Source organism: Rhodanobacter sp. A1T4, assembly GCF_014207185.1.
Lineage (GTDB): Bacteria > Pseudomonadota > Gammaproteobacteria > Xanthomonadales > Rhodanobacteraceae > Rhodanobacter.
On record NZ_JACHCP010000001.1, the window covers coordinates 227,512 to 285,182 of the forward strand.

Annotated in this window: 44 protein-coding genes and 1 pseudogene (1 of these 45 running past the window's edge); 26 read left to right on the top strand and 19 right to left on the bottom strand. The window is 58.3% G+C overall.

Annotation, left to right across the window (positions count from 1 at the left end; all coding sequences use genetic code 11):
- Positions 1–629 (top strand): hypothetical protein (locus HDE80_RS22010; RefSeq protein ID WP_221437379.1); only part of this gene is annotated, 629 nt, incomplete at its 5' end.
- 891 nt (positions 630–1,520) lie between these two features.
- Here the strand turns inward: HDE80_RS22010 and HDE80_RS22085 are convergent.
- On the bottom strand, positions 1,521–1,796 hold the full coding sequence (locus tag HDE80_RS22085) for a hypothetical protein (RefSeq protein ID WP_255483520.1): 276 nt from the start codon (positions 1,794–1,796) through the stop codon (positions 1,521–1,523).
- Between the two features lie 150 nt (positions 1,797–1,946).
- On the opposite strand from HDE80_RS22085, the gene HDE80_RS22090 reads away from it, so the two are divergent.
- From HDE80_RS22090 to HDE80_RS01140, 8 genes and pseudogenes are all read left to right on the top strand, one after another.
- On the top strand, positions 1,947–4,952 hold the full coding sequence (locus HDE80_RS22090; protein WP_304625684.1) for a glycosyltransferase: 3,006 nt from the start codon (positions 1,947–1,949) through the stop codon (positions 4,950–4,952).
- A 188-nt stretch (positions 4,953–5,140) separates the two neighbouring features.
- Positions 5,141–6,175, top strand: coding sequence for a GDP-mannose 4,6-dehydratase (gene gmd / locus HDE80_RS01110; protein ID WP_184667036.1), 1,035 nt, complete (start codon positions 5,141–5,143; stop codon positions 6,173–6,175).
- Position 6,176: 1 nt separating this feature from the next.
- Positions 6,177–7,070 carry an NAD-dependent epimerase/dehydratase family protein gene (locus HDE80_RS01115; RefSeq protein ID WP_184667038.1) on the top strand — a complete coding sequence of 298 codons (894 nt, stop codon included), beginning with the start codon at positions 6,177–6,179 and terminating at the stop codon, positions 7,068–7,070.
- A 42-nt stretch (positions 7,071–7,112) separates the two neighbouring features.
- Complete coding sequence (locus HDE80_RS01120; RefSeq protein ID WP_184667047.1) at positions 7,113–9,737, top strand: phospholipid carrier-dependent glycosyltransferase; 2,625 nt, start codon at positions 7,113–7,115, stop codon at positions 9,735–9,737.
- Between the two features lie 10 nt (positions 9,738–9,747).
- Complete coding sequence (locus HDE80_RS01125) at positions 9,748–11,091, top strand: phosphomannomutase (RefSeq protein ID WP_184667048.1); 1,344 nt, start codon at positions 9,748–9,750, stop codon at positions 11,089–11,091.
- A 171-nt stretch (positions 11,092–11,262) separates the two neighbouring features.
- Positions 11,263–12,343, top strand: a pseudogene (locus tag HDE80_RS01130) (IS3 family transposase).
- Positions 12,344–12,483: 140 nt separating this feature from the next.
- A complete protein-coding gene (locus HDE80_RS01135) occupies positions 12,484–13,479 on the top strand; it encodes a glycosyltransferase family 2 protein (RefSeq protein WP_184667050.1) in 996 nt (331 codons plus the stop codon).
- Positions 13,480–13,543: 64 nt separating this feature from the next.
- Entirely contained in the window at positions 13,544–15,637 is a 2,094-nt protein-coding gene (locus tag HDE80_RS01140; protein WP_184667052.1) for a hypothetical protein, read from the top strand.
- Positions 15,638–15,943: 306 nt separating this feature from the next.
- Here HDE80_RS01140 and HDE80_RS01145 read toward each other — a convergent pair whose 3' ends face one another.
- The 6 genes from HDE80_RS01145 to HDE80_RS01170 form a co-directional block, all read right to left on the bottom strand.
- Entirely contained in the window at positions 15,944–16,888 is a 945-nt protein-coding gene (locus HDE80_RS01145) for a glycosyltransferase family 2 protein (protein WP_184667054.1), read from the bottom strand.
- 263 nt (positions 16,889–17,151) lie between these two features.
- Positions 17,152–18,126 carry a lysylphosphatidylglycerol synthase domain-containing protein gene (locus HDE80_RS01150; protein WP_184667056.1) on the bottom strand — a complete coding sequence of 325 codons (975 nt, stop codon included), beginning with the start codon at positions 18,124–18,126 and terminating at the stop codon, positions 17,152–17,154.
- The gene (locus tag HDE80_RS01155; protein ID WP_184667058.1) at positions 18,123–18,914 is read right to left on the bottom strand and encodes a class I SAM-dependent methyltransferase; all 792 of its coding nucleotides are present in this window, start codon (positions 18,912–18,914) and stop codon (positions 18,123–18,125) included. Before HDE80_RS01155 ends, HDE80_RS01150 begins: the two co-directional genes overlap by 4 nt.
- A 4-nt stretch (positions 18,915–18,918) precedes the next feature.
- Entirely contained in the window at positions 18,919–20,046 is a 1,128-nt protein-coding gene (locus HDE80_RS01160) for a glycosyltransferase (protein ID WP_345776390.1), read from the bottom strand.
- A 33-nt stretch (positions 20,047–20,079) separates the two neighbouring features.
- Positions 20,080–21,024, bottom strand: coding sequence for an FAD-binding protein (locus HDE80_RS01165; protein WP_184667076.1), 945 nt, complete (start codon positions 21,022–21,024; stop codon positions 20,080–20,082).
- Between the two features lie 56 nt (positions 21,025–21,080).
- Complete coding sequence (locus HDE80_RS01170; protein ID WP_184667078.1) at positions 21,081–21,842, bottom strand: electron transfer flavoprotein subunit beta/FixA family protein; 762 nt, start codon at positions 21,840–21,842, stop codon at positions 21,081–21,083.
- Between the two features lie 308 nt (positions 21,843–22,150).
- Here HDE80_RS01170 and HDE80_RS01175 point away from each other — a divergent pair, with 308 nt between their 5' ends.
- A complete protein-coding gene (locus tag HDE80_RS01175) occupies positions 22,151–23,137 on the top strand; it encodes a glycosyltransferase family 2 protein (RefSeq protein WP_184667080.1) in 987 nt (328 codons plus the stop codon).
- Positions 23,130–24,062 carry a glycosyltransferase family 2 protein gene (locus HDE80_RS01180; protein WP_345776391.1) on the top strand — a complete coding sequence of 311 codons (933 nt, stop codon included), beginning with the start codon at positions 23,130–23,132 and terminating at the stop codon, positions 24,060–24,062. The genes HDE80_RS01175 and HDE80_RS01180 overlap by 8 nt, the downstream gene beginning before the upstream one ends.
- Before the next feature lie 45 nt (positions 24,063–24,107).
- Here the strand turns inward: HDE80_RS01180 and HDE80_RS01185 are convergent, their stop codons facing one another.
- Positions 24,108–25,709 (bottom strand): electron transfer flavoprotein-ubiquinone oxidoreductase, encoded by a 1,602-nt coding sequence (locus HDE80_RS01185; RefSeq protein ID WP_184667082.1) that lies wholly within the window; start codon positions 25,707–25,709, stop codon positions 24,108–24,110.
- Positions 25,710–25,880: 171 nt separating this feature from the next.
- On the opposite strand from HDE80_RS01185, the gene HDE80_RS01190 reads away from it, so the two are divergent.
- The 8 genes from HDE80_RS01190 (at position 25,881) to HDE80_RS01225 (ending at position 35,188) form a co-directional block, all read left to right on the top strand.
- A complete protein-coding gene (locus HDE80_RS01190; RefSeq protein ID WP_184667084.1) occupies positions 25,881–27,278 on the top strand; it encodes an amidase in 1,398 nt (465 codons plus the stop codon).
- A gap of 55 nt (positions 27,279–27,333) precedes the next feature.
- On the top strand, positions 27,334–28,251 hold the full coding sequence (cysD, locus tag HDE80_RS01195) for a sulfate adenylyltransferase subunit CysD (protein ID WP_184667086.1): 918 nt from the start codon (positions 27,334–27,336) through the stop codon (positions 28,249–28,251).
- Positions 28,251–30,176, top strand: coding sequence for an adenylyl-sulfate kinase (cysC, locus tag HDE80_RS01200; protein ID WP_184667088.1), 1,926 nt, complete (start codon positions 28,251–28,253; stop codon positions 30,174–30,176). The genes cysD and cysC overlap by 1 nt, the downstream gene beginning before the upstream one ends.
- A gap of 25 nt (positions 30,177–30,201) precedes the next feature.
- On the top strand, positions 30,202–30,825 hold the full coding sequence (locus HDE80_RS01205; protein ID WP_345776402.1) for an alpha-ketoglutarate-dependent dioxygenase AlkB: 624 nt from the start codon (positions 30,202–30,204) through the stop codon (positions 30,823–30,825).
- A 103-nt stretch (positions 30,826–30,928) separates the two neighbouring features.
- Entirely contained in the window at positions 30,929–32,029 is a 1,101-nt protein-coding gene (gcvT, locus tag HDE80_RS01210; protein ID WP_184667090.1) for a glycine cleavage system aminomethyltransferase GcvT, read from the top strand.
- A 101-nt stretch (positions 32,030–32,130) separates the two neighbouring features.
- On the top strand, positions 32,131–32,526 hold the full coding sequence (gene gcvH / locus HDE80_RS01215; RefSeq protein WP_184601925.1) for a glycine cleavage system protein GcvH: 396 nt from the start codon (positions 32,131–32,133) through the stop codon (positions 32,524–32,526).
- 721 nt (positions 32,527–33,247) lie between these two features.
- The gene (gene metJ, locus HDE80_RS01220; RefSeq protein ID WP_184601926.1) at positions 33,248–33,751 is read left to right on the top strand and encodes a met regulon transcriptional regulator MetJ; all 504 of its coding nucleotides are present in this window, start codon (positions 33,248–33,250) and stop codon (positions 33,749–33,751) included.
- Positions 33,752–34,141: 390 nt separating this feature from the next.
- Entirely contained in the window at positions 34,142–35,188 is a 1,047-nt protein-coding gene (locus HDE80_RS01225) for an energy transducer TonB (RefSeq protein ID WP_184667092.1), read from the top strand.
- Positions 35,189–35,260: 72 nt separating this feature from the next.
- Here HDE80_RS01225 and HDE80_RS01230 read toward each other — a convergent pair whose 3' ends face one another.
- The gene (locus HDE80_RS01230) at positions 35,261–36,550 is read right to left on the bottom strand and encodes a serine hydrolase domain-containing protein (RefSeq protein WP_184667739.1); all 1,290 of its coding nucleotides are present in this window, start codon (positions 36,548–36,550) and stop codon (positions 35,261–35,263) included.
- A gap of 55 nt (positions 36,551–36,605) precedes the next feature.
- Here HDE80_RS01230 and HDE80_RS01235 point away from each other — a divergent pair, with 55 nt between their 5' ends.
- The 3 genes from HDE80_RS01235 (at position 36,606) to HDE80_RS01245 (ending at position 40,641) form a co-directional block, all read left to right on the top strand.
- Entirely contained in the window at positions 36,606–37,193 is a 588-nt protein-coding gene (locus HDE80_RS01235) for a LemA family protein (protein WP_184667094.1), read from the top strand.
- Positions 37,194–37,258: 65 nt separating this feature from the next.
- The gene (locus HDE80_RS01240) at positions 37,259–39,175 is read left to right on the top strand and encodes a M48 family metallopeptidase (RefSeq protein ID WP_184667097.1); all 1,917 of its coding nucleotides are present in this window, start codon (positions 37,259–37,261) and stop codon (positions 39,173–39,175) included.
- A gap of 203 nt (positions 39,176–39,378) precedes the next feature.
- Positions 39,379–40,641, top strand: a complete 1,263-nt coding sequence (locus HDE80_RS01245; protein WP_184667740.1) for an MFS transporter — start codon at positions 39,379–39,381, stop codon at positions 40,639–40,641.
- Positions 40,642–40,706: 65 nt separating this feature from the next.
- Here the strand turns inward: HDE80_RS01245 and HDE80_RS01250 are convergent, their stop codons facing one another.
- The 3 genes from HDE80_RS01250 to mtgA form a co-directional block, all read right to left on the bottom strand.
- On the bottom strand, positions 40,707–41,135 hold the full coding sequence (locus HDE80_RS01250; protein WP_184667099.1) for a CBS domain-containing protein: 429 nt from the start codon (positions 41,133–41,135) through the stop codon (positions 40,707–40,709).
- 133 nt (positions 41,136–41,268) lie between these two features.
- Complete coding sequence (locus HDE80_RS01255) at positions 41,269–42,207, bottom strand: glycosyltransferase family 2 protein (protein WP_184667101.1); 939 nt, start codon at positions 42,205–42,207, stop codon at positions 41,269–41,271.
- Positions 42,208–42,280: 73 nt separating this feature from the next.
- Complete coding sequence (mtgA, locus tag HDE80_RS01260) at positions 42,281–43,021, bottom strand: monofunctional biosynthetic peptidoglycan transglycosylase (RefSeq protein ID WP_184667103.1); 741 nt, start codon at positions 43,019–43,021, stop codon at positions 42,281–42,283.
- A 128-nt stretch (positions 43,022–43,149) separates the two neighbouring features.
- Here mtgA and HDE80_RS01265 point away from each other — a divergent pair, with 128 nt between their 5' ends.
- Complete coding sequence (locus HDE80_RS01265) at positions 43,150–44,049, top strand: Hsp33 family molecular chaperone HslO (protein WP_184667105.1); 900 nt, start codon at positions 43,150–43,152, stop codon at positions 44,047–44,049.
- 79 nt (positions 44,050–44,128) lie between these two features.
- On the opposite strand, the gene HDE80_RS01270 is transcribed toward HDE80_RS01265, so the two are convergent.
- On the bottom strand, positions 44,129–47,029 hold the full coding sequence (locus tag HDE80_RS01270; RefSeq protein WP_184667107.1) for an EAL domain-containing protein: 2,901 nt from the start codon (positions 47,027–47,029) through the stop codon (positions 44,129–44,131).
- Between the two features lie 266 nt (positions 47,030–47,295).
- Here HDE80_RS01270 and HDE80_RS01275 point away from each other — a divergent pair, with 266 nt between their 5' ends.
- Positions 47,296–48,210 carry a hypothetical protein gene (locus tag HDE80_RS01275; protein WP_184667109.1) on the top strand — a complete coding sequence of 305 codons (915 nt, stop codon included), beginning with the start codon at positions 47,296–47,298 and terminating at the stop codon, positions 48,208–48,210.
- A 200-nt stretch (positions 48,211–48,410) separates the two neighbouring features.
- On the opposite strand, the gene HDE80_RS01280 is transcribed toward HDE80_RS01275, so the two are convergent.
- The 5 genes from HDE80_RS01280 to HDE80_RS01300 form a co-directional block, all read right to left on the bottom strand.
- Positions 48,411–49,313, bottom strand: coding sequence for a DUF4097 family beta strand repeat-containing protein (locus HDE80_RS01280; RefSeq protein ID WP_184667111.1), 903 nt, complete (start codon positions 49,311–49,313; stop codon positions 48,411–48,413).
- 17 nt (positions 49,314–49,330) lie between these two features.
- Positions 49,331–49,783 (bottom strand): hypothetical protein, encoded by a 453-nt coding sequence (locus tag HDE80_RS01285; protein ID WP_184667113.1) that lies wholly within the window; start codon positions 49,781–49,783, stop codon positions 49,331–49,333.
- Complete coding sequence (locus tag HDE80_RS01290; protein ID WP_184667115.1) at positions 49,780–50,343, bottom strand: RNA polymerase sigma factor; 564 nt, start codon at positions 50,341–50,343, stop codon at positions 49,780–49,782. Before HDE80_RS01290 ends, HDE80_RS01285 begins: the two co-directional genes overlap by 4 nt.
- 145 nt (positions 50,344–50,488) lie before the next feature.
- On the bottom strand, positions 50,489–52,273 hold the full coding sequence (locus HDE80_RS01295; protein ID WP_184667122.1) for a phosphoenolpyruvate carboxykinase (GTP): 1,785 nt from the start codon (positions 52,271–52,273) through the stop codon (positions 50,489–50,491).
- Between the two features lie 130 nt (positions 52,274–52,403).
- On the bottom strand, positions 52,404–52,982 hold the full coding sequence (locus tag HDE80_RS01300; RefSeq protein WP_184601941.1) for a TetR/AcrR family transcriptional regulator: 579 nt from the start codon (positions 52,980–52,982) through the stop codon (positions 52,404–52,406).
- Positions 52,983–53,133: 151 nt separating this feature from the next.
- Here HDE80_RS01300 and HDE80_RS01305 point away from each other — a divergent pair, with 151 nt between their 5' ends.
- Entirely contained in the window at positions 53,134–54,108 is a 975-nt protein-coding gene (locus HDE80_RS01305; RefSeq protein ID WP_184667742.1) for an alpha/beta hydrolase, read from the top strand.
- 12 nt (positions 54,109–54,120) lie between these two features.
- On the top strand, positions 54,121–56,637 hold the full coding sequence (locus HDE80_RS01310) for an acyl-CoA dehydrogenase (RefSeq protein WP_184667124.1): 2,517 nt from the start codon (positions 54,121–54,123) through the stop codon (positions 56,635–56,637).
- Positions 56,638–56,738: 101 nt separating this feature from the next.
- On the opposite strand, the gene HDE80_RS01315 is transcribed toward HDE80_RS01310, so the two are convergent.
- Positions 56,739–57,671 carry the 3' portion of a diguanylate cyclase gene (locus tag HDE80_RS01315; RefSeq protein WP_184667751.1) on the bottom strand. It continues 78 nt past the right edge of the window, so the window shows 933 of its 1,011 coding nt (coding positions 79–1,011); its start codon lies off the right edge, out of view; the stop codon is at positions 56,739–56,741.

Here is a 57,671-nt window from a genome sequence, read left to right on the forward strand (position 1 = left end):
TACAGGCCGAACATAGCGAGCTACAGGCCGAACATAGCGAGCTACAGGCCGAACATAGCGAGCTACAGGCCGAACATAGCGAGCTACAGGCCGAACATAGCGAGCTACAGGCCGAACATAACGTACTTAGTGAACGCGCCAGCAAATCAGCGCACGCCCTCACGACCGCCAATGATGAAATCGAGCGATTGCGGATGCTGGTTAACACGCAAACTTGGCGTTTGAGTGTGTCTGATCAGGCGAAGGCGCACGCAGAGTCGGAGTTGGCGCTGATAAGACGCAGTCGTTCATGGCGTTTGACATATCCGTTGCGGGCGGCAAAACCGCTCATTCGCGCAGTCTGCGCGCGCACGGCACGAGTGCTGGTCAGATTGCCTGGCATTCGTCCGCTCACACGCCTCCTCCTCAACCATCGCCCCAGTTTCAAGCAGCGGCTTGTTATCCTGATGTACGGGTTGCCGTCAACACATGAGGCGTCGGCATCGAATGCGACGAATCAGGCACCTTTGGCCGGTAGCAGCGCAGATAGTGACGCAACATCGCATGAGTTTGCCAGTCCTTCGCGTTCAGCGAGCGAAGCGTTTGAATCGCTGAAGCGGTACCGTAAATCGAAAGAGAAAGCACGCTGAAGGCGTGCGCTGCCAGGGAAAAGTTTTATGCGTTTGGTGCTGGATCTGCAGGCTTGTCAGACTACTGGAAGCCGCTTTCGGGGAATCGGTCGCTATTCGATGGCTTTGACCAAGGCCATGATCAACCGTGCCCAAGCACATGAAATCTGGGTGGCGCTCAACGGTGCATTCCCTGATTCGATCGAGGCGGTAAGGAGTGATTTGCGGGACTTGATCCCGGCCGATCGCATTCGTGTCTGGGATGTGCCTGGCCCGGTGGCGGCCGGGAATGCCGCATGCGCCTGGCAGCGAAAGGCCGCCGAAGTGCTGCGAGAGGCATATTTGCATGATCTGAGGCCTGATCTGGTCCACATCAGCTCGCTTTTCGAGGGGCTGGTTGACGATGCGGTGACTAGCGTGGGGCATGGAGTGCTTTCGTCGCCCGCCGCCGTGACCTTGTTCGATTTGATTCCGCTGATCAATCAGGGCACGTATTTGTCGAACCCTGTCGTCAAGGATTGGTATTTCGACAAGGTGGCGTCGCTGCGCAAGGCAAAGTTATTGCTTGCGATATCGGAAAGCTCGCGGCAGGAGGCGATCGAACATCTGGGGATTCCTGCGGCGCACGTAGTCAACATTTCGTCGGCCGCGGACCCGATGTTCCGTCCCGTCCATGTTGCCCGTGATATCGAGGATGCGTTGCGCGCCAAGTTCGGCCTATCGCGGCCGTTCATCATGTACACGGGCGGCATCGACCATCGCAAGAACATCGAGGGGTTGATCCGTGCGTTTGCGATGCTGCCGGAAGGGGCCAGACGGGCCAATCAGCTGGCTATCGTATGCAAGGTACAGGACGAGGAGCGTGTCCGTCTGCATGGACTGGCTACCAAGTTTGGCCTGGGACCAGACGAGTTAATCATGAGCGGGTTCGTCTCCGATGATGAACTCGTGGCGTTGTGCAATCTTTGCCGACTGTTTGTCTTTCCATCCTGGCACGAGGGTTTCGGTCTTCCTGCGCTGGAGGCCATGGCCTGCGGCGCGCCGGTGATCGCCGCAAATACGTCCAGCCTGCCGGAGGTCGTTGGGCGAGCAGATGCGCTGTTCGACCCGCATCACGACGAGGCGATCGCGGAAGCCATGCAGCGAGTGCTCACCGATGACGATTTTCGACGTGACCTCGCGCGCCATGGCCCCGAGCGTGCCCGTCTTTTTTCTTGGGACGAGACCGCACGCCGCGCTTTGGATGCGATGGAGGCCACCGTTGCGTCCGGATCAAGCGCTAGGTCGTTCCCGGTAGCCCAGAGTGCGAACAAGCCTCGCCTGGCCTTCGTATCCCCGTTGCCGCCGGAACGCAGCGGTATTGCCAATTACAGTGCCGAGCTATTGCCGGCGCTTGCCAAGCATTACGAAATTGACGTTGTCAACGATCAGGCGACGCTGGCCGATCCATTGCTGGCTGACCGCTTTCCGATACGAAGCGTGGCATGGTTTGAAGAACATGCGTCTACCTATGAGCGGGTGATTTACCATTTCGGAAACTCGCCGTTTCACAGCCACATGTTCGGCCTGCTGCGCCGGATTCCCGGTGTGGTGGTACTGCACGATTTTTATCTTGGTCATATCCTTCGTTATCTCGAATCCACGAATGATGTGCCGCAGGGATGGTGGTCCGCTTTGTACGAGTCACATGGTTATCCGGCGTTGATCGAGCGCGCGGCATCCATGGATAGCGAGTCGCTTGCGACGAAATACCCATGCAGTTGGCGTACTCTCGTCGATGCTGATGGTGTCATCGTGCATTCCAGGTTCAGTGCGAACCTCGTGGAACAGTGGTATGGCTCTCGCTTGGCAGAGCGGGTGCGTCAAGTGCCGCTCATGCGTCAATGCGGTCCTGTGTCGATCCAAAGAGAAAACGCCCGTGCCCGGTTGGGGCTGCCCAAGAATGCATTTATCGTTGCCACCTTCGGCATTATCAGCCCTGCCAAACTGGTACACCGCCTACTGGATGCATGGAGGGTGTCCTGCTTCGCGGTGGAACAGGATTGCCTGCTCGTGCTGGCCGGTGAGACGAATGATCCGCAGTACATCATTCAGCTGAACGCGCGCATGCCGCTCACGGCATCGGCCGTCGAAGGGGGCGTGATCAAGACCGACTTTCTCGAACAGACGAAGTACCAGGACATGCTGGAGGCAGTGGATGTTGCGGTGCAGCTGCGAGCCGATACGCGTGGTGAAACTTCGGGGGCCGTGTTGGATTGCCTGGCGCACGGTATTCCCACCATCGTCAACGCGCATGGGGCAGTGACTGAACTGCCACATGATGTACTGTTGGTACTACCGGATGCTTTCAGTGATCAGGAGCTGGCGTTGGCGCTTGCGGCGTTGCGGAGCGATGCATCACTTCGTGATCGGCTGAGCCGGGCTGGGCGCGCTTATGTCGAACATAAGCTGGCCCCTGATCGCGTGGCTCAGTTGTATCGAGATGCCATTGAGACTTTTGTCGAATCCAGTCCGCGTCGGCGTCTGGATGAATTGGCCGAGGCCGTTGTCGAGGCAACCGTAGACGTGGATGCCTCCGATAGCCAGCTTGCGGGAGCTGCCCGGGTCATGGCTGCAGTCCGTCCGCTGGGCGGTCTGCAGCGCCAGCTGTTTGTGGATGTTTCCGTGCTGGTGCAAACGGATGCTCGGAGCGGTATTCAGCGAGTGGTACGTAGCGTGCTATCGGAACTACTCGCCAGACCACCCGCAGGTATGCGTATCGAACCAGTTTATACGGACGGTTCGGGTGCTTACCATTATGCACGCCGGTTTACAGCGCGGTTCCTCCACCTTCCTTTCGTTCCCCAACCTGATGCCGCGATCGAGGGAGCGCCTGGTGACACGTTTCTGGGTCTGGACCTGTCAGCGCACGTCATCCCGGGCATGACGGATTATTTTCGCTCGCTGCGGGATAACGGTGTCTCCATCCAGTTCATCCTGTACGACCTTTTGCCGGCCCTGCAGCCGCAGTGGTTTCCTGCCGATCTGGCGGAGCATCTGCAGCGCTGGTATGTCGCCATTGCGGAAGTGTCAGAGCGTGTCATTGCGATATCCGGGTCGGTGGCGAACGAGTATCGCGACTGGCTCGATGGTGCGCAGCCCGCGCGTCGGCAGCCGCTTCAGATCGGCTATTTCCATCTTGGTGCGGATATTGAATCGAGCGCCCCGACTCGAGGCATTGACGCCGCAACTCAGTTCGAGATCGACGCCATCGCCGGCCGACCGGCGTTCCTGATGGTAGGGACGGTCGAGCCTAGAAAAGGCCATGCCCAGGCGCTCGATGCGTTTGACCGGCTGTGGGCATCCGGTTCGGATGCGGTTCTGGTGATTGTCGGCAAACGTGGCTGGCGAATTGATGTCTTGGCCAACCGACTGAGCGAGCATCGTGAACGTGGGCGCCGCCTCTACTGGTTTGAAAATGTCAGTGACGATGCACTGGAATCGATCTACAGTCGATCCGCGTTGCTGTTGGCTTCATCCATGGGCGAGGGTTTCGGCCTACCCTTGATCGAGGCGGCCCGTCGCCACCTGCCGCTGCTGGTTCGGGACATCCCCGTATTTCGTGAGGTGGCTGGTTCCGGCGCCATGTATTTCCGCGCCGATTCCGCCGAGGAACTTGCCGGATCCATCCAGATAGCCTTGGATGACTGGCGCAAGGGTGAATTACCCGATCCAGGCCTGGTCAAGGCGCTGACCTGGAAGGAGAGTTCATCGCAATTGCTGGATGCATTTCGTGGAGAACGCGATGTCAGCTCATGGAATCCGGGCGAACGATTCTACTTTCCCGTGAACCATCCGGCACTTCATGCAGAGGTTGGTTCCGCTGCTAATGGTAGTCTGTCGGCAGATGGCGTGGCGGGGTACCTGTTTCACAGCCGTGAGCTTCAGCTCGGCAAAGGCACCTATGCACTGCGCATCCATGGCGAGATGGTCGCCTCATCCGAAGCGTATGTCGAAGCCGCCAGTGATCACGGCGGGCGAGTACGCTTGCATGCCAGGATTGCCGATATGGCGCCGATGGAAAATATGATTTGCGAATACCTGTTGACGCTCGATGGTGACGCGGAGAATTTCATTTTTCGCCTGTGGGTGGATGAGGATGCTCGATTGTCCGTCAGTACCCTGGAGATTTGCGTATTGGAACAGCCCAAGCTTCGGGCACTGGAAGCAGGGCACGCAAAGGGTTCATCGACAGCAGCAGTACCAGTACCCGGTGAAGGCGAGTCAAGTGCAGGCAGCTGGGGCCATCCAGTTGCAAAAGCGAAGGGTTCGGATACTTCTTGGCATTCCGGATCGCCACCTTGAAGAGGCGACTATAGGGCGCTCTGATGTATGGTCACTCGCTATGCGTGGAGTCCCTGCTTGCTGTGGCATCAGTGGTGCGTCGTAAACAACCGGGAACCTGCGCAGGATAGTGCGCAGGCTGACTACTAAAGGACTTCCTTTGGAGGTCCCGGTAAGATATTCACTTAATCGATTTTGAGATGTATTGAATGAAAACAGCATTGATCACCGGCATTACCGGTCAGGATGGCGCTTATCTCGCGCAGTTGCTCCTGGACAAGGGCTACCGCGTCTACGGCACCTACCGTCGTACCAGTTCGGTCAATTTCTGGCGTATTGAAGAGCTTGGCATCGACCAGCACCCCAATCTGTCGTTGATGGAGTACGACCTCACCGATCTCGGATCGAGCATCCGACTGATCGAGACGACCGGTGTGGCTGAGGTCTACAACCTCGCGGCACAAAGCTTCGTGGGTGTTTCCTTCGACCAGCCAATTACCACCGGCCACATCACCGGCATCGGTGCGGTACACATGCTTGAAGCCATCCGCACGGTAAATCGCAATATTCGTTTCTATCAGGCGTCGACTTCGGAGATGTTCGGCAAGGTGCAGGCTGTGCCGCAGATCGAAACTACGCCGTTCTATCCGCGTAGCCCGTATGGCGTGGCCAAGCTTTACGCGCACTGGATGACAGTCAACTATCGTGAGTCCTACGGCATCTTCGGCAGCAGCGGCATCCTGTTCAATCATGAATCGCCCCTGCGCGGTCGCGAATTCGTGACGCGCAAGATTACCGATGCAGTAGCCAAAATCACCTTGGGCAAACTTGATGTGCTGGAGCTGGGCAACCTGGATGCCAAGCGTGACTGGGGCTATGCGAAGGAATACGTGGAAGGGATGTGGCGCATGCTACAGGTGGACGAGCCGGACACTTACGTATTGGCAACCAACCGTACGGAAACCGTGCGTGATTTCGTGAGCATGGCATTCAAGGCTGCCAGCATCGACATCGAGTGGAAGGGTGAGGGTGAGGCTGAGCGCGGTGTGGATGCTGCCAGCGGAACAGTCCGCGTGCGCATCAATCCACGCTTCTACCGTCCGGCGGAAGTGGAATTGCTGATCGGCGATCCCGCCAAGGCACGTAGCAAGCTGGGTTGGGAGCCGAAAACCACACTGGAAGAGCTTTGTCGCATGATGGTAGTTGCCGATATCAGCCGCAACGAGCGCGGAGCATCGTTCTGACGTGGGTCGACCACGTGCATTGCTGACCGGTCGTAACGGGTTCACGGGGCGGTATGTGGCCCGCGAGCTTGAGGCTGCCGGGTACGAGGTCGTTGGGCTGAGCGACCGTCAAGACCCCGCGGATATGGGTTCGATTACCGCTAACCTGCTCGATCGCGAAGCAGTGCATGCAGCGGTTGCCGCGGTGCAGCCGGATGTGGTGCTGCATCTGGCAGCGATTTCATTCGTTGCCTATGGCGATGTGGACGAGATCTATCGCGTGAATGTTGTCGGCACGCGCAACCTGCTTGATGCCCTGGCGTCTGCGCCGAAGTCGCCACAATTGGTGGTGCTGGCGAGCAGCGCCAACGTCTACGGAAATACGGATGTCGAGCCGATCACTGAGGCTACGCCGCTGACGCCGGAAAATGACTATGCGGTGAGCAAGTGCGCCATGGAATACATGGCGCGACTGTGGATAGGCAAGTTGCCCATCGTCATCACCCGGCCATTCAACTACACCGGCGTAGGGCAATCCGAGCAGTTCCTGATTCCGAAGATAGTGGCCCACTTCCGTCGCGGTGAACGAGTCATCGAACTTGGCAATACGCAAGTAGTGCGGGATTTTGGTGATGTGCGTGATGTGGCCGCGATATATGCGAGCCTGATTCGATCGAGGCCTGTCAATAAGGTTTTCAACATCTGCACGGGTGTCGGTCACTCCCTTGGCGATGTGCTGGATATGATGTGCGAGATCGCGGGTTACAGAATGGAAGTTCGCGTGAATCCACAGTTTGTACGGGCGAACGAGGTGGCTCGACTGGTCGGCTCTAATGCCGGTATTCACGGTGTGCTGGGAATGGTTACAGCCAGATCCTTGCGTGAAACGTTGGCATGGATGTATGCCGGCGATTGATCGTGAGCAGCGTATATGGTGGGAGTTCGAGGTGTGTCATGTGTGGGTTTTGCATTGATTAAAGGGGGTGGTATGGGGCGGACAGTTGGGGAGGCCAATGGCTTGGTCGATCGCGGGCTTGAAGGGGTCGTTGTCTGGGTGCTGCTTGCCAGTGGGCTTGGTTTGGCGGCTACGCTCGCGCATCACTTTCTCGCGCCGCAGGTATGCATCGCCTCCGCCCTCCTCACAGGCATCTATGCATGGAGCACTCGGGGGCGCAGATCCTCAAGTTTGCTGGCTGGCGTAAAGCCGAAGCACATGATCCTACTGATCCTGGTCTGCCTGTTTTTCAGGTTGCCGGCTTTCAACCATGTGCAAGGTGGGCAGGATGAGGGGCTGTACGTCAACATGGCCAACTACATCGAGCGTACCGGAAGTCTCGACATATGGGACACGCCGCTTGAGCAGCTAAAGGGTACGCCTTTCGTCGAACGTTATCTTGCTGAGAACCGTCACTTGAGCACAGATCCCGCATCTCTAAATGCGGGATCCTACGTGGGTGGCGTCTACTCTCGTAGTCCCACTGGGGACGACCTCTATTTCCAGTTTTACCATTTATTCCCGATATGGATGGCACTTGCTGCTGGAGTCTTCGGCAGTACATTAGCAGTGTATGCACTGACGTTGTTTGCACTGCTTTCCGTGGTGTTCATGTACTGTTTGACGTTGGTACTGACTGGATCATCGCGTACCGCATTGATTGCGGGATTGCTGCTGGCACTTAATCCACTGCATGCCTTTTTTTCGAAATTTCCGGTCACTGAGGTGCCTGCATTGGCATTCTCATTGATAGGTTTCACCTATCTCGCATTGTTCTGGCGCGCCGAGGAGGGCTCGCGCCACAGGCGCTGGCTGCTGCTGTCCATGCTCAGCTTCGGCGCCTTGTTTATGACACGCATCAGCGGGTTCATGTGCGTTCCGTTCTTGATCGTCGTGGCGGTGGTGAGTGCCGCCAATGATGCGGATCGCATGCGCCGAAATTACATGCAGCTCTGGGTGCTGGGTGTGGTAGCACTCTATGCCGTTTCGGTGTCCTATGGATTGCGCTGGTCGTATCAGTACGCAGTGGATATATATCGTGGTTCCTTCGGACGTATCTTCCCTTCTCACTGGCAGGGCGGTGTGGTTGCTCTGGTAGCGGTGGTGCTGATCATCTGGTTTGGTCTGGTCGCCCTGGCGCAAACTAGCATGCGCCCCCGTATCGACAAGCTCATCGTCGTACCATTGCGTCGTGCCATCGCGCCGATTGTCCTGATCAGTCTTGTGTTGGGAATTTACAAGATCTATCAACTGGGCTGGACAACTCACTATCAAGGCGATGTCTGGCTGGATACGCAGTGGGGGCTTGCAGGCAGCCATTGGTGGGCGGTGAAGGCCAGCAGTCTGGTGGCACTATTCGTCTACACAGGGCCACTGCTGCCATTGGCATTTCTTGGTCTTGCCTTGCGGCGCCAGAATGAGCCGCGTATTGAATTTCTACGGTTGTTCGTGGCAGGTTTTTTTGTCTATATAGTGCTGTTGCAATGGACAGTGCCCTATGGGCCTTACTATGCGCGTTATCTGCTCAGCGAGGCCGTTCCGTACATGTTGTTGTTCACCGTGGTGGCATGGGCGTGCATGCCAAAGAACGGTATGCGCAGTGTCCTGAGTGCGATTCTAGCCATCACTCTGATCTACAGCCTTACGGCAACGGCAAGTCAGTTGGGAAAGAATGAAAGCGAGGGGGAATACCAGTCCCTGACGAAGTTGCTGGCACCCGTCGACAGCGGCGACATCGTTCTGCTCGATACGCTGGGGGCTGGCATGCCGGGCAACAATGAGCTCAAAACGCCGATTGTGTATACCTTTGGCCTTAGTGCAGTCACTGTCAGCCGGGCCAGCCTTGCCGATCATGCATATGTTGCTGCATTGAATGCGCACTACGATGACGTATTCCTGATCTCGCCGTCTGCTGTAGCTCCTGATGGCTATGAATCGTTGGGCAGCACCCGGTTCCAGGATAAGGCATATGAGTGGGGTCACTCTTTTCCGCATCAGTTGTTCATGCGCGAGGATGCGCGCCTGTTCCTCTACCGTTTGGTCAGGCTGAGCCTGGTCAGGCCGGTTTTTCCGCTTGGGCAACCGGAAAGCTTCAAGACACCCGGGGCATGGAACGAGTGGCTGACGAGTGGCTGGAGCGATCCGGAAGCCGGCGGCGTATGGAGTAGTGGGACACATGCCGAGATCACCATTGACCCGCGGGAGCTATCGCACGTCGTGCAAGGCATTCGCCTGAATTTCGAGGTGTATGGCCTGGTGGCGGCAGGGCACACACGCCAGCGGATTCAGGTAAGTGTCAACGGTGCGGCCGTCGAAACGCATGAGGTGGTTTATCCGAACAACCAGATGCAATTCAATGTCGCGATCCCGGCTGTTGATATGAGTTCATCAAACGGAATTCATATTGCATTCGACCTTCCCGATGCCGTAACCCCGCACTCTATCGGCATGAACAACGATCGGCGCATGCTGGGTATCCAACTAGAAACGTTGACAGCATCGCCGATCGATCCAGCTGGTCAGCAGCCTTCACCGATCGTCAGCGAGACTGCTGCACCGGTTGCACCTGAGATACATAAATTCTATTGAGAACCTATACATGCTCAAGTGTTTCAAGGCGTACGACATACGCGGTCGTGTACCCGATGACCTCAATGAGGACATCGCCTATCGGATTGGCCGCGCCTATGCTGAAATTCTGAAACCGCGCGATGTTGTGGTCGGCCAAGATGTGCGCCTCGACAGCCCGACGCTTGCAGCGGCGCTAACGCGCGGTATCAACGATGGCGGCGCCAATGTCATCGACATAGGCTTGTGCGGGACCGAAGAGGTCTATTTCCAGACCGCGCATCGTCGTGTCGGTGGCGGCATCATGGTGACCGCTAGCCATAATCCCATGGACTACAACGGCATGAAGCTGGTGCGCGAAGACGCGCGGCCGGTCAGCGGGGACACCGGGCTCAGGGACATCGAGGTGTTGGCTGAGTCAGGCGATTTCGCGCCATCGGGCCGAATCGGCTCCGTCCGGTTTGATAATGACAAATCAGCTTATATCGCGCATCTGCTCACCTATATCGACCGTGCAGCCCTGCGTCCGCTCAAGATTGTCGTCAACGCCGGCAATGGCGGTGCCGGTCTGGTGATCGACGAGCTTGCACCGTACCTGCCGTTCGAGTTCATTCGTATCCATCATGAGCCGGACGGCAGTTTTCCGCATGGCATACCCAATCCGTTGCTACCGGAGAATCGTGCTGCGACGGCCCAGGCTGTGCGTGAATCCGGTGCGGACATCGGCATTGCCTGGGATGGTGATTTCGATCGTTGCTTCTTCTTTGACGTTGAAGGCCGCTTCATCGAAGGGTATTACTTGGTCGGCCTGCTTGCCGCCCAATTGCTGGCCAAGAATCACGGTGGCCGGATCATCCACGATCCGCGCTTGACCTGGAACACCATCGAGATGGTGCACGAGGCAGACGGTGTGCCGGTGCTGGGCAAAACCGGTCACGCGTTCATCAAGGAGCGCATGCGTATCGAAGACGCCGTTTACGGTGGCGAAATGAGCGCGCACCATTACTTCCGCGATTTTGCGTATTGTGACTCGGGGATGATCCCGTGGCTGCTGATTGCCGAGCGTATCTGCCGCACCGGAAACCCGTTGGCCGAGATGGTCGAGTCGCGTATGCAGGCCTATCCTTGCAGTGGTGAGATCAATTTTCGGGTGAATGATGCCGCCGTCACGCTGGACCGCATCCTTGCCCACTACGCAGCAGACTCTCCGATCATCGATCGAACCGACGGTTTGAGCCTTGAATTCCCGGCATGGCGTTTCAATGTGCGCTCGTCCAACACAGAGCCACTGTTGAGGCTCAATGTGGAGACCCGTGGCGACATGTCATTGCTCCAGGATAAGACTGATGAGTTACGTCGGCTGATCTGTGCATGAGGTCATCTGCGATAAATATGCGGTAAGTTTTCGACAAGGGCTCGTCGGACAAGTGCTTGACGCGTTGATTTGGAGCCGACGTCTCCCCCAATTCGAGTAGTCCGAAGCTTTAGAGCCCGATCCCATGAGTTGAGAAGATCGGACGTGAAGAAGCGTTTTCGGTAAGAACAGATTACTGGCTCCCTTAGGGAAGCGGAAGCCGACTTGGCGGTGAAGGTGCTGTGCCGGAGGTACGGCTTCTCCGAGGCGAGTTACTACCTATGACGCAGCAAATTCGGCAGCATGATCGTACTCGATGCCAAGCATCTGCGTGAGCTGAAGACGGAAAGCACGCGACTGAAGAAGCTGTTAGCTGAGTCGATCCTGGAGATCGAGGGTTGCGAAAAAAGTGGTGACCGCATTGGCACGACGACTGCTGGTGCGGTAGATGATCACCCGAGGATTGAGCGAACGGCATGCGTTATGCGTATTGCTCATAAGCGTCAGCACCCGACTGCAACGTGTCGTTGCGCGAACGTATTATGGCCTTGGCGGCCCATCGGCTCGTCGTTACGGAGCTGGGATGATCTACCTGAAGCTGCGTCAGCCGGGTCTGGTGGTCAATCACAAGCGGGTTGACCGGCTCTATGCCCCGGCAAAGCTGCAGGTGCGTCGCCGCAAGCGGAAGAAGGTGTCTGTGTCCAAACGTCAGTCACTGGTTCGGCCGCATGCCGCCAATGAGGTGTGCTCGATGGACTTCGTCTTGGATCAGACGGCAGAAGGCCATGCTATCAAATGCGCTTGACCATCGTCGACGACGCCACGCACGAATCAGTCGCCATCGTGTCGGAACGAGCGATCGGCGGGTACCCACTCCCCATCCTGGATCAGCTTTGCGTGATACGGCGCCTGCCCAAAGTGATCCGCACCGCAACGGTAAGAAGTTCTGCGGTCGCGCGATACTGACTTGGGCGCACGAGCGCGGTGTCATGTTACGCGTGATCGAGCCGGGTAAGCCTAACCAGAACGCGTATGTCGATTCGTTCAACGGTCACCTGCGTGATCAATGTCTGAACGAGCAATGGTTCACCAGCATGGCTCACGCCAAGCTTGCCATCGAAAATATAACGAGGAACGACCGAAGAAGAGTCTTGGCGGCCTGACACCTGCTATCTACGCGACTACAACTGGACGCCGGATTCTAAAGCCGACCGCTATTCAGGGCAGGGACGTAGGTTTGGTCCCGTATACATTGGACGATCAGCTAAACTAAAAAGCTAGCATCTGCGAATTTGAAGAATGGTGGTGTCGAAAATACCCTGTTCCAGCAGTAAACATGCAGAGCTGGAAGCTTCAAACACTAGCCGTAGGCGCGAAATTCACATTTCTAGAGAATCTCAAGGACACATGAATATGGCGAAACTGCATTCCGCCGAACAATCCTGTGACACAGGTACACTGCGCATAGCCGTATTGATTCCTTGCTACAACGAAGAAATTGCTGTCGCGCAAGTCGTGGTCGATTTTCGGCGGGCGCTGCCCCAGGCAGCCATCCACGTGTTCGACAATAATTCCAGCGATGAAACCGTATCGCGCGCCTTGGCTGCTGGTGCCTTTGTGTCGAATGTCCCGTTCCGCGGAAAAGGAAATGTCATCCGTCGAATGTTCGCCGACATCGATGCGGATATCTATGTCATGGCCGATGGCGACGCCACATATCATGCGCCTAGCGCAAATGCTCTCATTGACAAGCTGATTCGCGAACAGCTAGATATGGTGGTTGGTACCCGCCAGCATGAGATGAAAGAAGCTTACCGCTCCGGCCACGAGCTCGGTAACAAGCTATTGACTGGCTGCGTGGTTAGCATATTCGGCGGAACGTTTACCGACATGCTCTCAGGCTATCGAGTGTTTTCGAGGCGCTACGTAAAGTCATTTCCTGCGCTTGCTCATGGATTCGAAACAGAAACCGAACTCACCGTGCACGCACTAGAGCTGCGTATGCCATACGGCGAGATGGTCACGCCATATGGTGCGCGGCTGACAGGATCCGCAAGCAAACTAAGTACGTACAAGGATGGCGTTCGGATATTGAAGACAATTATTCGGTTGTACGCTACCGAGCGCCCTCTTATGTTCTATTCGTTCTTCTCGCTGCTATCAATTCTTATCAGTGTGATTTTGGCGACACCACTCGCTATAACCTATGCCGAAACAGGTTTGGTGCCTAGATTTCCGACTGCAATTTTGTCTACGGGCCTTTTTCTAGTCAGTGCTACTTCGTTTGTCGCAGGCTTGATACTCGAGGCTACGACGCTTAGTCGCAGAGAATTTAAGCGGCTTTCCTATTTGGCGATTCCTACAACTGACAGTCTCGCCAAAAGTGATAGTTGCAGAAATATTCGCTGATGTTCCCGTCAAAACTTCATTAAAATATTAACAAAATCCACCTAAGAAAATTAAACTATAACTTATGGAAAATAAAACAAGAAATATGGAATTTCCGTTACGTCCGACGGAACAAAAGTGGTTGAGTAGACCTGTTCTCATAGCCACTGTGATCATTGGCATAATAACGGCTTGGCTGATTTTAAGATCTTTTGGCTACCAACCGGTAGTCATGTCGGACGAGCAGCGTTTTAGTACCTACTCCAGGCTGCTCCCGCTATCGGACGCAAGCGTACCTTCTTACCTTTTTTATTTTATTTACGGAATAACCAATAAATGCGGTCGAGATTTTCTTGATTGTGGACGATTACTTAATATTTTCTTTTTCTGTCTTAGTAGTGTTCCGATCTATGCAATATCTAGGTACTGGCTAACAAAAAAGGTTTCCGCATATGTTGTAGTTCTATCGCTTATGGCTCCAGCTGGTTACTACGCCATTTATTACATGCCAGAGATGCTTTACTACTGCAGCTTTTGGATGACAGCCTGGATAATATTGCGCGAGGGACGGGGAACGACCAGCTTGGTCGGAGCGTGTATTTCAGGAATCGCTATTGGCTTGCTTTCACTAATAAAGCCACACGCGTTTTTTCTACTCCCAGCTTATGTCATTTTTAAGTCATTTTTATATATTTCCTATCGCAATAATGTCTCTTTTATACGGGCAATTATGCATCTGGCCGGCGCGTTTTTTGCTGTGGCCGCCGTTAGGTTCGGACTCGGCTATATTCTTGCGGGGCCAGCGGGGACTGATCTAATTGGAAGTATGTATGGCACAGTTGCACACAAATCGACTCAAGGTGCGCCCTTGCACGCTGCACTGGCTATTCTGCACGTGCTCAAAGGTCACATATTAGGCATCTTGATACTCTTTGCCATGCCCATTGCCGCCTCAAGCATGGCAATTAGCAATCCGGGAACAACAAATAGCTACGATTCACGGAAAGCAATACTACTGGTTGCTTGTATCTTGTTGACAATGTTACTGGTTACGGCTGCTTATACAGCCGAAGTCAATGGAATGAATAAGTATGAAAGTATTGAGCGCCTGCATATGCGCTACTACTTCTTTCTATTTCCATTTTTCACTATTTTTGCCGCGCTCTATAACGGTAATAACAGTCTGCGCCCAAAAAATTGGCAGAAAATTTTAATTGCCTGCTTGATCGGAGTGACGCTTTATGCTGGTTTTGACGGACTTAAGGGGTATACCCCTTTTGCAGTCGATTCACCTGATCTGTGGGCAATTTCAACGACTCGGGTCAACCTCCATCTCTTTACTTTGTTGCAAGCGTTTTCACTGATTATTCTTCTAATAAAGCCAGCGAATTCGTCGAAATTCTTCATCTATATTTTCTTGCCTCTTACACTTATAGTGACTGCAGTTCAGTTTCCAAAAGTCTTGAATCATTACAAAACTCCGAGTCCGGCAGATCAGGCGGGCATGATGTTTGATCTCGCGATTGGGTCGACGATGCCAGTTGCAATTATTGGTGATGATGATTCTGATGCAACTCGCACAATTTTCCATTTGAGTAATAAGGATATTGAGAAATATTTGATTCCGAACGATACTTTGATTTCATATGCCTTTCTACCAAAAAGAATCCATTGGATTATTAATTTGGGTCAAAATCCACTTTCACCCGACATTAATGGGCAATTGTTCTTTTCCGCTCCAGGGTACAGCATTTGGCATGTAGACAGAGGAATTTGGGATATCGATTTCTCTGACCCGGTATTGCCGAGCGTCAAAGAGATACGGGGCGTATCCGGTGCAGAAGGCTTTGGGAGGTGGTCTGATCAAAAACAGGTGGTGATAAATTTCACCGTGGCGATCCCAAGTGATGTCAAATTAGAACTTACAGCAGGCGCTTTTGCAAAAAATATAGACCAACCATTTGATATAAAAATTGGTAATCAACATCAAATTTTTAAGATAAAACAAGAAGTATCTGTGTTCACGGCCGATTTTAAAAAAATCGAACCTGGTACACATGAAATTACTATTACAGTGCCAGATGCAATCTCTCCTAAAGACCTGGGCATGAGCAAAGATCCTCGCAAGCTTGGTGCTTCCTTGGTGCATCTCAGTCTAGCGCCCATCGGCAGAAATTAATTTGTCGATTTTCCGTAAACTCGCTCCTGCATAATCATGAGGTCTTTGGGTAAATGAAGTCGTTCCGATTTCGGACACGTTGGAACTAGCAATGAGTCTGTAGTGGAGCACCTCGAAAAGCCCGTTATCATCGCGTAACGTGAACTCATCGCTCCGTAAGCCCGAGAGCACTGCATGATCAGCCTGTTTGTTGGAGAAGAACGTAACGTTAAGCGTGATCGTCTGGATCATCCGCTGCAGGTGCTTGATCGACGCATCGACTTTGCGGTGCTGGCCAAGGCGGTGAGCGCGAAGTTGGTAAAGATTTCAGTCTCGTTGGTGCTCGATATGCTGAAGTCGCAGGTTGATGCGCTCCAGCAGCTTCCGGTTGGTAGCGATGAGATCGCCAATGACTCCCATCATGAAAAGGAGCAGGCCCGCAATGATGCACAGGGCGCAGAAGATCACGGATTGCACGTGACCCTCGCCGTTGTCTTCGAACAGGTACCACAGGAAGCGCGCGCCGGTAATCACGCCGGCAAGCGTGAAGATCGCACCGAAAAAAGCAAAGAACTTGAGCGGCTTGTAGATCACGAACACGCGAAGAATGGTAACCAGCGAACGTTGTACGTAGCTGGAGATGCTCTTTACCAGTCGTGATGGCCGCAGGTCAGCATTGGTGCGGATGGGAACCGAGACAACCCGCATATTGCTCTGGCCAGCCTGGATGATTGTTTCGAGGGTGTAGGTGTAAGCATTGAATACATTGAGTCGCATCGCCGCTTCGCGTGAAATGGCGCGGAACCCACTGGGTGCGTCGGCTACATCCGTTCGGCTCGCGACGCGTACAGCCCAGCTACCCAGATGCTGCAGCTTCTTCTTGATCCATGAAAAATGCTCAGTCTCACTGATGGGGCGCGCGCCAATCACGATTTCAGCATCGCCAGCAAGGATCGGCATGGTCAATGCCGGAATATCCGCACCATTGTATTGATTGTCCGCATCGGTATTGATAATGACATCCGCACCAAGCCTCAGGCAGGCGTCGATACCGGTCATGAACGCTTCGGCCAGACCACGGTTCACCGGATGCCGGACAACGTGGTGCACGCCGTTCCGACGAGCGACTTCAGCGGTATTGTCTGTCGAGCCATCATCGATGATCAGCCATTCGACTGTGCTGAAGCCATCGACCTCGCGTGGGAGTTCCGCGAGAGCGATGGCCAGGGTATCGGCTTCGTTGAGGCAGGGGATCTGGATGATGAGCTTCATTTCATTTATCTCTCTACTGTCCAGAGGCGAAGAGTTTTAGACATTTCTCGATGCGGTCCCGTGTCAAACACGATTCTTTAGTTATTGCCCTGTGTACTTAATGCAAATTATGCCGTTCGAGGAGCTTGCCTGAATTTACGCATGAATTTCTGTGGCCAAGCATCGAAAGCTGGTCGTGCTATCTCGAGTATCAACGGTGGAACTACTCTAGTCGTTGACCATTGATAATGGTTTATCGTCTGAGCTATACCACTTTTTGCGGTTCATGACCCTGCAGACACATCACGTCTGCGCCACCTTCCGATCGCGATGCTTCCCCAGATGAAATTGAGAAGGTCGCCCAGAGTGGTCGATACACGTAGCAGCAGGATCAGCACCACGATGCTTGCCGCGGGCATGGAGCCGACCAGCCATTGACTCAACATGGCTTCCCGGATGCCAAGTCCTGCTGGCGCACCTGGAGCGAGGAAACCGAGGATCCAGCTGCAGGCGAATGCTCCTGTGAGGAATGCAACACTCGGGGTGGTTGTGCCTGAGTCCGGAAGTACCCGGGCAACCAGCCACAGGCCAGCCCCGACCAGCATGAAGTTGATCAGGTAGGTGGCATAGCATTTGCCGATCGAAAACCAGTCAAGCCGCAGTTTCGGCGGCACGTAATCATGCTGGCCCCGTTGGGTGGCGCGATAGTGCGCAATCCTCAATGACAAATGTGGAACGATCAGCAGCACAAGGACCGCGGCGATGCTGATCGCGATCAGCAGTGGCACGCGATAGTGGGCCAGCGGCCAGATGGAGAGGTAGCTAGGCGGCGCCCAGATCAATGCGAGTGCACTGATATGTCCACATGCCACGGCCGTCAAAAGAGTTTCATAGGCCATCGAAAAAACGGTGGCTGGAAGTGCCACACCATATGCACGGGCGAGACCGATGCGGCCGATGTGTTGTGCCACATTTCCCGGCAGATATTTCCCGAATTGGGTCGTCGCAAGAATCGCAATCAGACGGCTGGATTTCGCGTCCTGTCCAAGTGATCGAAGCAGCCACGTCCAGGCCATGCCGGTGGTTGGTATCAGCAAGGCATACAGAAGGCTCAATGCTGCGGTTGAAAGCAATACTCGGGCATCGAGCAGGGCGGCAATATTCTGACCATCCAATGCCCTATAGGCATGCATCACGAAGTAGGCGCTCGCGACGATCGCGAGCAAGATGCCGAATGGGCGCAGCAGATGTCTGATCACCGGGCTCGCGCGCGCAGCAGATAACCGTTGCCGAGCGGCAGCGCTGAAGTCATCGCCTGGGCCATCAATGCACCATGCATGGCCATTCTTCCAGGGAGTGAACGCATGAGCGGAAACCATTTCATGACGTGATCGCGATCGACGCCACTACGATCGCTATTGGCCTGATATCCGAGATCGCGCTGTTCGGCGGACAATCTGCGCTTGATGCCATGAGCCTGCATGCGCTCAGTGAGGTTTCCCAATGGAAAACCAATGCATTCGATGCGCTCGATCTCGAGGCCGGCATCCGATACCACACGCATCAGTGCCTGTCGGGTGTAGCGCCGATAATGCCCTGCCCAGACATCCGCCGCGTTCCATAACCGTGGATGTGCGGGCACGGAGATGAGCATGGTGCCTCCCGATGAAAGCCACGATGCCCATTCCCGCATCGCAGCAACATCGTCCTCGATATGTTCCAGCACCTCGAAGGCCATCACCAGAGGAAAGCGACCTCGCCATGCTTCGGATGAGGTTTCATGAAGATCGATGGCATACCCGGCCTTTCCAGCAAGTCGCTGAATCAGCATACGTGCCTGGACCGAGCTTTCGAGCGCGCTGCATTGAAAGCCGCGAGCGGCCAATTCCTGCAGCAGCATGCCGGCACCACAGCCGATCTCCATGACCTTGCAAGGTGCCAGTTCCTGCAGTTGCCGGAGAATGCGCTGCCGCCTGAGCACATAGCGAGGCGCCGGTACCCAGCCTTCTTCGGGAGCCGATGGACCAAACAGTGGCATGACTTCCATGGGATCAGCCTTCCAGATCGAATGTGTGATTCAGCAGTGCAATGCATTGCCTGCCAATCGCGTGCGAGTCAACTTTCCTCTCGAGCGATGCATGACAGCGAGACATCTCCGGTACGCGGTGCATGGCGAAGTCCCTGATGGCATCGGCCAGCGCTTCGGCGTCGTGCGGGGGTATCAGATAACTGCATGGTGGGGTATTCGTCAACAATTCACGTATGCCGGGTGAGTCTCTTGTAATCACGGGGCGCCCCATCGCGACGATCTGGAAGACCTTGTTTGGAATCACGCAGGCGGCTTTTTCGGATGTACCGAAAATCCCGAGACATATATCAGCGTCTGCAATCCGTTTCGGCAATTCGGCATAGTCGACCCATGCATCCCATTGCAGTCGACTCAACGGATCTTCGCGAAGCATGACCTCGATCAGTGGCGCTTCCTGGCCACGGCCGATCAGTTGCCAGTGCACAGGTTCGTCGCGCATCAGCCGGGCAGCGAGGATGATCGTCTCGATCCCATGCAGCGGAATGAACTGCCCATAGAACAGCACGATGAGCTGCTCTCCCGGCAGGGCTGATTTTTCGCTGGGGTGAAAGTGCGTGGCTTCCGCACCGACCCATACCGAGCCGATAGTGCCGCGTTCGATCCGGAACAAATTTTCAACGCGCTCGGCGTGAGCCCTTGTATCGAGAAAGACGAGATCCGCGCGACGTAGCGCAAAACCTTCGAGCGCATGCAACACCCGGGCTGGCAGCCGATGCGGGCGCAGCAGCTTTCGATCTTCGACGACGGTGTCGTATATCGACATGAACATGTCCCATGCCAGCGGGATGCCACGTATGCGCGCAATCGGCGCCACCAGCAGCACGTCCAGCACGCCCGGGAATCCCACCATGAGGACATCCGGGCGCGTGACGCGACAAAGTAGCCAGAGCAGTCGCGGGTAACAAAAAAGCCAGCGCGCCAGCAGACACAGTTTGCGGGTCACGCCCCGAACTTGGGATTTATCTTCTATGCCACGCCAGAGATCGGAATGGATTTCATCCACCGTGACGCCGTTCGACCGCAAGCCATCCCGAAGCAGACGGGTACGCGGTTTCCCGACGTCATAGGTTCCCCAATAAAGGATGCGCACGCTTTATCGCGACATGGCGGATGAGTCCCCGAATCAGCCGAGCGTCTGTTCCAGCTCCGGAATGATCTTGAACAGATCCCCTACCAGGCCGATGTCGGCAATCTCGAAGATCGGCGCCTCGCCATCCTTGTTGATGGCGACGATGGTGCCGGCGTCCTTGATGCCGGTGAGGTGCTGGATGGCGCCGGAGATGCCGATAGCCATGTACAACGCCGGGGCGATGATCTTGCCGGTCTGACCGACCTGCATTTCGTTCGGTACGTAGCCCGCGTCGACGGCGGCGCGAGAGGCACCCACGGCGGCACCGATCTTGTCGGCGAACTTGTAGATGATCTCGAAGTTTTCCTTCGACCCAACGCCGCGGCCGCCGGAAACGACCTTGCCGGCGCTCTGCAGGTCAGGACGGTCGCTGCTGCCTTGTTTCAGTTCGATGAAGCGTGTATGCGTTGGCAGGGTGACGTCCAAGGTCAGCGCTTCGATCGGCGCGCTGTTGGAGCCGCTGTTGGCGGCCGGCCACGACGCGGTGCGGATGGTGGCGACCACGGCATGATCGGCATTCGCCTCGACCGTGATGATGGCGTTGCCGGCGTAAATCGGCCGCTTGAAGGTGTGGCTGGCTTCGACGCTCATCACGTCGCTGACCTGGGCGACGCCAAGCAGCGCGGCGACGCGCGGGGCGACGTCCTTGCCGAAGGTGGTGGATGGTGCGAATACGTGGCTGTAGCCGTCGGCGGCCTTGGCGATCTGCGGCGCCAGCACGGCAGCGAGCGGGTGCGCATTTTCCGCACGGGCGACGGTGAGCACCCGGCTCACGCCCTCGATCATCGCCGCATCGGCGGCGATGGCGTCAACGCTGTCGCCGAGCACCAGTACGTCGATGGCTTCGGGCTTCACGGCTATTGCTGCGCTCACGGCGCGTGCCGTGGAAGGGTTGAGTTTGCCGTCCAGATGTTCGGCGATAACAAGAATCTTGCTCATGGGAAATCTCCGGGATTTCTATGTAGATGTCGGGCGGCTGGAAGTCAGAGCGCTGCTTAGAGCAGACCTTTCTGCTTCAGCACCGCGACGAGTTCGGCCGCATCCTTCACCATCACGCCCTTGCTGCGTTTGGCGGGCGCGGCGTAGTGCGTGGTCTTCAGATGATCGTGAGCTTCAACGCCCAGCGACGCGAATTCGATGCTGTCGATCGGTTTGGACTTCGCCTTCATGATGTCGGGTAGCTTGATGAAGCGCGGCTCGTTGAGTCGCAGGTCGGTGGTGATCACTGCCGGCAGTTCGGCCTCGATCACTTCCAGGCCGGCATCGACTTCGCGAGTAACCGTGACTTTGCCAGTGGCACCGCTCTCAATAGATACGTCGATCTTGCCGGCGAAGGTCGCCTGCGGACGGTCCCACAAGGCCGCCAGCATCTGGCCGGTCTGGTTGGCGTCGTCATCGATTGCCTGCTTGCCTACGATAAACAGCCCCGGCTGCTCTTTTTCGATCAGCTTCAGAAACACTCGCGCTGCAGTCAGTGGCTGCACGGCATCGGTGGTGACGACGTGGATGGCGCGATTGGCACCCATGGCCAGGCCGTTGCGCAGGTGCGCGGTGAGATCGGCTGGGCCGATACCGACCACGATCACTTCTTCGGCGACACCTTTCTCGCGCAGGCGCAGTGCTTCTTCCAGCGCAATGTCGTCGAACGGGTTGGCCGACAATTTGACGCCATCGGTGACCACGCCGCTGCCATCGGACTTGACCTGAATACGTACGTTGTAATCCACGACGCGCTTGTAGCCGACCAGAATTTTCATCAACGATTCCTTTTATTTACGGTATCCGCGAGGTGCCTGCGGCGATCAGACAATGGACTATTCTAACCGGAGCTGGAGCCGGAGCCAGATGGGCTCTGTTCTTATTGGATATCACGTTGGATATCACGGGATTCAGATGGCCACCGGGGCGTTTCAGTATGATGCGCGAACGGGGTGTGAAACAGGCACAAAATACCCATCGGGTATTGTCATGAGTCATTCTGAGCGATATATGACGCGCTGAGCAGATCGGTGCTGTGGCGCGATGGCTTGGCGCAGGGTTCCTCTTATCAAACAACGTAGTAACGATGACGCAACCACGCCTTTCCATTGTGATGTGCACATATAACGGAGCCATCTACCTCCAGCCTCAGCTCGACAGTTTGCTGATACAGACGTGCCTGCCGGATGAAATCGTGATCAGCGATGACGGTTCCTCCGATGCCAGCATGGACATGTTGCAGACATTTGCCGAACAGGCTCGTCATCTGGGTGTGGAGATACGCCTGCTGCAGAACGCACAAAATATAGGTTGTGTGGAAAATTTTTCTTTGGCCATGCGGCAGGCCAGTGGTGACGTATTGTTTCTTTGTGATCAGGATGATGTCTGGCGTATCGACAAGCTGGCGGTAATGGCGGCGCGTTTCAGCAGCGACCCGTCTTTGTTATTGCTGCATACCGACGCACGCCTGGTGAATGCCAAGGGTGTTTCCCTGCCTTACTCGCTGTTCGATGCGTTGCAGATGACTCCGGAAGATAAACAGGCCATCCACAGTGGTCGTGCGTTCGAGGTTGCCCTGCGTCGGAGCTTTGCCACCGGTGCTACGACGGCCCTGCGTCGCGAGTTGGTTGAGATGGCGTTACCTGTGGCGCCGGGATGGATTCACGACGAATGGCTGACCGTGGTGGTGGCGGCATCGGGTCGGATGGACTTCATCGACGAGCCGCTTATCGACTATCGCCAGCATGCCGGTAACCAGATCGGCATGCGAAAACGCAATCTGGCGAAAAAATGGCATGACTTGGTCCGTTCGCGTGGACGGCTGCTGCGCGCCGAAGCGAAACGATTGAGGCGGCTAGAGCGCTTCCTGGCAAAAGACGGATCGGAGATGGGGAGCGAACGGGCGGCGCAGGTCAGACACAAACGGGCACATGTGGAACGGCGCGTGGCAATCGGGCGACTGCCGCGTTGTCAACGTGTACTGCCCATCCTGCGAGAAGTCCGGGCGGGTCTTTATCGGACTTATGGAGTCGATGGGCGCTCCGCGCTGCGGGATATGCTGCGACGTGGGTAATTATTCTGCCATGACGGTCTGTGCGGTGATCGTCAGTTATCAGCCGGAGCTGCAGTCCCTGCAGCAGCTGGTCAGTGCCGTTGCACCGCAGGTCGGCGCGGTGGTGCTGGTCGACAATGCCAGCAATGGTGTCTGGCAACAGGCATTGAGCCAGACTTTGGCCGCCTGTCGCGGAGCGCTCCTGCGACAGCCGTGCAATGTGGGGCTGGCGGCGGCACAGAATGCGGGCATAGACTGGGCACGCTCGCAGGGCTTTCAGCATGTCCTGCTGCTGGACCAGGACAGCGAGCCGGGTGAAGGGATGGTGGTGGCATTGCTGATGGCGCTACAGAACCTTTCCTGCGAGAACCTAGTCGGTGCAGTCGGGCCACGCTTTCATGATCGACGCGAGGATCGGGATGCGCCGTTTGTGCGCATCGGTTTTCCACGCAGTCAAAAGCTGTGGTGCGAAAGCGATAAGCAATCCATCGCCTGTGATTTTCTTATCAGCTCGGGTGCGCTGATTCCGATTGAAGTGCTTGATCGCGTCGGTGCGATGGATGCCGGGCTGTTTATCGACAACGTCGATATGGAGTGGAGTTTTCGCGCCCGGGCCAAAGGCTATGCGCTGTATGGCGTATGTTCGGCCACCATGCATCATCACTTGGGCGATGATCGTCGTGCGCTGCCGTTTGGCGTGGGGAAAATCGTGGTGCACGGGCCGTCGCGACTGTATTACATGATGCGTAATCGACTGCGGCTGTACGGTATGCGGCACACGCCATGGGTGTGGATTGCACAGGATGTACCGCGCGTGCTGGTGAAGCTGTTTCTATTTGGCGTGCTGATCGGACCGCGGTGGCGCAATCTGCGCTTCATGTTGCGCGGACTTTTGGATGGCTTGCGTGGTCGGCAGGGTGCGTGTCCTGCCGACCTGCTGCGCTGACGAATCTAATGCCTTGTCGCATTGATCCCGATGTGGCTGCAGCCACTACATGTTCTGGTAATTCGGCCCCGAGCCGCCTTCCGGCGTGACCCAGTTGATGATCTGGTACGGGTCCTTGATGTCGCAGGTCTTGCAATGCACGCAGTTGGCGGCGTTGATCTGCAGGCGTTTGCCCGCAGCATCGTCCACGATTTCATAGACGCTGGCCGGGCAGAAGCGCGTGCAGGGGTTGCCGTATTCCTCGGCGCACTGGGTGACACATATGGAAGTGTCGGACACATGCAGGTGGATCGGCTGATCCTCGTCGTGCTCGGTCGCAGCGAAGTAGACGCCCGCCAGACGATCACGCGGCGCCAGCGTTCGTTGCACGTAGTCGCGCTTTGGCTCTTCCTGCGCACCGAGCTTGTGGAGTGAAGACCAGTCGGCCTTGTTCTTCAGCGTCCACGGCGAGGCACCGTTAAGCACGGTTTCCCATGCGGCATTCATCAGACCGAACCACAGTCCCTTCTTGAAGGCGGGTTTGATGTTGCGGACTTTCTTCAGCTCGGCCATCACGTCAGAGGCGCGCAGCTTGGCATTGAAGCCGGCCGATTTCAGATCGTTCGCGACCAGATGCTCGGCGGCCAGCATGCCGCTCTTGATCGCCTGGTGTGTGCCTTTCACTTTAGGCACGTTGAGCAGGCCTGCGGTATCGCCGATCAGCAACGCGCCAGGCATCTCAACGTTTGGCAACGACTGGTAGCCACCGGTGACGATGGCGCGCGCGCCGGCGGACAGAATTTCGCCGCCGTCCAGCAGTGGCTTCAGCGAAGGATGGTTCTTCCACTGCTGGAACGCTTCCCACGGTTTGTAATCGGGGTCGCTGTAGTCGAGTCCGCTTACATAGCCGAGGGCTACGCGATCGCCATCCAGGTGGTAGATGAAGCTGCCGCCGTAGGTATGGCTGTCTGCAGGCCAACCGAAGCTGTGCACGATCTTGCCCGATGTGCCACGGCCGGCAGGCAGCTGCCACAGCTCCTTGATGCCGATGGAATAACCCTGTGGATCCTTGCCCTTGTCCAGTTCGAAGCGTTTGATCAGTTGTTTGGTCAGGCTGCCACGTGCGCCTTCGGCAAGCACGGTGACCTTGGCCTTGATATCGATACCTTGCGTGTACCCGGTCTTGTGCGAACCGTCCTTGGCCACGCCCATGTCGCCGATGCTGACACCGGCGACCGAGCCGTCCTGATTGAAAATGGTATCGGCAGCAGCAAAGCCGGGAAATACGTCTACGCCCAGCGCTTCGGCCTGTGGCGCCAGCCACGCGCACAGCGCGCCCAGCGACACGATGAAGTTGCCGTGGTTGCGCATGCCCGGCGGCACCGGCAGCTTGCGGCCGCCTTCCTTGCTGAGTAGCCAGAACTCGTCCTCACCGGCTGGCACGCAGATCGGCGGCGGGTTATCGCGCCATCCTGGCAGCAATGCATCCAGCGGTTGCGGCTCGATCACCGCGCCGGAAAGAATCTGTGCGCCGATGGTGGAGGCCTTCTCGATCACGCAGACGGTGATCTCCGGTTTGAGCTGTTTCAGGCGGATCGCGAACGACAGGCCGGCTGGCCCGGCACCGACGACGATCACGTCGTATTCCATCGTCTCGCGCTCGCTCATGGTTGGCTCCGTTTTTAAAAGAATTTCTACAAGAATGAGCATGGATCGGTTGCAAACCGATTATTCATGGGTATTGTCCGGATTCATGCGTGGCGCGGCAACGCATACCGCCCAACTTGCAATCTGTTAACCGGTCAACGCGATAATCGGAAGGCATCTCAAGGAGACACCATGAATTCGACGTCGCCGATTGCCGATCTCGACTTGCGCCGCGCCACGTTGTGCCAGCTGCTGCATTGGCTGGCGAGCGGGCGAGTACAGGCGCGCGCGCTGTCCGAGGTGTATCTGAGGGCGATTGAACGGATCAATCCGCAGCTCAATGCCTACGTCGATCTGCGTTCCAGTCTGTTGCAGGATCAGGCGCATATGGCCGATCGCCGTCGTCGTGATGGCGCGATCGGACGACTCGACGGTATTCCGCTGGCGCTGAAGGACAACTTCGATGTGGCCGGCTGGCCGACTCGTGCCGGTTTGCCCGGAAGGCGCGAGCCAGTGGAGCATGACGCGCATGTCGTGCAGCGGCTGCGTGCCTCCGGCGCCGTGCTGGTAGGCAGAACCAATATGGATGAAGGTGCGCTGGGTGCGGTGACCGACAATCCACACTTCGGCGCGACGCAAAATCCGCATCGTCACGGTTATACCGCCGGCGGTTCGTCTGGCGGTGCGGCCGCGGCGGTTGCCGCGGGCCTCGCCGTGGCGGCGGTGGGCTCGGACAGCCTGGGTTCGATCCGGATTCCGGCCAGTTACTGTGGTGTGTATGCATTGAAGCCGACTCACGGCGAAATCTCCGCGCGTGGCCTGGTGCCTGCTGCGCGCCGGCTCGATTCCGTTGGCCTGCTGGCACGCAGCGTGGAGGATCTCACCGTGCTGCTGCAGGTGCTGACCGGCTATGACGCCGATGACGCGCGTTCGCGCCGGCGACGCGTTGCTTTCGCGCTGCCGGACTGGGAGCCGGGCAATCTGCGCGTTGGCCTGCTGCCTGATCTGGCTGCCGTTGGCGTGCAGCCGGAGGTGATCGCGGTGTTCGAGGCAGCCATGGCAAAGTTGCCGCATGCGCTGGGTGATCGACGAACGGTGGATTTCGATGACTGGGATTTTGCCCGTACCCGGCGCGCTGGGCTGTTATTGATGGAAGCAGAAATGCTTGGCACCTTCGCGTCTGATCTAGCCGATACCGAGTACCCGGTATCGGCTCGCTTTCGCGAGATGCTAGGCTATGCATCTCGCAAGAGTGCCGCCGACTATGCTGCTGCCGATCGCGTACTTGATGCAGCTACGTTAAAGATGCGCCGACTGTTCGCCCAAGTCGACGTACTGGTCCTGCCGACCACGTCGCAGGGCGCCTTTCCACTCGATGGCCCGGTACCCGATTCGCAGGCCGACCTCACCAGCTTTGCCAGCCTTGCCGGTTGCCCGGCGGTGAGCCTGCCAATGGGCACCTTGCCCAATGGTTTGCCGATCGGTCTGCAACTGGTCGGTGCGCGTGGCTCGGATCTGCGTCTGCTGGAACTGGCGTCGGTGTGCGCGGCCACGTTGGATGCCGAGCCAGCGTATCCAGTCATTGCGTGATGATCGCGTAACATAGAGCCCCTTATGGCGGCTTCCTGCCACTCATTCGATGGCCATGACAACTCAATCCCCGCAGCGGCACTCCCATCTCGATGACCTCGAGGCGGAGAGCATCCATATCTTTCGCGAGGTGGCGGCAAGCTTCCAGCATCCTGTGATGCTGTATTCCATCGGCAAGGATTCCTCGGTACTTCTGCACCTGCTGCGCAAGGCCTTTTTTCCGGCGCGACCGCCGATGCCCTTGCTGCACGTGGATACCACCTGGAAATTCCGCGAGATGATCGCGTTCCGCGACGAAGTGGCCGCGGCAGGCGATGTCGAAGTGCTGGTGCATATCAATGAAGAGGGTGTGCGCCAGGGCATATCACCGCAAACGCATGGCGCTACGGTGCATACCGATGTGATGAAGACGTTGGCACTGAAACAGGCACTGGATAAATATCGTTTCGATGCCGCCATCGGCGGCGCCCGGCGCGACGAGGAAAAGTCGCGCGCGAAGGAGCGCATCTTTTCCTTCCGCAATGCGCAGCACCGCTGGGATCCGAAAAGCCAGCGACCGGAGTTCTGGCACACCTACAACACGCACATCCGCAAAGGCGAAAGCGTGCGCGTATTTCCGCTGTCGAACTGGACTGAGATGGATGTGTGGCTTTATATCCAGCGCGAGAACATCCCAGTAGTGCCGCTGTACTTCGCCAAGCCGAGGCCGGTGGTCGAACGTGATGGTGCATTGATCATGGCCGATGATGATCGCTTCCTTTTGCAGCCAGACGAAACCGTGCAGATGCGTGAGGTGCGTTTCCGCACGCTGGGCTGTTACCCGCTGACTGGCGCGGTGGAATCGTCGGCGTCGACGTTGGCTGAAATCATTGACGAGATGGCGCGTTCGCGCAGCTCGGAGCGACAAGGGCGGGTGATTGACCAGGATCCTTCCGCATCCATGGAGCGAAAGAAGCAGGAGGGCTATTTCTGATGGCGACGGGAACCGTTACGCCAACTGAGGTGTCGGCCTCGAACGCCAAACGACTGCTCCGTTTCATAACTTGTGGCAGCGTGGACGATGGCAAGAGCACGCTACTTGGCCGCCTGCTCTACGACGCAGGCATGGTGCCGGAGGATCAACTGGCCGTATTGACGCGCGACAGCCGCAAGCTGCACGCGGAGCTGGGCGACAAGCTCGACTTCTCTCTGCTCACCGACGGCCTGGATGCGGAACGTCAGCAGGGCATCACCATCGACGTGGCATACCGTTATTTTCATACCGCGCGGCGCAGCTTCATTGTGGCCGACTGTCCCGGTCATGAGCAGTACACGCGCAACATGGCGACTGGCGCCTCCAACGCGGAGCTGGCAGTAGTGCTGGTAGATGCGCGCAAAGGTTTGCTGACGCAAACGCGCCGGCATACCTATATATGCGGGTTACTGGGTATCAGACAGGTGGTGCTGGCGGTCAACAAGATGGATCTGGTCGGTTACGACCAGGCGGTCTACGATGCGATCGCGGACGAATACTGCGTGCTGGCAAAGGATCTCGGCATCGCTCGTGTGCAGTGCCTGCCGGTGGTCGCGCCAACGGGCGAAAACGTTGGCACGCGGTCTTCCTGCATGACTTGGTATGACGGCCCGTGTCTTCTTGAGTTGCTCGAGTCGACGGATGCAACGATCGCGCAGGCCGACGATTTCCGCATGCCGGTGCAGTGGGTAAGTCGACCTGACCAATCATTTCGCGGCTATGCCGGTACTATCTGCGGCGGTCGTGTGACCTGTGGTGACGAGGTGATAGTGCAGCCCGGCGTGCAGCGCGCACGTATTGAACGCATTGTCACAGCCAGCGGCGATCTGCTGAGTGCATCCAGCGGTCAGGCCGTCACGCTCTGTCTGGACCGCGAGTTAGATGCCAGCCGTGGTGACGTCATCGCCGCCGCGCTGCGCCCGGCGCCTGTCGCCGATCAGTTCAACTGCCATCTGTTGTGGATGGGCGATGCCGTTCTGCTGCCCAATCGCACGTATGTGCTGAAGATCGGCACACGCGAGGTCAATGCCCGTGTGATGTCGATCAAGCACAAAGTGGATGTCAACACGCAGGCGAAACTTGCAGCGCGTCATCTGGAGCTCAACGAGGTCGGCTACTGCACGATGGGGATGGATGGCGCGATCGCCTTCGAATCCTTTGCGACCAACCCGACGCTCGGTGGATTCATCCTGATCGACCGTCAGAGCAATGCCACGGTGGCCTGCGGCATGTTGGACTATGCGCTGGGCCGTTCATCCAACGTGCAATGGCAGCATGTCGATATCGACAAGGTAGTGCGGGGCCGCAGCAAGGGGCAGCACCCGTTGTGCCTCTGGTTCACCGGTCTTTCCGGTGCCGGCAAATCGACTATTGCGAATCTGGTTGAACGACGCCTGCACGTTCTGGGATATCACACATATCTGCTGGACGGCGACAACGTACGCCACGGCATCAACAAGGATCTGGGTTTTACGCCCGAGGACCGGGTCGAGAACATCCGCCGTATCGCGGAGGTGGCTCACCTGATGGTGGACGCCGGCCTGATCGTGCTGGTCAGCGTCATCTCGCCCTATCGCAGCGAGCGGCGTTCGGCGCGGGAGTTGTTTGCCGAAGGTGAGTTCATGGAGGTTTTTGTGGACACGCCGCTGGAGGAGTGTGAGCGCCGTGATGCAAAAGGTCTTTACCAGAAGGCACGCGCTGGCCTGATCCGTAACTTCACCGGTATCGATGCTCCCTACGAACGGCCAGAATCCCCGGATGTGCATCTGCACTCATCAGGTCAACATGCCGAGCATCTGGCCGAGCAATTGACCGAACGGCTACTGGCCGGCATTGCAGCGCCTCATGATGTGGTCGACGGCGATACAGAAGAGTCTGCCGAATGACAGCCATTCGCCTGCCGTGACAGATATCTTGAGATCATCCTGGCAACGGATCGATCTGCCGGGTGCTGACGTCAAGCTGTGGCCTTCGTGGCTGCTGCCGCATGAAGCGGACGTGTTGCAGGCCGATTTGCTGGCGACCGTTCCGTGGGAAATGCACTACATCAAACTGTTCGGTCGCGAGGTCGCTTCGCCACGGCTGAGTTGCTGGATCGGTGATGCGGGCACCGGTTACACCTATTCGCGAACGCGCTTCGAGCCACGGCCGTGGCCTGCGTCTGTGATGGCGTTGCGTCGTCATATCGAGGCGGATTGCCGAGCGTCCTTCAATAGTGTGCTGGCCAACCTCTATCGTGATGGCCGCGACTCGATGGGCTGGCATAGCGATGACGAGCCTGAGCTGGGTGAGCAACCGGTGATCGCCTCATTGAGCCTGGGTGTTACCCGATCCTTACGCCTGCGCCGCAAGTTTCCGCGAGGTGTGCAGGCGGAGCCAGGCGACACGCTGAGTCTGCCGTTGTCGCACGGTAGCCTGCTGCGTATGGCTGGCGATACACAGCGCCTTTATCGCCACGAGGTGCCGAAGACCCGCACGGTAAGCACCGAGCGGATCAACCTTACCTTTCGATGGGTGGGTCAGGCGTCCGACTGAATCCCGCGTATGAGTGAAGCCAGCAAAGGCCGTGGCACGCTGTCGCTTGGATTGCTCCGACCCGGCGACGATAATGGGCGACTTTCCTGCAGGCGACACCGCAATGACCGACAAGACCGTACTCAATGCCACCCATCGTTCGCTCGGCGCGCGCATGGTCGACTTCGGCGGTTGGGACATGCCGATCAATTACGGCTCGCAGATCGAGGAGCACCACGCCGTGCGGCGCGACGCTGGCATGTTCGATGTGTCGCATATGACGGTGATCGATCTTCAGGGCGCGCGCACCCGTGAATTTTTGCGCCACCTGCTGGCCAACAGCGTGGACAAGCTCAAGGTCACCGGCAAGGCGCTCTACTCGTGCATGCTCAACGAGCGCGGTGGCGTCATCGACGATCTGATCGTGTACTTCTTTGACGAGGCGCACTTCCGGCTGGTGGTTAACGCCGCCACTCGCGCCAAGGATATCGCCTGGCTCGAGCAGCAGGCCAAGGCATTCGAAGTCGAGGTGAAAGAGCGTCCCGAGTTCGCGATGATTGCGGTGCAGGGTCCGAACGCGCGCGCGAAGGTGTTGGGTCTGCTGAACGAAAACGATCGCCCGCGCATCGAAAAGCTCGGCAAGTTCTCATCGGCCGCGGCGCAGGGTCCGCATGGCATGCCGCTATTTATCGCACGCACGGGCTACACCGGCGAAGATGGGTTCGAGATCATCGTGCCAACCGAGCATGCCGTCGCGTTGTGGGAGGCGCTCGCCGCCGCCGGCGTCGCTCCAGCGGGACTGGGTGCGCGTGACACACTGCGGCTCGAAGCCGGCATGAATCTTTATGGCCAGGATATGGACGAGGATGTCTTGCCATGGGAGGCCAACCTTGCCTGGACCATCTCGCTGGACGAGGGTCGCAATTTCATCGGCCGAGCGGCGCTTGAACTGCAGAAAGCGGCTGGTGTGCCACGAGTGATGGTCGGCATGGTGCTGGATGACAAGGGTGTTTTGCGTCACGGCCAGAAAGTGCTCACCGCCAATGGCGAGGGCGAGATACTTTCCGGCAGCTTTTCGCCGACGCTCAACAAGGCCGTGGCATTTGCCCGTATTCCGGCCGGTGCACCTGGCGACGTGCGAGTGGACATCCGCGGTCGCGAGGTGCCGGTTCGACTGGTGAAGTATCCATTTGTGCGCGACGGCAAGCCTTGCGAGGGCATCTGAAATACACATGGGCCGTGATTCAGTTGCCGTACGTTTTGCCGTGCGTCGGATGCAGCTAGAATCCCCCCATCAACCTGCTTAACCAACCACTGGACCCGATCATGAGTGAGATTCCTGGCGATCTGAAATTCCTCAAGTCCCACGAGTGGGCCCGCGTCGAAGACGACGGCCTGGTTCGTGTGGGCATCTCCGACCATGCCCAGAGCCAGCTTGGCGATCTGGTGTACGTTGAACTGCCGGAGGTTGGTTCCGACGTGAAGGCCGGTACTGGTGCTGCAGTGGTGGAGTCGGTGAAGGCGGCATCGGATATCTACTCGCCGATTTCCGGGGAGATCGTCGAGATCAACGAGACGCTCAGCGACAAGCCGGAAACCATCAACGAAGACGCTTATGGCGACGGTTGGATCTTTCTGGTCCGCCCCAGCGATCGTGCCGAACTTGATGAGCTTCTCGATGCGAATGAGTACGAAGAACTGGTCGAGAACGAAGATCACTGAAGCATTGGCTTCCGCGTCAAAACATCAACGGCCGCTTTTGCGGCCGTTGATGTTTTGAGGTGGCTGTTTTGAAGTACACGCAGAACAAAAAGTATCGTTGTGGCGAGACAGGCTCGCTGAGGTTTCGATTGCTCGATGAGGTTGCACATCAGGAGGCAAACGCGAACCTGGTCAGCGCACTTTTGCGTGGTGGACGTCGATACCGCTGCGGCATAAATCGATCATTGCAGTGACTAACGTGATGGCAGCCAGTCTTCGGTTTTTGCCTGGTGTGACAAAGTCGGGGGCGCGATGGTCGCCTCGCGGCGGCGCCATCGAGAGACATGTTGGTCGCAGAAAAGGATATTTTTGAGGGCCTTCAAAAAATATTTTTTTGGAATTTCAGTGGTGTCCCGTTCATGTCCAGGACGTCTGGCGATTCGTCGAAAACCAGTGCGTTTTCATCACGCTTTTATCGGGCCATTTATTCTTCCGTAGGCATCGAATGGCTTGAAATCGTTGTGCCGCAAAGGTTTCGGGCGATTTGATATTTTAATCACGATTTTCATATAGACGTCTAGAAGTCCATGTATTTTACCAGTCATGGTCGCAAAAGCCTTGCTGTAGCAGGATTTCAGGGGGTTCCGAAAAGGGTGAAGTCAATTGATTTCATGGTTAAAATCAATTGACAGTTGAAATCTTCAGGGATAGCTTTCGCAACAGATCACGGGGAATGTGCGTTATGGCAACAGCAAAATTCATTAAGCCGTATGTCGAGCACGGTGAAAAGGCAAACGCGGTACGCAAGATCACTGTCTCGATTCCGCTGCATGTTTTGCGGCGGCTTTCCGATTTGCGTACGCACCGTCAAGTGAACAACCTTAGGCACGCTACCAACAGCGACTTGTTGGTTGAAGCGTTCCTGCACGCTTTTACTGGGCAACCACTGCCAACTGATGAGGAGCTGAGACGAACTATGGCCACTGCCAAGAAAACCACCGCAAAGAAACCGGCCGCCAAAAAGGCTGCTAAAAAATCCACCGTAAAGAAAGTTGCCGTCAAGAAGACTGCAGTCAAGAAAGCTGCAGTGAAAAAGGTTGCCGCCAAGAAGCCGGCCGCCAAGAAAGTTGCCGCCAAGAAGCCGGCAGCCAAGAAAGCTGTGAAGAAGGCTGCCGCCAAGAAGCCGGCCGCCAAGAAAGCTGCACCGGCCAAGGTGGTAAAAGCCACCAAGACCTCCAAGAAGTAAGCAACGCTCTACGTACATCAATAAAACTAGGTAATCGAGACTTCTCTCCCTGCGGTGCCCAGCGCAGGGAGAGCACTTCGAAAATATTCGTCCCGGCTTGCCGGGACGCTTCGTTTCTGGGGTTTGCAAAGTCGCCGACGCAGCAGCTCTTGGCTTCCTGGCCAGCTGCTTGCTTCGATTCTGGCGGATTTTGCATGGCACGGCTGGAGCCGAATCTTCTTGCGGGCCTTGGCGTCAATTCTCCCGATACGCCCCCATCGTTCACGCGATTTGCCGTGCTGCATCATTAGGAGTTACCTTTCACACATCCGCGCCGTGATCAGTCAGGGGGCTGCTCGCTCCTACAGGGGGAAAAAGCGCGGGTATCTAGTCGATACTCAGCGAGAGACCATGGATACCCGAAACTTACTCGATAAGCGTCATCGTGCGCGTGGGGCTGCCAAGCCTCTGGTCGTTGCCATCATTGTCGTGCTCGCCGTGTTGGTAATCGGTGCATGGTTTCTGATCATCAAGCCGCATCAGGAAATGATGCTGGAAGATGCGGGTGGTCATCCATCGGGACCCGCATCGGCTTCCACGGGTAAGACACCGCCGCCGCCGGCCGACGTCGCATCAATGGACGTTAACCAGCTGCTTGGCGAAGCGCGCAAGGCGATCAACGAGCAGCGTTATCTGGCGCCGGCAGGAAACAATGCCTTCGAATTTTATCTAAGAGTGCTGCAAAAGCAGCCGAACAATCAGGTGGCTTCGGACGCACTGCGCGAGACCTTCCCGTATGCCGCCACATCGGCAGAGCAGGTCATCAACGCGCGCGACTTCGACGAGTCGCAGCGACAGATCGATCTGTTGGCCAAAGCTGACCCAGCGAACTTCACGCTGACCATCCTGCGTTCCAAGCTTGATGCCCAGCGCAAATTGCTGGACAAGCAACAGCAGCAGGTGGTGGACCAGCAGAAGGCTCAGCAGTTGGCGGCGCAGAAAGCCGCGTCGGAAAAGGCCGAAGCCGACAAACTCGCGGAGCAGCAGAAGATTCAGGCAGCCGAAGCCGCACAGCTGAAGGCACGGCAAGCTCGCGCAACGCCACCGCCCACCCAGCAGGTTGCAGCAGTAAAGCCTGCGACTGATGATGCCGGCGATAGCGCTGGGACCGGGACCGGCAATAGCGGGAAAAACAGCGAGGCTATTTTGGTGAAAGGCGCCGAGCCGATCTATCCGCAGAGCGCTCTACGTGGGCATCAGGGCGGTTGGGCGATCGTGGCATTCACCATCGATCCCAACGGCCGCACGAGCGATATTCATGTAACAAGCTCGCAACCCAAGCGGGTATTCGATCGTGCCGCCATAGATGCGGTCGCGCACTATCGTTTTACTCCGGCAATGAAAAATGGCGAAGCGGTTCCGAGTACGCGAGAGCAGAGAATCGAGTTCAATCTCTGACAGAAGATTCACACGTGGAAATAAAAAACGGCGCAGATAGGCGCCGTTTTTTTTACTGAGCCAGTCATCTAATTAGTCATGTTCACGTGTCGTGCGAGGTTTGCTTTTCTTGTGTGGTGTAGCAGCTGCGGGTGCAGTGCTACCTTCGATCCCGGCCCAGTCGACGTGGGGCAAGCCGAGTAGACCATCGAACACCATGGGCATCAACCCGCTGGGGACCGGGCCGGTCGAGTTCCACAGAGTGACGACGCCGGCGTGATACTTCGGGAAAAAGCCGATCATTGTGCGATAGCCGGCGACCGCGCCTGCGTGGTAAATCAGCGTTTCGCCGGCGTAGTTGTAGACGCGCCAGCCGAGGGCATAGTCGGCCGACTTCAGGCGTGCACTGCGCCAAGGTGTGGCACGCAGTTCGGTGGGCGTGGTGACGCCGGGTGTATGCAGTACATCGAGCATGGATTGAGGAAGGACGTCCGGACGTCCACCCATCTGCGCGATCAACCATTTTTCCATGTCACGCAGGCTGGCATTTACGCCGGCGGCTGGTGCTACGCGGTAGTAGGTTTCGGTCGGCTCGAACGGTATCCAGCCATGGGCCGACGGCCGATGTGGACGCGCCCAGCTCTCGCTCGATTCCAGCGCCGCCAGGCCGTAGCTCGCCGTCGTCATGCCAAGCGGATAGAAGATGCGCTTGTCCACCAGCCGGTAGAAAAAGTCGCCGGTGCGCGCCAGGACGACGTCGCCGATCATGCCGAAGGCCACGTTCTGGTAGCCGTAGCACTGGCCCACGCCGCAGGCCATGTCGACTTCGTCCAGCTTGCGCACCAGTTCTTCGTAGGGGATCTCGCCTTCAAGCATATTGTCGTAGGTGTTGCGCGGCAGACCGAGACGCTGCCCGAGAATGTCGCTGACCGTCGCTGTTGCGCCAGCCTGTGCATCCTTGAGCTTGAAGTACGGCAGCACGTCCACCAGCTTGGTATCCCAACTCAGCTTGCCGTCCTGCACCAGCAAACCGGCAAGCGCGGTGGCAAAGGCCTTGGACAGTGAGGCAAGTCGGAATACGGTATCGGGCGTGATCGGCTTTTGTGTCGACGCATCGGCGTAGCCGACAGTGCGTTCGAAAGCCACCTTGTTGTCGATCACTACCGCCGTCGCCAGGCCGGCAACGGCATGACGCTCGGCGAGCTGATCGAGCCAACGCTGGTAGTCGGCCAGGGTGTCCTTGACTCGTGCCGACGGCAGGGCCTGTTCCGTGGCAGCAGGCGTTGGCGATTTTGGAGCTGCAACTGGGGGCTTGGCGTAAATCACGGGACTGGCCACTCCGAGTGCGCCCGCGATCAGCAAAAAACACTTCTTGAACTGCATGGTAGTCTGACGTGGTTCCGGCGTGGGGATGCGCCACAAAGTGGGGAGTATGTCGATGGGGCTGATCATTTTTCTCGTGCTTATCGTTTTGATTGTCGTGTACTTCGTGGCGATCTACAACGGACTGGTGACATCGCGCAATGGCTACAAGAATGCCTTTGCGCAAATTGACGTGCAGTTAACCCGGCGTCACGACCTGATTCCGAATCTGGTGGAAACAGCCAAGGGTTACCTGGCGCATGAACGGGGAACGCTGGAGGCAGTGGTGCAGGCGCGCAATGCGGCAGTGAGCGGGCTGGCTGGTGCCAAGGCCAACCCCGGCGATCCAGCTGCGATGCAGCAATTATCCGGCAGCGAAAACGCTTTGACCCAAAGTCTGGGTCGTTTGTTCGCGCTCAGCGAGGCGTACCCGGATTTGAAGGCCAACCAGACGATGATGCAGCTCTCCGAAGAGCTCACCTCCACCGAGAATCGTGTCGCTTTCGCGCGTCAGGCTTATAACGATTCGGTGTTGACCTACAACAACAAGCGCGAGGTGTTTCCCAGCTCGTTTGTGGCGAACAGTTTCAACTTTGCCGCGGCCGAGCCGCTGAAGGTCGAGGATCCGGCCGTGCGCGACGTGCCGAAGGTTTCCTTCACCTGATAGCCGATACCGGCGAGATGTGAGTCACGATAGATTTTCGCGCCAGGTATTTCGCGGGAGACACGATGGACTTTTTCGCTCAGCAGGCGCGCGTGCGCGGCAGCAGCCGTCGACTGGTAGTGCTGTTCGTGCTCGCGGTCGTTGCGATCGTCGCGGTGATCGATGCGGTGGTATGGATCAGCCTGGGGCACCGGCCTGTCAACGGCGAACCGGCAAGGTCGAACGTGACGCTGTTGCTCACCAGCACCATCGTGGTGATCGGCGGTATCGCGTTGAGTTCGTTGTTCCGCATCATGAGCCTGTCCGGTGGTGGCAAAACCGTGGCCGAAAGCGTGGGTGGCGTTCCCGTTCCACCGGATACCCGTGACCCACAGCTGCGCCAGCTGCGCAATGTGATCGAGGAAGTGGCAATCGCCGCCGGTGTGCCGGTGCCGGATATCTACCTGATGGAGAACGAACCGGGCATCAACGCCTTCGCCGCCGGGTATTCGACATCCGACGCCGCGATCTGTGTGACCCGCGGTTGCCTCGATCAGCTGAGCCGCGACGAGCTGCAAGGCGTGATTGCTCACGAGTTCAGTCATGTCCTGAATGGCGACATGCGGCTCAACATCCGTCTGATGGGTTTGCTGTTCGGCATCCTGGTGCTGGCGATCGTCGGCCGCCAAGTGATCTGGTTCGGTGGCGGCCGCAGCAATCGTCGCGATGGCGGTGGTCAGGTCTGGATGATCGGGCTGGCGCTGGTTGCGGTTGGTTATATCGGCTACTTTTTCGGGCGGCTGATCCAGGCTGCGGTAGCGCGCTCGCGTGAATCACTGGCCGACGCTTCGGCGGTGCAGTTCACCCGGCAGACCGAAGGTATCGCCGGCGCACTGAAAAAAATCGCGATCCTCAGCGAAGGTTCCGAGCTGCAGGTGGCCAACAAGCAGGAGGTGGGGCACATGCTGTTCGGCGAAGCAGGCGCATTCAACGCGCTGTTCGCCACGCACCCGCCGCTGCTGAAGCGCATTCGCGCGTTGGAGCCCGGCTTTCAGGAAGCGGAGCTAGAGCGGCTGGCGACATCGCTGCGAAACGCGCCGGCAGCACGCGGTGCTGCCCAGACCGACGATCCGTCTACATCGGGTTTTGCACCGCCGCCGTTGCCGGTTTCCAACGCCAGTACGTCTGCTGTCGCGACGCAACTCAGCCCTTCGAATGCAGGCAGTTTCCAGCACGCTGGTGTCTTGCGGCAAAGCCTTCCGGACACGTTGACACTTGCCGCGCAGCAACCCGAGTCGGCGCTGTTGCTGGTGCTTGCCCTGGCAGCATCCACGCACAATACGCTGCAGATGCCGCAGCAGCGACTCATCGCCGATGCGTTCGGTGATGATGTGCAGCATGCTGCGACCGTGCTCGGTACCGATGTGAATGCTCTGTCGCCCGCGTTGCGCATGCCGTTGGTCTCACTGGCTTTCCCAGCGCTCAAGCAGCTGCCGGATGGGCGCCGTCAGACCTTGCTGGGCACCCTCGATGCGCTGGTCCGAATGGATGGCCGGATCGATCTGGACGATTACTGCCTGATTCGACTACTACGCATGCAGTTGATCGAGGCCACGCAGCCACGACGTGCGCCGGTGGATGGTCAGAAAAAATTACCGGCCTGCCGCGATAGCGTGCGGTTGGTGTGTGCCGTGGTCGCCACTTACGGCGCCACCGATGAGACGTCCTCACGACGCGCGTGGCTGCTGGCGATGCAGCAGGCGTTCCCAGGTGAAGCCCTCGACTGGCAAATGCCGCCAGCGGCGTGGCAGGCGCCGTTCGAACGAGCACTGGCTGATCTGGACGGATTGATGCCAACTGCGAAGGAGATGCTGATCCAGAGTCTGGTCAGTGCGATTCAGGCTGATGGCGTGGTCACCTCCGAAGAGGCTGAGCTGGTGCGGGTGATCTGCGCAAGCCTGCACTGCCCACTACCGCCGCAAGTGGAGCTGCAGCACGTCTAGCAGGATTCGCTCATTGGCGATGCGTATCTGCGAATTCAGACATCTCCTCGCAGCACCGAGGATCTAGCCCGGAAAATCGTATGCCGTGGCAGAAGCACCACAGGTGCGTGCTAGTCTTTTTGTGTACCCCCGTGGATAGGCTCTTGAACTCATCTCGTCATGCCGTTGTGGGCCATCCTGTTGTGGCGCAGGCCTCCGCGCCTATGCTTTCAGCGCTGGCGTTTTTTTTCGTGATGACGTCGTATTACATCGTTCGGCCCGTGGGGAATCAATTGAGCGGTGCGGTTGGCTCGCAGTCGCTGCCGCTTTTCTACGGAGCAGTGTTTGTCGTGATGCTGCTGCTGACGCCGGTATTCGGTTTGTTGGTAGCGCGCTTTCCGCGCCGGCAGCTGCTGGGCTGGAGCTACAGCTTTTTCATTCTCTGCCTGCTGGCATTCGTGCCGGCTTTCGTCGTGCAGGACCGCATCGGGGCGCGCGAACTCGGTGTGGTGTTTTTTGTCTGGGTCAGCGTGTTCAACCTGTTCGTGGTGTCGCTGTTCTGGAGTTTCATGGCCGACATCTTTTCCAGTCTTCAGGCGCGAAAAGTGTTTTCGCTGATTGCACTGGGCGGGATGGCCGGAGCCATCTTTGGTCCACTGGTGACCAAGTTCCTGGTGCAGTGGATTGGCGTGGCCCCATTGCTGATGGTCTCAGCGGTAGCGCTCGGCCTGGCACTGATCCTGCTGCTGCGAATTTCCGCTCAGCACGATCGGCAGCCGGGCAGCCATGGCGAAGAAGCTGTGGGTGGCTCGCTGTGGGCTGGCGTGCGCGAGCTTTGGTCGCGCCAATTTTTGCGCTATATGGCGCTGTTGATGCTGTTCGGTGACGGCATAGGCACCTTGGCCTATGCGTTGGTTGCCGACTACGCGAAGGCGCATATCATCGGCAACGTGGCGCGCACGGCGTTCTACAACGATCTGGATCTGTATACCAATATACTTGGCGCGCTGCTGCAGCTCACGCTGACGCCCTGGCTGTTGATTCGCCGCGGTGCCGGTTGGGGGCTGGTGTTGCCGTCGATCGTCAACCTGGCCTTGTTGGCGGGCGTTGCATGGCTCGGTGGTGGCAGCATCACGGTGTTCGGCTACGGTGTGTCCGTACTGGTGGTGCTGATTGTCACGACGCGCGGCTTTGCCTACGGCATGACCAAGCCGGCAGTGGATTCGCTGTACACCCGCGTGCCGCTCGAGACGCGCTACAAGGGCAAGAATTTTGTCGAGACGGCCGTATGGCGTTTCGGCGACTTATTGGTGACCAGTTCCGTGAACGGCCTGCACGCGTTCGGTCTTGGCGTTGCGGGACTGGCATTGCTGGGCACCGGTGTCGCCGCGCTGGCAACAGCGGTGGCGCGGCGCGCGGGCTGGTCTCCCGATTTGGCGCCCGATGGGCAGCGGGTGACTGAAGCCCCGAAGCCGCCGCAGAAGTGACTTCAATTCCTGCCGCTGCAAACGTGGCGGTTGCAGGAGGGTGCTTGATCTCGGGCGATGTAGGGTCAGCTCGTGATATAGCGCTGCAGATGCTCGATCTGTTCCGCCTGCGCGTCGATCACCGCCTTGACCAGATCGCCAATCGAGATCACGCCGACAACGGCATTGTCCTGCATCACCGGCAGGTGCCGCACGCGGCTGTCAGTGCATAGCCGCATGCAGTCGAACACGTCGGTATCCGGACTCACCGTCAGTGGCTCGCTGCGCATGATGTCGGAAACGGCGGTCTGAGCCGAGGATCGTCCCTGCAGGATGACTTTGCGTGCGTAATCGCGCTCCGACACGATGCCCAACAGATGACCATCGCGCATGACCAGCAGCGCGCCAACGCGGTGCTCGGCCATATGCTTGATCGCTTCAAGCACGGGCGCTTCCGGGGCAATGGTGAAAATCGCGCTGCCCTTGCTTTCCAGCAGATGTTTGACCTGATGCATGCTTGGGTCTCCCACAGGCCCGGACGGGCCGAGTCAGTCGAGTCTACCCCCGCTCAGCGACTGGAATGTAGTGCTCCCGTAAAGACCTGTCTGGCTGGCTTTTGGTGTCTATCGCGCACTCAAATCCCCAAACTCAATGCAGCTTGCGCGGCTGGCGCTGTTCCTCGATGAAATACAACGGCCGCCGTTTGCTCTCCGCATAGTTCCGGCCTAGATATTCGCCAATGACGCCCAGTGCCAGCAGCTGGACGCCGCCGAGAAACAGGATCACCAGCATCAGGGTGGGGTAGCCGCGTACCGCATCGCCGTAGAACAGCGCCCTGATCAGCACGATGAATCCATACACGAAAGCCAACCCGGCTGAGGCGATGCCGACCCAGGTTGCCAGGCGCAATGGCGCCGTGGAAAACGAGGTAATACCTTCGATGGCCAGTTGTGCCAGCCGCCAGTAATTCCATTTCGTGGTGCCGGCCTGGCGAGGTTCGCGCAGGTAACGCACAGCGGTTTGCCTGTAGCCAATCCAGCTGAATAAGCCTTTCATGAAACGCTGACGCTCGCGCAGTTGAGCGAGCGCATCCAGTGCGCGTCGCGAGAGCAGACGAAAATCGCCGGTATCGCGCGGTATCGCGGTGTCGGACAGCTGATTCATGCTCCGATAGAAGGCTGCCGCGGTGAATCGCTTGAAGCCGGTTTCGCCTTCCCGCGCACTGCGTGTGGCATAGACCACATCAAAGCCGGCGCGCCATTGTTCAACCAGCACGGGGATGAGTTCCGGTGGATCCTGCAGGTCAGAATCGATCACCACGGCGGCATCGGCCGTCACGTGATCGAGGCCGGCGGTCATCGCGGCTTCCTTGCCGAAATTACGTGAAAGTTTGATCGCGCCGGTGCGAGGATCGTCGGCTACCAGCTTCTCGATAATTGACCAGGTATCGTCCTTGCTGCCGTCATCGACATAGAGCACATCGCAATCCAGCGACAGGCTATCCAACACCTTGCTCAGGCGCCGATGGAAGACCATCAGCACGTCCGATTCGTTGTACGCGGGAACGACGACGGTAAGTTGCGGCATGGATGTCGCCGAAGCAAGGATGCGCCATGCTAACCAAGTGTTGCCGGTCAGGCGAATCGGCGACGGCGGACCGTCAGCGCTTCATCCGCGGTGTTGCATGGCCTTCGATATAGCCCGGTCCGCCCAACTGCGTCATCTGCTGCTCAATCCAGCCGGCGCGGCGCATCACGTAAGCACTGGGCTGATCGGCATGCAGACGACGCGGGCTTGGCAGCACGGCCGCCAGTCGGGCCGCCTGCGCGGGGCTCAGTCGCGCAGGGGCGGTGTGGAAAAACGTATCGCTGGCAGCGCCCACGCCGTAAACGCCGTCACCCAGCTCGGCGATGTTGGCGTAGACCTCGAGAATGCGCTGCTTCGGCCAGGTCAGTTCGATCAGCACGGTGAAGTACGCTTCCAGTCCTTTGCGCACGAAACTGCGACCGTTCCACAGGAAAAGGTTTTTCGCCGTTTGCTGGCTGATCGTGCTGGCGCCGCGCAAGCGCCCGCCGTCATCGGCTTCGTCGATGGCGCTATGAATCGAGTCGAAGTCGAAGCCGTGATGGTAGGGAAACTTCTGATCTTCACCCGCCACCATGGCCAGCGGCACCCATGGGGAGATCTGGTTCCACGGTACCCAGCGCTGGCGCAGATGGAAATTCGGCTCGCGATGCACCCACGCGCCAAGCTGGCGTTCGACCATCACTGCCGATGTCCATGGCGGCACAAAGCGCAGCACCAGCACCAGCAGCCACGTCATGAGCAGCCATGCCAGCACGACGATCGCCAGCAGGCGTAGCAGACGACGCAATGGAGAGCGACGGGAAAGGTTGGACATGGCGGCACGCAATCGGAAGTATGGCGAGTATAAGGGCGTTGTTCCGAGCCGGCCGCGCCCCCATTTGAATGCCTTGCCGCAAATGCTTGCCCAGACCACAACACTCCGATTTCACGAGGGCTCTTGCCTTGGAAAACCTGCCAGTCGACGACGTTCTCTATCGCTTCCTGCTCGAGCACGCAGGTATCCGCGGCGCGCTGGTTCGGCTGGGTCCGGCTTGGCGTGATGTGGCGGGTCGCGCGGAGTATCCACCGGTGCTGCATGCCGTGCTGGGCGAGGCGCTGGCTGCCAGTGCGCTGCTTACCGGCAACATCAAGCTGGACGGTGCGCTGTCGATCGAACTGAAAAGCACTGGCGCATTGCGCCTGCTGTTCACTGAATGCAACGACGAAGGCCGCCTGCGTGGCCTGGCGCGCTGGAATGATCCGCTGATCGAGCCGCTGGAGTTGCATGCGCTGCCAGATGCCATCATGGCGATCACCATCGGCAACGTGGAACGTGGTCAGCGCTATCAGGGGCTCGTTGACTTGCAGCATCCTGAGTTGGCCGATGCGCTGGAAAATTATTTCGTCCAGTCCGAACAGCTGCCCGCGCGCATCGTGCTGGCCACCAGCGCTGATTACGCCGTTGGCCTGATGCTGCAGAAGGTGCCTGACGAAGGCGGCCGCGACGCGTCGGATGACAAGGACGCGTGGAACCGTGTCGTCCAGCTCACGGCTACGCTGGGCGCTGACGAATTACTGACCACGGCGCCGGCGGAGCTGCTGTATCGGCTGTATCACGAGGAGTCCGTGCGGCTGTTCGAATCGCGTCCGCTGGCGTTCGGTTGCAGCTGCAGTCGCGAACGGGTGACGGCGATGCTGCGCTCGCTGGGTCGCGAAGAGGTCGAGGCGGCGCTGGAGGCGCGCGATGGCGAGATCGAGGTGATCTGCGAGTTCTGCGCGCAACGTTATCTGTTCGATCGAATCGACGCGGAGCATCTGCTCAGCGACAGTGCAGTGTTGGGAACGCCAGACACGACACAATAGTGCATGGGCTGAGTCGGTCTGAATATCGGGACGGAAAGGCGTCGGTGCATGGCTCGACGCGTTGTCGCTGAGGAAAGGATCAGGTCCGCCGCGGTGGCGTGACGGCGCCGAGCCAGGTTTCCGCTGCCTGCGGCATGGCGAAGAGGAATCCTTGGCCATAGCGGCAGCCGACTTTCATCAACGCCTGCCGCTGGGATTCTTCCTCAATGCCTTCGGCGATCACTTTCATCTGCAGTGAGTCGGCCAGCACCTGGATCGCGCGCACCAGCGCGAGCCCTTGGGTTTCCTGATCGTCGACAGGCAGCTCGGTGATAAAGGAACGATCGATCTTCAGCGTCTCGAACGGGTACCGATGCAGATAGCTGAGCGACGAATAGCCTGTACCGAAATCATCCAGCGCGATACCGATGCCATGGTTGCGCAGATTTTGCAGCATCTGTTTCACCTGGTTGGGATTCTCCAGCAGGGCGTGTTCGGTGACCTCGATGCGGATGCATTGTGCTGGCACCGCATATTGCTCGAACAACGCGAGCAGCTTCTGATCGAGATCGGGAGAGCGAAAATGCCGACCGGATACATTGATGCTGATAAAGCCATCAGCACCGATCAGCTTCATGCCTTGTTTGCAGACCTGCTCGAAGATATGCCAGTCGATCGCCTCGGCGCAGCCGCAGTCCTCGGCGATCAGCAGAAAATCATGCGGCAACAGCAGCCCACGCTGGGGATGATGCCAGCGCAGCAACGCTTCGTATCCGGCAACCCGGCCATCGGCTAGTTCCACGATCGGCTGATAGAACGGCACGAACTCGTTGCGACTGAGCGCGTGGCGCAGATCGCTCTCCATGTCCAGCAGCGACAGCGCCTCGCGACGCAGCCGTTCGTCAAACATCGCTGCCCGATGACGACCACCATCCTTCGCGTTGTACATCGCTGCGTCGGCATCACGCAGCAGCTCTTCGGGCTGCTTGTAGTGCGGGCTGGACAGGGCGATACCGATCGAGGCAGAGGTGAAGATCTCCTTGGTGCCAAGCCGGAACGGCGTCTGCAGCTCGACGATGATGCGTTCGGCGATCACCATCGCCTTGCCGGTGTCGGCAATGCCCTCGAGCAGTACGGCAAATTCATCGCCGCCCAGCCGTGCGACTACGTCGCGGGTCTTCAGGCAGGCCCGAATACGCCCGCCGACCTGGAACAGCAGATCATCACCGATCAGGTGACCCACCGAATCGTTGATGACCTTGAAGCGGTCCAGGTCGATAAACAGCACGGCAAACTGCTCGATCGGATTTTCGATGTAACGCTGCATGGCCTGCTCCAGCCGTTGCAGCAGCAGGGTACGGTTGGGCAGGCCGGTCAGCGAGTCGTGTAGCGTCTCGTATTTCAGCCGTCGCTCGACACGTTCGCGTTCGGCGATCTGTTCGCGCAGGTCGCGATTTGCCAACGCCAGCGCGCGGGTACGTTCGGTGACGCGACGTTCCAGCCCCGCATAAGCCTGCTTCAGTGATGAGTCGGCATATCGGCGCTGCAGCGCGTTGGCGATGTGGTAACTGACGAAGGTAAGCAGCTCTTGATCACGTTCGTGATAATTGTGTTCGAGCGAGTAGCTTTGCAGCGCCAGTACGCCCATGACTTTGTCGCCCCAGACCAGCGGCACGCCAAGCCAGCAGACGGCACTCGCGCCGAAGTGTGAGATTTCGCCCGTCGCTACCAGTCGATCAATGTCGGCAGGAAACGCCAGCAAAGGAGTGCCATGGCGCAGGACATATTCGGTGGCACCGCGACCATGCACGCGCGGAGGGCGCACGTTATCAATCTCGTCGACGGAGTAGGGGAAAGTCAGTGACTCCGTTTCCTCATCGACCAGCGCGATATAGAAATTGCGTGCGTAGAGCAGACCGCTGATCGCTTGATGCACGGCTGTGTAAAAATTTTCCAGGCTGCCCGAGGTATTGGCCAGCTCGGCAATGCGGAACAGCGCAGCTTGCAGACGTTCGCCACGTTGGCGCTGCAGAACCTGCTGGCGCAGCACACGATTCGCCTCGCGCAGCGCGGCGGTGCGATCGGTCACCCGGCGGCCCAGTTCGAGATGCGCCTCGCGTCGCTCCAACGCTGTCTGCACGTGCTGCGCAACGTAACTCAGCAGCTCCAGGTCATGCCGGGAGTAGTGTGTATCCGTGCGATAGCTTTGCACCACGATGCCGCCGACGACCTTGCCTGCGCGCAGCAGCGGAACGCCCAGCCAGTGTTCGCAGCTGGGGCCCATCAGCACGAAGCGCTCGCCGAACTGCTGCCCCAATTCCTCGATCGAGCCCATCATCGGCCGACCCTCGTGTAACAGGTTCCAGGTCAGGCTGTGCAGCATTTCCTGCAGCGGCATGTCCTGATCGGGTGGCGGCGGATCGGTATCGACGGTGTCGATGTAGTAAGGGAAGCGGATGGTGTCGGTCGTGGTGTCGTGCAGCACGATATAGAAGTTTTCGGCATACATGAGGCTGCTGACGATGGCATGCAGCGAGCGCATCATCTCGGGCATGTCGTGTCCGGCACCGGCCTGTTCGGCGATGGCATACAAGGCGCGCTGCAGCCGCTCGGCCAAGGCCAGACGCGAGATGGCCTCGTAGAGCCGGCTGGTTTCGGCTAACTGGCGCAGACGCGCGCCGGAAAGTCGTCCAAGCCAGGCCAATTGTTCCTGCACGTCATCCAGCAGCGGCTGGCCGTCCCACTCCATGGTCAGTGTACGTGAACCCTGAGGATCCTCGGCGAGTTCAAGCTGGGCCGTCAACGGAGCCGGTTGTTCATCTTTGTGTCGCCAGCGAAGCTGTCCGTGAATACCCAGGCTGCGCACCATCAGCTCGCCAATGTCCATCACACCACCCGCATCGGACGCCTCGAACAGTCGTTCGACGGCATCACGCAGAGACGCAAGATCTCGCGCCACAAGAAATGGCTGGGATTGACGGATCGTTGGCGTGACACTCATGGAGGTAATAGTTCCGGGCCGGTCTTGTGGATCGACGTATCGGTACAGCATTTTGTTGTGTAAGCTTATATCGTGTAAGTTGGCTTCGTAGCCAGCTTTGTGACGTACGGGGAACTCAATACTTTCAAAGGTCATTCAAGGGCCTTGGCCTGCTTTTTGTGAGCTGGTATGGGCTTTTGACCGTATTTGAAGGGTGTTAGTTATTTGTAAAGTTCGGGTATACTGCATTCGCAAGATATCCACCGGAAACGACGTTACCCAAGCTTATGCGCCGACTGTATTTGCCACTGCTGATGTTCCTGTTGCCGCTCGCTGCGGCCGGGCAGTCTGCGGTTGGAGATAACGCGGTTGGCGAACAGCTGCTGTCACAGCAGCCGGCGCAGATGGCTCAAGTCGGACCCGGTGTAGTTGTGCCGCTCTGGCTCGGTGCCAATGGTCATCTATTGGCGCTCAAGGCGGATAACGGTGGCAGCGCTGATGCGCTGCGCAACAACTCGCTGCTGTCCTTTCACGTTGTTGACGCATCCAGCGTCACGTCGACCGGTCTGCAATATGGCTTGGCGCCGAATCTGCAAGCGAACGCGGAGATCAGCCAGCACACCTGGGTCAATCAACCCACCCGCGTTATAGGCAGCGAAGTGGGCGCCACGTATAACGCCGGACGCTACAGCCTTGGCTTCAGCGTCGGCGCCAACAGCACGCAGGACAACAATCCAACGTTGCCACGCATACTTCCAAGCGTTGCGGCGGGTGTTGATGGCTTGTCGAGCTTTGACAGCAGTGCCCAGGTCAATGCGCGTGGTCGATTGGCATTCGGCAATACCAGTGGTATCGATTTGGGTGCCAGCGTTGGCCGCATCCACTTGCTGCCGGGTAATCTGCTGGGCATCAATACACTGGACCAGAAAGCCTTGAGCTTTGGCGTTGATCATGGCGCGTTGAGCGGCATGTTGATTGGTCGCACGATGGAGCCGCAGCTTGGCGTCCCCGGCGCCAATTTCGGTCCCGACCGCCGCTGGAACAGTATCGATCTGGGTGTCACGTGGCGTCTGCCGTGGCGCGGCCAGTTGAGCGTCGGTGCGCAGAATCTTTGGTCATCCGGTACGCCTTCCAATACGCCAGTCGGTCCCGAGCCGGATCAGTCGCGTACGCCTTACGTGCAGTACCACCAGGATCTCTGATCGTTCGTTGGTTTTCAAAACCGAACTTGAAAACGCCATCGCTCACACGATGGCGTTTTCGCTTGTGGCAAGCGAAATTTTTAATTACGCCATTTATGGCAAGCAGTTTGTGGCCGTGCCATTTATGGCCAGCAGGCTTATAAGCCTGCCATTTAAGGCTCTGCACTCTGCAAACGTGTTTGCGACTAAGCGGCTGACGATCAGTCCTGTTTGCGGATGTGCAGATCGCCGCTGAAGGTTTCGATGTTGATCTTGCCGCTGCCGTTGCCCAAATGGACATCCAGACTGCTGCCTGGCCCGTGCTCGGGTTTTTCCGGCGTGCCGAAGTCGCTGCGCAGATCACCACTGAAGCTGCTCGCGTGAAGCGAGCCGGAGATGGTTGAAGGCAGTTGCAACTGCACGTTGCCGCTCATGCTGTCGATCCCAATATTGCCATCGGCAGCAACGCTGCCAGCCAGTTGCACATCGCCAGACACGGTGCTCAAAGTCAGCTTTTTCCAAGGGCCGCCATTGGCCTGAATATGGCCGGAGATCGTCTCCAGCTTTACTTCGCTGCCGAGGGTCGGCGCAAGAATGTCGCCGCTGACCGTCTGCAAACTGGCCATTTCGGCATGGCCAGCCAGTTCGATATTGCCGCTGACGCTGTCCACTTTGAGCGACGGTGTGCGCGCACTGATGCGCGCCCTGCCGCTGACGCTGTTGATCTCGATGTTGCCACCGTCGAGCCCATCGAGGACCAGCGGCGCGCTGACCACACTGATATCCAATGAGGCGGCCTTGGGCACGTGCAGTTCCAGTGTGCTCGGTGACATCTTGCTGTCGCTGTTCCAATTCAACCAGCCTGAGCCGCCCTGGGGTTCGACCTTGATCGAGAGGTCACTGTTGCTGCCGGTGATCGTCAATGGCTTGGTGCCATCGCCGAGTTGACCGCTGACCTGCACCTCATTGCGATCCCAGCCGATGACGGTCACCGTGCCGGCGACGTTGCTGACGCTGACGCGGGCCGTGGCGCTGGCATCGTGGCGCAGATTGATCGGTGTCTCAGCCAAGGCCTGACCAATGCAAAAACACAGCAGCAGTGGAAAGTAACGGGTAATTTTCATGGTCATTCCTGAGCGCGTCAGCCGGCGTCAGTCGCCAGCTGACGAAGCTGGTTCTGTTGACGCTCGGTACGCATGAGTAAACGTTGCAGCGCTGGTGAATCGGGTGCTTGCTGGATTGCCTGCTGCAATTCCATGCGCGCAGCATTCAGCTGTGTGGCCGCGCCGGTCAGGCGGGGGTCGGTGGGTTTCCAATTTGTCGTGGTCGGCTGCGTGCTAGCCATCGGTGCCGGCGCTGACGCAAACCTCGCGTGCCAGCCGACAAAGCCGGCGAGCAGCAACGATGCTGCAAAACCGGCGGCGATCAGCCAGCGCCGTGGATTTCCCGATCGAGGCCTCGCGGTCGACGCGCTGTCGGTTACTGCCGGCCCGGCATTGTCCAGTGCAGCGTCGATCGTGTTCCACAAATCCTGGCGAGGGGTGAGTGGCTGACGCAGGTCGCGCATTTGCCGGCGCCATTCGAATTCGTTCATGTCATTTCTCCCGCAGCTGCGGATCCCAATGTCTTGCGTAGTAGGCCGCGGGCGCGGTGCAGTTGTGCTTTTGATGTTCCAACGGCCATGCTGAGTTCGTTGCCGATTTCTTCGTGTCGCCAGCCTTCAATATCGTGCAGTACCAGCACCGCGCGGGCGCGTGGCGGCAGCAAAGCGATAGCGCGTTCGAGTTCTTCGCGCTCGGCGGCGCAAAACGGCGTCTGGCCGGGATCAGGTAGGTGTTCATCGTCCACCATGCTGACCGGATCAGCGCCGCGGGCGCGAATATCCATCAGCGCCACATTGACCGCGAGTCGATACAGCCAGGTGCCGAATGCGCTTTCATGGCGAAAGCCGGGAAGTTTTTGCCATGCGCGAACGAAGGCTTCCTGTGTCAAATCTTCTGCGCGAGCGTGATCGTAACCGGCAAGTCGATAGACCGCGCCATGCACGCGGCCCACGTGGAGGTGATAAAGCCGCTGGAACGCCCTCCGATCACCCGCTGCCGCTGCGCGAACGTCGTCACCGTCGTTGGCTACCGCGGTGGCGACGGGTGACATGGAAGGTCCAATGGCAGGGCAGGCGGAGATCATCTTGCCAGCTTGGATGCATCCAAGCGCAGAAGGGTTTGAATCGACTGAGTTGCGTCAGGTCGATGGCATGATCCGATCATAGGCGATTGGCGAACGGCTGCAATCGGTCGACTCAGGAGGCGGCAGCCTTCCGGTGCGGTTGCTCGATTGCCTTGGCCACTGCCCGTGCGACGCGTTGCTGCTCTTTTCGCAGGCGCTCCGGCAGGCGCGGTGCGAAAGTATCGAGATATTCGCCGATGGCGGCGAGTTCATCCTGCCAGGCGGCGCTGTCCACTTCGAGCAGTTCGTCGAGCCTGGCGCGGTCGAGTTTCAGTCCATCGAGATTAAGTTCATCAGCCAACGGCAGCGTACCGATCGCGGTATCGACGCCGTTAACGCGACCCTCGACACGATCGATCATCCACTGCAGCACGCGCAGGTTGTCGCCAAAACCGGGCCACAGGAATTTGCCGTCAGAGCCTTTGCGGAACCAGTTGACGTGGAAGATCTTGGGTAAGTTGGCATTGGGCTGATCGAACGACAGCCAGTGCGCGAAATAGTCGCCGTAGTGATACCCGCAGAACGGCTTCATTGCCATCGAGTCGCGTCGCAGCACGCCGACCTCACCGGTTGCCGCCGCCGTAGTTTCCGAGCCCATGGCAGCCCCCATCAAGACACCGTGTGTCCAGTCACGGGCTTCCATCACCAGCGGCAGCAGCGAGGGTCGACGACCGCCGAACACGATGGCGCTGAGCGGCACGCCCTGCGGCGCTTCGGCCTTTTCAGACCAGGTCGGGCATTGCTTTGCGCTTACGGTGAAGCGCGAATTCGGATGCGCCGCGGGACCGTTGGCGGCATCGTAGGGGCGGCCCTGCCAGTCGGTGACCGGCTTGCCTGGCAGGCCTTCCCACCACGGCTGGTTGTCGGCAGTCACCGCCACGTTGGTGTAGATGGTGTCGTGTGCGATGGTGACCAGCGCGTTCGGATTACTGCTCTCGCTGGTGCCCGGTGCCACACCGAAGAAGCCAGCCTCGGGATTGATGGCGTACAGACGTCCACCTTCGCCGGGCCGCATCCAGCAGATGTCGTCGCCGATCGTCCAGACCTTCCAGCCGTCCTGGCGATAGCCTTCCGGGGGAATCAGCATGGCCAGGTTGGTTTTGCCGCAGGCAGAAGGAAACGCGGCGGCGATGTAATGCGTCTCGCCCTTGGGATTCTCGATGCCGACGATCAGCATGTGTTCGGCCATCCAGCCTTCGGTGCGGGCCTGATTGCTGGCGATGCGCAATGCATGGCACTTCTTGCCCAGCAGGGCGTTGCCGCCGTAGCCGGAGCCATACGATTTGATGGTGAGCTCTTCGGAGAAATGCATGATAAAGCGACGTTCGGGATCGAGTTCGCCGGTGGAGTGCAGCCCCCTGACGAAATGTCCTTCGCGCTCGATCCGCGCCTGTGCCGCTGCGCCCATGCGGGTCATGATGCGCATGTTCGCGACGACGTAGGGGCTGTCGGTGATCTCCACGCCGCAGCGCGCCAACGGGGAATCGATCGGACCCATGCAGTAGGGAATCACGTACAGCGTGCGGCCAGCCATGCAGCCATCAAATAGGGCATCGATCTTTGCGTGCGCTTCGGCCGGTGCCATCCAGTGATTGTTCGGGCCGCTGTCCTGCTTGTCCGTATGGCAGACAAACGTCAGGTGCTCGACGCGCGCAACGTCAGAAGGATTGGAGCGGTGCAGATAGCAGCCGGGGTGAGTCTGTTGGTTCAACTCGATCAGGTCGCCGGTCTGCAGCATTTGCTGCACCAGCGCCTGATATTCGGCGTCCGAACCATCGCACCAATAGATGCGATCGGGTTTGGTCAGGGCCGCGACTTCATTGACCCACTGCTCGAGTGCTTCCAGCTTACTCGCCATCGTTTTCCCTCTGGTCTTGCATGAATTGAGAATGGAAACGGTAGTTTGCAGACATTGGCATTGCAAGGCGTGACGCAGCAAAAGGCCGTCCGGGCGGCTTAATGGAATCACTTCCAATGTGATGAACGGATCAGGCTGGAATCAGGGTCGCAATCATGTGTTCCACGTAGGCATCGAACTCTTCGTGGTTGATGCGCGGCAGGCCCAGGGTGAAGTTGAGCTGCAGAAAGCCCACGTAAGCAGCGTAGGTCAGGCGTGCGCGGTTGAGAGCTTCGATCGAAGGCAGACCGGCTTCGCTATAGGCGGTAGTGAGAAATTCCATTCGCCGCTGCGACACCCGTGCCATCACCGGGACTACCTGTGGATGATCAAGTGCTTTCAGCAGCGCGGCATACACACGGTGCGGCTGCAACTCGTGGGCGACTCGACGAAACAATTCGGGCAGACGTTTGCGCGGATCGGCGATCTGCTCGATCTGGTTGATCACTTCGCGCTCGCCGTACTGCTCCCAACGCTCTAGCGAGGCGTTCAGCAAGGCCTCGCGAGTGCGGAAATGCCAGTAGAAGCTGCCCTTGGTGACGCCAAGCTGTCGTGCCAACGCTTCGACGGCCAAGGCACCCACGCCTTGCTCGGCGATCAGATGCAGCGCGGCGAGTTCCCAATCCTCGGCGGATAGGCGGGTGCGTTCCGGTTTTATGGCGGCGTTCATTGGGGCATGGTAGCCACACGCTTTGAATTTGTAATGCGGCGCGATTTATATCATTGAAATTTCAAGGTATCTATTGGCACTTGAGCTGGCGAATGATGGCGGAAAACCGGCGTATTGACGGCACTTGCCGCGACAGTCCATACTCATCCGTATGGTTTCCCCGAACACTGCCAGCGCTGAGGTCTGTCGTTTTCCGGTCGCCGATCTGAATTTGGCGGTGGAAACGCGTAACGCTGCGGGTCGGCCGGTGCTGCTTTTTTCGCATGGCTTCGGGCAGACGCGCGGCGCGTGGAATGTTGCAGCGACTGCCCTGGCTGAAGAGGGCTGTCGATGTGTCACGTTCGACAGTCGCGGCCATGGCGAAAGCGATCGGGTTCTTGATGGCGAATATCGCATGGAGCAGTTCGCCGATGATCTGATTCGAATCGCCAAAGCCCAACCCGAGCCACCGATTCTGGTCGGCGCATCCATGGGCGGGCTGTTGGGCATGCTGGTGGCGGGGGAAATGACACCGTCACCATTCCGGGCACTGATTCTTGTCGATATCACACCGCGTTGGGAAACCGCTGGCGTGGAACGCATTCTCGCCTTTATGCAGGCCTATCCAGAGGGCTTTGCCGACTATGACGAAGCGGCCGAAAAGATCGCTGGCTATCTGCCGCAGCGACGCGAACGCAAGACTGAAGAACAGCTGCGTCCGCTGTTACGTAAAGGCCCCGATGGGCGACTGCGCTGGCACTGGGATCCTGCCCTGTTGGCCGGTGTGGTAGCCCAAAGCGAGCGTTACCAGCCGCGCCTGCTCGCAGCGGCATCCAGGATCGACGTGCCGGTATTACTGTTGTCCGGAGCAAGCAGCGACGTGGTGTCGAGCGATACGGTCAAGGAATTTTTGCAGCGCGTACCACACGCACGGCATGTGGAGCTGCCGCATGCCACGCATATGGTGGCCGGCGACTCGAATGATGCCTTCACGCGCGAGGTTGCGCGCTTTGTGCAAGATCTCGTTCAACAAGACCTCGTTCAACAAAATCTGGCCCAACCAAACTCGAGCCAACCCGACTTGTCGAATCAACAAGATCTGGATCGACCCGATGACCGGCACTATGCCGGTGCTGTTCAACCATGATGAGGTGTTGATATGTCTGTGTTACTGACCATCCTGGCAGCGCTGATAGCGACTGGCGCCTGCGCTTACCACCGTTCCAGCCTGCGCACATGGGCGATCGCCACGATAGTCACCACATTCGTGGTTGGGCTAATCGCGGGCGCGCCGTTGACCATGCTGATCCTGCTGATCATCGAGCTGGCGATCGCCGTGCCGCTGCTGATGGTGAGTTTCCGTCGCCGCCAGATCAGTGCGCCGATCCTGAAGACGTTCGCCAAGGTCACGCCGAAGCTCTCCGATACCGAACAGACCGCGCTGGAAGCGGGCACGATCGGTTTCGAGGGCGAGCTGTTCTCGGGCAAGCCGAACTGGAGCGTGCTGATGAAGCAGCCCAAGCCGGTATTGAGCGTAGAAGAGCAGGCCTTTATGGACGGCCCAGTGGAAGAACTCTGCGGCATGATCGACGACTGGCAGATCACACATGAGTTGGCTGATTTGCCGCCGAACGTCTGGGACTTCATCAAGAAGAACAAATTCTTCGGCATGATCATCCCGAAGCAGTACGGTGGTCTGCAGTTCTCCGCGCTCGCCCATTCGGCCGTGCTGCAGAAGCTGTCGACCATGTCGTCCACGGTGGCTTCGACCGTGGCTGTGCCCAACTCGCTCGGGCCAGCCGAGCTGCTGCTGCACTACGGCAGCGACGAGCAGAAAAATCACTACCTGCCACGTCTCGCGGTCGGCGAAGAGATTCCGTGCTTCGCACTTACCGGTCCGTATGCTGGCTCTGATGCCACCTCGATCCCCGACTTTGGCATTGTCTGCAAGCAGACGGTTGATGGTGTCGAGACGCTGGGCCTCAAGCTGACGTTCGACAAGCACTACATCACGCTGGCACCGATCGCCACCCTGGTCGGTCTGGCCTTCCGTATGTATGACCCCGAGCATCTGCTGGGTGAGAAAGAAGATCTTGGCATTACGCTGGCGCTGTTGCCGCGTACGACGCCTGGGCTGCAGATCGGTCGCCGTCATTTCCCGCTGAACGTGCCGTTCCAGAATGGCCCAATCCACGGCAAGGACATGTTCGTGCCACTGTCCACCTTGATTGGTGGCCCGCACATGGCGGGTCACGGCTGGCGCATGCTGGTCGAGTGTCTGTCGGTCGGTCGTGCGATTTCGCTGCCTTCCAGCGCCACCGGCGCGGTTCGCGGTGCGGTTGCAGCAACGGGCGCGTATGCGCGCATGCGCAAGCAGTTTGGCCTGTCGATTGCCCGCTTCGAAGGCGTGGAAGAGGCGCTCGCACGCATCGGTGGCCTGGCTTACGCCACCGCTGCCTTATCCAAGTCGACAGCAGCCGCGGTTGACCGTGGCGAGAAGCCGGCAGTGACCTCGGCGATTGCGAAATACCACGCGACCGAGTGGGGTCGTGAAGTCGCCGCCAATACGATGGACGTGCTGGGTGGCAAGGGTGTGCAGCTCGGTCCGAAGAACTACGCCGGCCGCTCGTTCCAGGCGGTGCCGATCGCCATCACAGTGGAGGGCGCCAACATCATGACGCGCAGCCTGATGATCTTCGGTCAGGGCGCGATCCGCTGCCATCCCTATGTGCTGAAGGAAATGCAGGCGCTGGCGATCACCGATCGCAGCGAACAGCTGAAGACATTCGACCGTCTGCTGTTCAGTCATCTCGGCTTCGGTGTGTCCAACGCCGTGCGCAGCTTCGTGTTCGGTCTTACCGGCTCGCGCATTGGCGAGAGTGCCGGCGACAACTACACCCGTCGTTACTATCGCAAGCTCGACCGTTACTCGGCAGCGCTGGCGCTGTGTGCCGACGTATTCATGGGAGTGCTGGGCGGCAAGCTGAAGTTCAAGGAAAAGCTGTCCGCGCGTCTGGGCGACGTGTTGAGCAATCTGTACATCGCCAGCGCCATGCTGAAGAACTATGAAGACGCCGGTCGGCCGGAGGCGGATCGTCCATTGTTGGCGTGGGCGTTCCACGAGTGCATGTGGCGTACGCAGACAGCGCTCGATGGCGCCATCCGTAATTTCCCCGTCCGCCCGGTGTCGTGGCTGCTGCGCGCGCTGGTGTTCCCGTTCGGTCGCCGTGAGGTGCCACCGTCCGATCGTCTGGGTCGCCGCGTGGCTGCCTTGATCACGGGGCCTAGCGAAGCGCGCGATCGCTTGCTGGAGTATGCCTACCTCACGCCGACACCGAACAACGTGGTTGGCCGTATGAACGCACTGCTGCCACAAGTCATTCTGTCCGAGCCGGTGGATCGCAAATTTGCCAAGGCGCAGAAGAGCGGCCAGTTCAAGGCGCACGATTACTTCGAGCAGCTGGTTGAGGCGGAGAAGGCTGGCGTGCTGAGCGCTACCGAGGCCGCTCTGCTCAAGCATGTACGCGAGAGCGTGTTTGAGTTCATCTCGGTCGACGACTTCCATCCGGACGAATTACGCGCGTTCAAGACCCGTGCAGATCGGCAGGCCGAAGCGCAGGCCGATGCATGGGTTCGCAAGCCCGAGGTGCGTACGGCCGAGAACGCCGAAGGCTAAGGTCGGCCAGGCGGTATAAATCTGGATGGCATAAAAAAACGGCGGGCAGTTAATCTGCCCGCCGTTTTTGTTTTCCCCCGTGCTGGCGGGTCAGGCAAAACTTAAGTTGCCGCTGTGGATATATCCGCCAGTACGCAACAATTTTTTCCGGCGTGTTTGGCTTCGTACATGGCACGATCGGCTGACCGGATCAGCTGTTCGTCGGCATCCTGACGATCGCTTTCGAGATACTGCGCTACGCCGATGCTGGCACCGACGCGCACGTCGATCGTGCTTTCACCCACGGTGAGTGTGTATGGCTCGGCGAGTGCCTTGCAGAGCGATTGACCGAGCTGAAGGGCGAGCTTCGGATCGTCGATTTCCTCGAGAATCAGCGCGAATTCGTCACCGCCAATGCGTGCCACGGTGTCGTTGCGCCGTAGTTCTTCAAGCAGGCGTTTGGAGATTTCCTGCAGCAACGCATCACCTGCGGGATGGCCGTGTTCATCGTTGACGTTCTTGAAACCATCGATGTCGATGCAGGCGAGTGAAAACCTTCCGTGATGGCGTTGCGCATGATTGATCGCAACGTTCAATCGATCGTGAAACAGCATGCGATTGGGCAGGCCTGTGAGGGCATCGTGGCTGGCTTGATGGCGCACCAGCGCCTCGACTTTTTTGCGTTCGGCGATTTCCACCGTCAGCTGCTGGTTACGCTCGGACAGCGATGTCATCGCCTGTTCAAGTTCGGTACGCGCGGCGTACAGTTCCAGAAAGATGCGCACCTTCGACTGCAGGATCACGTCGTTGATTGGTTTGGCCACGTAATCCACCGCACCGGATCGATAACCCTTGAGCCGGCTCATGTCATCCGCGTAGGCTGCCGTGACGAAGATGATCGGTGTCTCGTGCAGCTGCTCCGTTTCGCTGAGCAGGGCGGCCACTTCGAAACCGTCCATATCGGGCATGTTGACGTCGAGCAGGATCAGCGCGAACTGATGATCCAGGCACAGTGCCAGCGCCTCGTTGCCACTGGTCGCCTCGAAAATCGCTGC

Bases quoted from the DNA above. Each gene is read 5' to 3' on its own strand.
- HDE80_RS22085 (WP_255483520.1), bottom strand. From the start codon at position 1,796: ATGGCGCGCGAGGTCACGTCGAAAATCGTCATCGGTGAGCACTCGCTG.
- gmd (WP_184667036.1), top strand. From the start codon at position 5,141: ATGAAAACAGCATTGATCACCGGCATTACCGGTCAGGATGGCGCTTAT.
- HDE80_RS01125 (WP_184667048.1), top strand. From the start codon at position 9,748: ATGCTCAAGTGTTTCAAGGCGTACGACATACGCGGTCGTGTACCCGAT.
- HDE80_RS01135 (WP_184667050.1), top strand. From the start codon at position 12,484: ATGGCGAAACTGCATTCCGCCGAACAATCCTGTGACACAGGTACACTG.
- HDE80_RS01140 (WP_184667052.1), top strand. From the start codon at position 13,544: ATGGAAAATAAAACAAGAAATATGGAATTTCCGTTACGTCCGACGGAA.
- HDE80_RS01145 (WP_184667054.1), bottom strand. From the start codon at position 16,888: ATGAAGCTCATCATCCAGATCCCCTGCCTCAACGAAGCCGATACCCTG.
- HDE80_RS01155 (WP_184667058.1), bottom strand. From the start codon at position 18,914: ATGGAAGTCATGCCACTGTTTGGTCCATCGGCTCCCGAAGAAGGCTGG.
- HDE80_RS01165 (WP_184667076.1), bottom strand. From the start codon at position 21,024: ATGAGCAAGATTCTTGTTATCGCCGAACATCTGGACGGCAAACTCAAC.
- HDE80_RS01170 (WP_184667078.1), bottom strand. From the start codon at position 21,842: ATGAAAATTCTGGTCGGCTACAAGCGCGTCGTGGATTACAACGTACGT.
- HDE80_RS01175 (WP_184667080.1), top strand. From the start codon at position 22,151: ATGACGCAACCACGCCTTTCCATTGTGATGTGCACATATAACGGAGCC.
- HDE80_RS01185 (WP_184667082.1), bottom strand. From the start codon at position 25,709: ATGAGCGAGCGCGAGACGATGGAATACGACGTGATCGTCGTCGGTGCC.
- HDE80_RS01190 (WP_184667084.1), top strand. From the start codon at position 25,881: ATGAATTCGACGTCGCCGATTGCCGATCTCGACTTGCGCCGCGCCACG.
- cysD (WP_184667086.1), top strand. From the start codon at position 27,334: ATGACAACTCAATCCCCGCAGCGGCACTCCCATCTCGATGACCTCGAG.
- cysC (WP_184667088.1), top strand. From the start codon at position 28,251: ATGGCGACGGGAACCGTTACGCCAACTGAGGTGTCGGCCTCGAACGCC.
- gcvT (WP_184667090.1), top strand. From the start codon at position 30,929: ATGACCGACAAGACCGTACTCAATGCCACCCATCGTTCGCTCGGCGCG.
- gcvH (WP_184601925.1), top strand. From the start codon at position 32,131: ATGAGTGAGATTCCTGGCGATCTGAAATTCCTCAAGTCCCACGAGTGG.
- metJ (WP_184601926.1), top strand. From the start codon at position 33,248: ATGGCAACAGCAAAATTCATTAAGCCGTATGTCGAGCACGGTGAAAAG.
- HDE80_RS01225 (WP_184667092.1), top strand. From the start codon at position 34,142: ATGGATACCCGAAACTTACTCGATAAGCGTCATCGTGCGCGTGGGGCT.
- HDE80_RS01230 (WP_184667739.1), bottom strand. From the start codon at position 36,550: ATGCAGTTCAAGAAGTGTTTTTTGCTGATCGCGGGCGCACTCGGAGTG.
- HDE80_RS01235 (WP_184667094.1), top strand. From the start codon at position 36,606: ATGGGGCTGATCATTTTTCTCGTGCTTATCGTTTTGATTGTCGTGTAC.
- HDE80_RS01240 (WP_184667097.1), top strand. From the start codon at position 37,259: ATGGACTTTTTCGCTCAGCAGGCGCGCGTGCGCGGCAGCAGCCGTCGA.
- HDE80_RS01245 (WP_184667740.1), top strand. From the start codon at position 39,379: ATGCTTTCAGCGCTGGCGTTTTTTTTCGTGATGACGTCGTATTACATC.
- HDE80_RS01250 (WP_184667099.1), bottom strand. From the start codon at position 41,135: ATGCATCAGGTCAAACATCTGCTGGAAAGCAAGGGCAGCGCGATTTTC.
- HDE80_RS01255 (WP_184667101.1), bottom strand. From the start codon at position 42,207: ATGCCGCAACTTACCGTCGTCGTTCCCGCGTACAACGAATCGGACGTG.
- mtgA (WP_184667103.1), bottom strand. From the start codon at position 43,021: ATGTCCAACCTTTCCCGTCGCTCTCCATTGCGTCGTCTGCTACGCCTG.
- HDE80_RS01270 (WP_184667107.1), bottom strand. From the start codon at position 47,029: ATGAGTGTCACGCCAACGATCCGTCAATCCCAGCCATTTCTTGTGGCG.
- HDE80_RS01275 (WP_184667109.1), top strand. From the start codon at position 47,296: ATGCGCCGACTGTATTTGCCACTGCTGATGTTCCTGTTGCCGCTCGCT.
- HDE80_RS01280 (WP_184667111.1), bottom strand. From the start codon at position 49,313: ATGAAAATTACCCGTTACTTTCCACTGCTGCTGTGTTTTTGCATTGGT.
- HDE80_RS01285 (WP_184667113.1), bottom strand. From the start codon at position 49,783: ATGAACGAATTCGAATGGCGCCGGCAAATGCGCGACCTGCGTCAGCCA.
- HDE80_RS01290 (WP_184667115.1), bottom strand. From the start codon at position 50,343: ATGTCACCCGTCGCCACCGCGGTAGCCAACGACGGTGACGACGTTCGC.
- HDE80_RS01295 (WP_184667122.1), bottom strand. From the start codon at position 52,273: ATGGCGAGTAAGCTGGAAGCACTCGAGCAGTGGGTCAATGAAGTCGCG.
- HDE80_RS01300 (WP_184601941.1), bottom strand. From the start codon at position 52,982: ATGAACGCCGCCATAAAACCGGAACGCACCCGCCTATCCGCCGAGGAT.
- HDE80_RS01305 (WP_184667742.1), top strand. From the start codon at position 53,134: ATGGTTTCCCCGAACACTGCCAGCGCTGAGGTCTGTCGTTTTCCGGTC.
- HDE80_RS01310 (WP_184667124.1), top strand. From the start codon at position 54,121: ATGTCTGTGTTACTGACCATCCTGGCAGCGCTGATAGCGACTGGCGCC.